Annotated in this window: 52 protein-coding genes and 2 pseudogenes; 26 read left to right on the top strand and 28 right to left on the bottom strand. The window is 42.4% G+C overall.

Going from position 1 to position 57,671, the window contains the following annotated elements:
- Positions 1–211 precede the first annotated feature (211 nt).
- Positions 212–1,006, top strand: a pseudogene (hpaI, locus tag C3420_RS03575) (4-hydroxy-2-oxoheptanedioate aldolase).
- A 181-nt stretch (positions 1,007–1,187) separates the two neighbouring features.
- Here hpaI and C3420_RS03570 read toward each other — a convergent pair.
- From C3420_RS03570 to C3420_RS03560, 3 genes are all read right to left on the bottom strand, one after another.
- Complete coding sequence (locus C3420_RS03570) at positions 1,188–1,649, bottom strand: super-infection exclusion protein B (RefSeq protein WP_228127319.1); 462 nt, start codon at positions 1,647–1,649, stop codon at positions 1,188–1,190.
- Positions 1,650–1,743: 94 nt separating this feature from the next.
- Positions 1,744–2,460: a UDP-2,3-diacylglucosamine diphosphatase gene (locus C3420_RS03565; RefSeq protein ID WP_004812700.1), complete on the bottom strand. Its 717-nt coding sequence runs from the start codon at positions 2,458–2,460 to the stop codon at positions 1,744–1,746.
- A 110-nt stretch (positions 2,461–2,570) separates the two neighbouring features.
- Positions 2,571–3,080 (bottom strand): peptidylprolyl isomerase, encoded by a 510-nt coding sequence (locus C3420_RS03560; protein ID WP_004812701.1) that lies wholly within the window; start codon positions 3,078–3,080, stop codon positions 2,571–2,573.
- Positions 3,081–3,557: 477 nt separating this feature from the next.
- Between C3420_RS03560 and C3420_RS03555 the strand changes: the two genes are divergently transcribed.
- Complete coding sequence (locus tag C3420_RS03555; protein ID WP_004812703.1) at positions 3,558–5,285, top strand: glutamine--tRNA ligase/YqeY domain fusion protein; 1,728 nt, start codon at positions 3,558–3,560, stop codon at positions 5,283–5,285.
- 148 nt (positions 5,286–5,433) lie between these two features.
- On the top strand, positions 5,434–6,345 hold the full coding sequence (locus C3420_RS03550; RefSeq protein WP_103800219.1) for a bestrophin family protein: 912 nt from the start codon (positions 5,434–5,436) through the stop codon (positions 6,343–6,345).
- A gap of 33 nt (positions 6,346–6,378) precedes the next feature.
- On the opposite strand, the gene C3420_RS03545 is transcribed toward C3420_RS03550, so the two are convergent.
- The 4 genes and pseudogenes from C3420_RS03545 to putA form a co-directional block, all read right to left on the bottom strand.
- A complete protein-coding gene (locus C3420_RS03545) occupies positions 6,379–6,948 on the bottom strand; it encodes a lecithin retinol acyltransferase family protein (RefSeq protein WP_004812708.1) in 570 nt (189 codons plus the stop codon).
- A 303-nt stretch (positions 6,949–7,251) separates the two neighbouring features.
- Positions 7,252–7,476 (bottom strand): hypothetical protein, encoded by a 225-nt coding sequence (locus C3420_RS03540; protein ID WP_008305254.1) that lies wholly within the window; start codon positions 7,474–7,476, stop codon positions 7,252–7,254.
- A gap of 242 nt (positions 7,477–7,718) precedes the next feature.
- The gene (gene trmA / locus C3420_RS03535; RefSeq protein WP_004812711.1) at positions 7,719–8,801 is read right to left on the bottom strand and encodes a tRNA (uridine(54)-C5)-methyltransferase TrmA; all 1,083 of its coding nucleotides are present in this window, start codon (positions 8,799–8,801) and stop codon (positions 7,719–7,721) included.
- Positions 8,802–8,974: 173 nt separating this feature from the next.
- A pseudogene (gene putA / locus C3420_RS03530) lies at positions 8,975–12,727 on the bottom strand (trifunctional transcriptional regulator/proline dehydrogenase/L-glutamate gamma-semialdehyde dehydrogenase).
- A 118-nt stretch (positions 12,728–12,845) separates the two neighbouring features.
- Here putA and C3420_RS03525 point away from each other — a divergent pair.
- Entirely contained in the window at positions 12,846–13,343 is a 498-nt protein-coding gene (locus C3420_RS03525; RefSeq protein WP_004812716.1) for an Lrp/AsnC ligand binding domain-containing protein, read from the top strand.
- A 56-nt stretch (positions 13,344–13,399) separates the two neighbouring features.
- On the opposite strand, the gene putP is transcribed toward C3420_RS03525, so the two are convergent.
- The gene (gene putP / locus C3420_RS03520; protein ID WP_103800218.1) at positions 13,400–14,914 is read right to left on the bottom strand and encodes a sodium/proline symporter PutP; all 1,515 of its coding nucleotides are present in this window, start codon (positions 14,912–14,914) and stop codon (positions 13,400–13,402) included.
- A gap of 409 nt (positions 14,915–15,323) precedes the next feature.
- Between putP and C3420_RS03515 the strand changes: the two genes are divergently transcribed.
- The 5 genes from C3420_RS03515 (at position 15,324) to C3420_RS03495 (ending at position 23,129) form a co-directional block, all read left to right on the top strand.
- A complete protein-coding gene (locus tag C3420_RS03515; protein WP_103800217.1) occupies positions 15,324–16,775 on the top strand; it encodes an aspartate ammonia-lyase in 1,452 nt (483 codons plus the stop codon).
- 130 nt (positions 16,776–16,905) lie between these two features.
- Positions 16,906–17,265, top strand: a complete 360-nt coding sequence (locus C3420_RS03510) for a hypothetical protein (protein WP_103800216.1) — start codon at positions 16,906–16,908, stop codon at positions 17,263–17,265.
- Positions 17,266–17,387: 122 nt separating this feature from the next.
- A complete protein-coding gene (mfd, locus tag C3420_RS03505) occupies positions 17,388–20,846 on the top strand; it encodes a transcription-repair coupling factor (RefSeq protein WP_103800215.1) in 3,459 nt (1,152 codons plus the stop codon).
- Between the two features lie 242 nt (positions 20,847–21,088).
- Positions 21,089–21,523, top strand: a complete 435-nt coding sequence (locus C3420_RS03500; RefSeq protein WP_004894486.1) for an HIT domain-containing protein — start codon at positions 21,089–21,091, stop codon at positions 21,521–21,523.
- 58 nt (positions 21,524–21,581) lie between these two features.
- On the top strand, positions 21,582–23,129 hold the full coding sequence (locus C3420_RS03495) for an adenylate/guanylate cyclase domain-containing protein (RefSeq protein WP_103800214.1): 1,548 nt from the start codon (positions 21,582–21,584) through the stop codon (positions 23,127–23,129).
- A 70-nt stretch (positions 23,130–23,199) separates the two neighbouring features.
- On the opposite strand, the gene fdx is transcribed toward C3420_RS03495, so the two are convergent.
- The 8 genes from fdx to C3420_RS03455 all read right to left on the bottom strand — a co-directional run bounded on the left by fdx (position 23,200) and on the right by C3420_RS03455 (position 29,409).
- Positions 23,200–23,538, bottom strand: coding sequence for an ISC system 2Fe-2S type ferredoxin (gene fdx / locus C3420_RS03490; protein WP_004812732.1), 339 nt, complete (start codon positions 23,536–23,538; stop codon positions 23,200–23,202).
- A 15-nt stretch (positions 23,539–23,553) separates the two neighbouring features.
- Positions 23,554–25,413, bottom strand: a complete 1,860-nt coding sequence (gene hscA / locus C3420_RS03485) for a Fe-S protein assembly chaperone HscA (protein WP_103800213.1) — start codon at positions 25,411–25,413, stop codon at positions 23,554–23,556.
- A gap of 40 nt (positions 25,414–25,453) precedes the next feature.
- Positions 25,454–25,969, bottom strand: a complete 516-nt coding sequence (gene hscB / locus C3420_RS03480) for a Fe-S protein assembly co-chaperone HscB (protein ID WP_004812736.1) — start codon at positions 25,967–25,969, stop codon at positions 25,454–25,456.
- A gap of 135 nt (positions 25,970–26,104) precedes the next feature.
- Positions 26,105–26,425 carry an iron-sulfur cluster assembly protein IscA gene (gene iscA / locus C3420_RS03475; RefSeq protein ID WP_004812739.1) on the bottom strand — a complete coding sequence of 107 codons (321 nt, stop codon included), beginning with the start codon at positions 26,423–26,425 and terminating at the stop codon, positions 26,105–26,107.
- A gap of 41 nt (positions 26,426–26,466) precedes the next feature.
- The gene (gene iscU, locus C3420_RS03470; protein ID WP_004812740.1) at positions 26,467–26,853 is read right to left on the bottom strand and encodes a Fe-S cluster assembly scaffold IscU; all 387 of its coding nucleotides are present in this window, start codon (positions 26,851–26,853) and stop codon (positions 26,467–26,469) included.
- Between the two features lie 103 nt (positions 26,854–26,956).
- Positions 26,957–28,174, bottom strand: coding sequence for an IscS subfamily cysteine desulfurase (locus C3420_RS03465; RefSeq protein WP_004812743.1), 1,218 nt, complete (start codon positions 28,172–28,174; stop codon positions 26,957–26,959).
- A 1-nt stretch (position 28,175) separates the two neighbouring features.
- Positions 28,176–28,649 carry an Rrf2 family transcriptional regulator gene (locus tag C3420_RS03460; RefSeq protein ID WP_004812744.1) on the bottom strand — a complete coding sequence of 158 codons (474 nt, stop codon included), beginning with the start codon at positions 28,647–28,649 and terminating at the stop codon, positions 28,176–28,178.
- Positions 28,650–28,764: 115 nt separating this feature from the next.
- The gene (locus C3420_RS03455) at positions 28,765–29,409 is read right to left on the bottom strand and encodes a hypothetical protein (RefSeq protein WP_071320528.1); all 645 of its coding nucleotides are present in this window, start codon (positions 29,407–29,409) and stop codon (positions 28,765–28,767) included.
- A 203-nt stretch (positions 29,410–29,612) separates the two neighbouring features.
- On the opposite strand from C3420_RS03455, the gene C3420_RS03450 reads away from it, so the two are divergent.
- The 3 genes from C3420_RS03450 (at position 29,613) to C3420_RS03440 (ending at position 32,519) form a co-directional block, all read left to right on the top strand.
- Positions 29,613–30,092: a phasin family protein gene (locus C3420_RS03450; RefSeq protein ID WP_103800212.1), complete on the top strand. Its 480-nt coding sequence runs from the start codon at positions 29,613–29,615 to the stop codon at positions 30,090–30,092.
- Positions 30,093–30,249: 157 nt separating this feature from the next.
- Positions 30,250–30,522, top strand: a complete 273-nt coding sequence (locus C3420_RS03445; protein WP_004279807.1) for an HU family DNA-binding protein — start codon at positions 30,250–30,252, stop codon at positions 30,520–30,522.
- A gap of 131 nt (positions 30,523–30,653) precedes the next feature.
- Positions 30,654–32,519, top strand: a complete 1,866-nt coding sequence (locus tag C3420_RS03440; protein WP_004812749.1) for a SurA N-terminal domain-containing protein — start codon at positions 30,654–30,656, stop codon at positions 32,517–32,519.
- A 197-nt stretch (positions 32,520–32,716) separates the two neighbouring features.
- Here C3420_RS03440 and C3420_RS03435 read toward each other — a convergent pair whose 3' ends face one another.
- Positions 32,717–33,589, bottom strand: a complete 873-nt coding sequence (locus C3420_RS03435) for a DUF2797 domain-containing protein (RefSeq protein WP_004894506.1) — start codon at positions 33,587–33,589, stop codon at positions 32,717–32,719.
- A gap of 34 nt (positions 33,590–33,623) precedes the next feature.
- On the opposite strand from C3420_RS03435, the gene C3420_RS03430 reads away from it, so the two are divergent.
- The gene (locus C3420_RS03430) at positions 33,624–34,094 is read left to right on the top strand and encodes a DUF6231 family protein (RefSeq protein ID WP_004894508.1); all 471 of its coding nucleotides are present in this window, start codon (positions 33,624–33,626) and stop codon (positions 34,092–34,094) included.
- 102 nt (positions 34,095–34,196) lie between these two features.
- Complete coding sequence (locus tag C3420_RS03425) at positions 34,197–34,889, top strand: YidB family protein (protein ID WP_103800211.1); 693 nt, start codon at positions 34,197–34,199, stop codon at positions 34,887–34,889.
- Positions 34,890–34,949: 60 nt separating this feature from the next.
- On the opposite strand, the gene C3420_RS03420 is transcribed toward C3420_RS03425, so the two are convergent.
- The 3 genes from C3420_RS03420 to C3420_RS03410 are packed head-to-tail and all read right to left on the bottom strand — an operon-like array spanning position 34,950 to position 36,918.
- Entirely contained in the window at positions 34,950–35,570 is a 621-nt protein-coding gene (locus tag C3420_RS03420; protein WP_103800210.1) for an OB-fold-containig protein, read from the bottom strand.
- 20 nt (positions 35,571–35,590) lie between these two features.
- A complete protein-coding gene (locus tag C3420_RS03415) occupies positions 35,591–35,899 on the bottom strand; it encodes a Rieske (2Fe-2S) protein (protein ID WP_008305220.1) in 309 nt (102 codons plus the stop codon).
- 14 nt (positions 35,900–35,913) lie between these two features.
- On the bottom strand, positions 35,914–36,918 hold the full coding sequence (locus C3420_RS03410; protein ID WP_103800209.1) for an adenosine kinase: 1,005 nt from the start codon (positions 36,916–36,918) through the stop codon (positions 35,914–35,916).
- A gap of 275 nt (positions 36,919–37,193) precedes the next feature.
- On the opposite strand from C3420_RS03410, the gene C3420_RS03405 reads away from it, so the two are divergent.
- From C3420_RS03405 to C3420_RS03395, 3 genes are all read left to right on the top strand, one after another.
- A complete protein-coding gene (locus C3420_RS03405) occupies positions 37,194–37,643 on the top strand; it encodes a GNAT family N-acetyltransferase (RefSeq protein WP_004812759.1) in 450 nt (149 codons plus the stop codon).
- A gap of 165 nt (positions 37,644–37,808) precedes the next feature.
- Complete coding sequence (locus C3420_RS03400) at positions 37,809–40,748, top strand: insulinase family protein (RefSeq protein WP_103800208.1); 2,940 nt, start codon at positions 37,809–37,811, stop codon at positions 40,746–40,748.
- Positions 40,749–40,767: 19 nt separating this feature from the next.
- Positions 40,768–41,916, top strand: coding sequence for a phospholipase A (locus C3420_RS03395; RefSeq protein ID WP_103800207.1), 1,149 nt, complete (start codon positions 40,768–40,770; stop codon positions 41,914–41,916).
- Positions 41,917–41,974: 58 nt separating this feature from the next.
- Here C3420_RS03395 and C3420_RS03390 read toward each other — a convergent pair whose 3' ends face one another.
- From C3420_RS03390 to ilvA, 3 genes are all read right to left on the bottom strand, one after another.
- The gene (locus C3420_RS03390; protein ID WP_004894527.1) at positions 41,975–43,312 is read right to left on the bottom strand and encodes a TrkH family potassium uptake protein; all 1,338 of its coding nucleotides are present in this window, start codon (positions 43,310–43,312) and stop codon (positions 41,975–41,977) included.
- A complete protein-coding gene (locus C3420_RS03385) occupies positions 43,309–43,965 on the bottom strand; it encodes a potassium channel family protein (protein ID WP_004812766.1) in 657 nt (218 codons plus the stop codon). The genes C3420_RS03390 and C3420_RS03385 overlap by 4 nt, the downstream gene beginning before the upstream one ends.
- Before the next feature lie 189 nt (positions 43,966–44,154).
- A complete protein-coding gene (gene ilvA, locus C3420_RS03380) occupies positions 44,155–45,693 on the bottom strand; it encodes a threonine ammonia-lyase, biosynthetic (RefSeq protein ID WP_103800206.1) in 1,539 nt (512 codons plus the stop codon).
- A gap of 104 nt (positions 45,694–45,797) precedes the next feature.
- Here ilvA and rpiA point away from each other — a divergent pair, with 104 nt between their 5' ends.
- A complete protein-coding gene (gene rpiA / locus C3420_RS03375) occupies positions 45,798–46,469 on the top strand; it encodes a ribose-5-phosphate isomerase RpiA (protein WP_005221821.1) in 672 nt (223 codons plus the stop codon).
- A gap of 140 nt (positions 46,470–46,609) precedes the next feature.
- Positions 46,610–47,296 carry a SprT family zinc-dependent metalloprotease gene (locus tag C3420_RS03370; RefSeq protein WP_071320524.1) on the top strand — a complete coding sequence of 229 codons (687 nt, stop codon included), beginning with the start codon at positions 46,610–46,612 and terminating at the stop codon, positions 47,294–47,296.
- Positions 47,297–47,325: 29 nt separating this feature from the next.
- Here the strand turns inward: C3420_RS03370 and C3420_RS03365 are convergent, their stop codons facing one another.
- Positions 47,326–47,796 carry a transposase family protein gene (locus C3420_RS03365; protein ID WP_103800205.1) on the bottom strand — a complete coding sequence of 157 codons (471 nt, stop codon included), beginning with the start codon at positions 47,794–47,796 and terminating at the stop codon, positions 47,326–47,328.
- The gene (locus tag C3420_RS03360; RefSeq protein WP_171294435.1) at positions 47,744–48,154 is read right to left on the bottom strand and encodes a transposase family protein; all 411 of its coding nucleotides are present in this window, start codon (positions 48,152–48,154) and stop codon (positions 47,744–47,746) included. Before C3420_RS03360 ends, C3420_RS03365 begins: the two co-directional genes overlap by 53 nt.
- 269 nt (positions 48,155–48,423) lie before the next feature.
- On the opposite strand from C3420_RS03360, the gene C3420_RS03355 reads away from it, so the two are divergent.
- The 6 genes from C3420_RS03355 (at position 48,424) to C3420_RS03330 (ending at position 53,810) form a co-directional block, all read left to right on the top strand.
- The gene (locus tag C3420_RS03355) at positions 48,424–48,621 is read left to right on the top strand and encodes a hypothetical protein (protein WP_228152929.1); all 198 of its coding nucleotides are present in this window, start codon (positions 48,424–48,426) and stop codon (positions 48,619–48,621) included.
- Positions 48,622–48,754: 133 nt separating this feature from the next.
- Positions 48,755–49,810 (top strand): N-acetyl-gamma-glutamyl-phosphate reductase, encoded by a 1,056-nt coding sequence (gene argC, locus C3420_RS03350; RefSeq protein ID WP_171260599.1) that lies wholly within the window; start codon positions 48,755–48,757, stop codon positions 49,808–49,810.
- A 75-nt stretch (positions 49,811–49,885) separates the two neighbouring features.
- The gene (locus tag C3420_RS03345; protein ID WP_103800203.1) at positions 49,886–50,635 is read left to right on the top strand and encodes a DUF6776 family protein; all 750 of its coding nucleotides are present in this window, start codon (positions 49,886–49,888) and stop codon (positions 50,633–50,635) included.
- A gap of 19 nt (positions 50,636–50,654) precedes the next feature.
- Positions 50,655–51,068 carry an ATP-dependent Clp protease adapter ClpS gene (gene clpS / locus C3420_RS03340; RefSeq protein ID WP_004894548.1) on the top strand — a complete coding sequence of 138 codons (414 nt, stop codon included), beginning with the start codon at positions 50,655–50,657 and terminating at the stop codon, positions 51,066–51,068.
- A gap of 9 nt (positions 51,069–51,077) precedes the next feature.
- Complete coding sequence (gene clpA, locus C3420_RS03335) at positions 51,078–53,354, top strand: ATP-dependent Clp protease ATP-binding subunit ClpA (protein WP_103800202.1); 2,277 nt, start codon at positions 51,078–51,080, stop codon at positions 53,352–53,354.
- Positions 53,355–53,456: 102 nt separating this feature from the next.
- Positions 53,457–53,810, top strand: coding sequence for a YnfA family protein (locus C3420_RS03330; RefSeq protein WP_004812782.1), 354 nt, complete (start codon positions 53,457–53,459; stop codon positions 53,808–53,810).
- Between the two features lie 18 nt (positions 53,811–53,828).
- Here C3420_RS03330 and C3420_RS03325 read toward each other — a convergent pair whose 3' ends face one another.
- Positions 53,829–54,305, bottom strand: a complete 477-nt coding sequence (locus tag C3420_RS03325) for a hypothetical protein (protein ID WP_004812784.1) — start codon at positions 54,303–54,305, stop codon at positions 53,829–53,831.
- Positions 54,306–54,645: 340 nt separating this feature from the next.
- On the opposite strand from C3420_RS03325, the gene C3420_RS03320 reads away from it, so the two are divergent.
- Positions 54,646–55,938, top strand: coding sequence for an MFS transporter (locus tag C3420_RS03320; RefSeq protein ID WP_103800201.1), 1,293 nt, complete (start codon positions 54,646–54,648; stop codon positions 55,936–55,938).
- A 53-nt stretch (positions 55,939–55,991) separates the two neighbouring features.
- On the opposite strand, the gene argF is transcribed toward C3420_RS03320, so the two are convergent.
- Positions 55,992–56,912 carry an ornithine carbamoyltransferase gene (gene argF, locus C3420_RS03315; protein WP_004812788.1) on the bottom strand — a complete coding sequence of 307 codons (921 nt, stop codon included), beginning with the start codon at positions 56,910–56,912 and terminating at the stop codon, positions 55,992–55,994.
- Positions 56,913–57,022: 110 nt separating this feature from the next.
- Positions 57,023–57,571, bottom strand: a complete 549-nt coding sequence (locus C3420_RS03310) for a TetR/AcrR family transcriptional regulator (RefSeq protein WP_103800200.1) — start codon at positions 57,569–57,571, stop codon at positions 57,023–57,025.
- Positions 57,572–57,671: the final 100 nt, after the last annotated feature.

Genomic DNA, 57,671 nt, shown 5'->3' with positions numbered 1-57,671 from the left:
ATGGGGGCACACAGTAAAGTCATACTGTAAGTGAAGTGGATTATTACAATAAATTTCCTTCAGGCAAAGCATAAGTTGTGCAGATATCTACTATTTATAGTGTCAGCACTTAGAGCTTTGGCTAATAATAAAAGAGCTTTTCACTATTGGCACTTTTTGCCAAGAGGCGTTTAATAAGCTTATAAGCAATAACATGCAAGCGAGCGGGCGTATGCAATACACCAATTACTTCAAAAGAAAACTCAAAACTAAACAGCAAATCGGGTTATGGGTCGGTCTGGCAGATGCTTACGGTACAGAAATTGCTGCCAATGCCGGCTATGACTGGCTGCTGATTGATGGTGAGCATGCACCTAGTGATTTAAGAACCACGTTATCGCAACTACAAAGTATTGCAGCCTATCCATCGCAGGCAGTGGTACGCCCACCCATTGGCAGTGTACAGCTCATCAAGCAGCTTCTGGATATTGGCGCGCAAAGCTTACTCATCCCCATGGTTGAAACGGTTGAACAGGCCGAGCTGATGGTAAAAGCGGTACGTTATCCACCAGAAGGGATCCGGGGTGTTGGTGCAGCACTGGCACGTGCTACTCGCTGGAATAGTATTCCGAATTAGTACCAAACCGACCACGAAGATATCTGTCTGTTGATTCAGATTGAATCGGTAAAAGGTCTGGAAAATCTGGATGAAATTTTAAAGGTTGATGGTATTGATGGTGTTTTTATTGGGGCAGTGGATCTGTCTGCGACCATGGGGTATCAAGGCAATCCAAATCATCCTGAAGTTCAAAAAGCCGTGATTGACGCGATTCAGCGGATTCGTGCTGCTGGTAAAGCGGCCGGTATTCTGTCGACACAACATGATATTACTCAAAAATATCTCGATTTGGGTGCTGAATTTGTTGCGGTCGGCGTGGATACCAGTGTACTGATGAATTCTTTGCGTGAACTATTATCTAAATATAAGCCGGGTACTGAAGTAGTGAAATCTGAAGGTGGATATTAGTCCACTTAGTATTTTCCAAAATAGCAAAAGCAACTGATTACAGTTGCTTTTTATTTGTCTTAGATTTAGTAACTCAGTTTTTTAAGTTAGCTTCAGCAGGACCTTGATGAAACAGTTTTTCACATTATGTACTTACATAATCACCTAAAATAAAAAGCCTTAATTAATTCAGGGCTTTTTATTAGTAAAGTGTATTAGGATTTTGCATTAAATATTTTGAAAGAGTAGGTTCAATGCGATAAATTTTTTTATTACCTTCTAGCCTTCCAGTGTTGTAAATAAACTTCACCGCTTCAAGCCAAGCTACTGCTTGATCATTAGAATTTAAACTCTTTTCTTGAACTTTTCCATCCATAAATAATGACAGAATATTCTTCTCTTCATAAGATAATTTTGTCAAAGAATTGATAAATTCTTTTTGTAGTTTTGAAATTAAATCTCGTTGTTCTTTTTGACGTTTTAGAAAAACAATGAGGTCATATATCAAAAATGAGAGACTTATGAGGAATATAATTAATAAAAATGTGAAGTAGCTATTAACAAATTGACTTAGATTTGGGTCAATTTCAAGAGTAGAAACTGCAAATATTAAGGACACAAATATAAGAAATATACTATTAGCTTTTTGAAAACTGGATTTCATTTTATGTGTATGAAAAATAATAAAATTAATTGAATGATAACTGATCATTTTAATAAAGAGCAAGTGAATTTTCTTAGTCGTAATTCCGCTATATTTAGTAATGCCAGGTCATCAGCTGTATTTCTTGCTCAGAATCACCAGAAAGCTCAAGAATCTGTGCAGATTCTTCTCGCCAGTCGCCTAAGACAATCCGCTTTTTGCCATTTACATCATGAATATTGGCACGATGAGTATGACCATGAATCAGCAGATCGACATCTTGTAGTGCGGTGTTAACAGCATCTTGATTTACGTCCATAACCTCATAGCTTTTGAATTGCTGCGCTTCATGGCTTTTCTTGCGGAAACCTTGTGCCAACTGGGCACGAAAAGACAACGGCATTTTTCTTAAAAAGCCGACTAACCAGGGATGACGGATAATTTTACGGAATCTTTGGTAGCTGATGTCATCAGTGCAGAGTTCGTCGCCATGTTCTATACGAATCTTTTTGTCAGTAATCGTTAAGAACTGAACATCGGGCAAGAGGTGTCCTGTGAACTGATTTAGAAAATCTTTGCCCAAAGCGAAGTCACGATTACCGACTAGAAAATAAACCTGATTACCCGCTTTGGTAAACTGTTTTAAATGCTCAATAATTTCATCCAGCCAAGGAGCGGTATAGTCGTCACCAATCCAGGCATTAAACCAGTCACCCAGAATATAGAGTTGGGTATTCTTATCTTTATAGGCATTTAATAAATCTAAAAACCCCCGAACGAGTCGAGGGTGATCAGGTGACAAATGTAAATCGGCGATAAACAGATGGGTCACAAATCTTTTCCTTTTATTCCTCTCTAGATCCCTCATTCATATGAGGGATTTTCTATTACACCGTTTTAAAGCATCGCTTTAAAACTCATAAAGAACGGAGAGGACGTTTTTTATTCAGAAATGATTTTTGCGGATTCGATTACAACGTTCTCTAGTGGAACGTCAGCGTGGTAGCCACGGTTACCAGTGCGAACACCTTTGATTGCGTCAACAACGTCCATGCCTTCAACAACTTTACCAAATACTGCATAACCCCAACCTTGTGCAGTTTTGCCAGTATGGTTAAGGAAAGCGTTGTTTTTCACGTTAATGAAGAACTGAGCAGAAGCAGAGTGAGGTGCTTGAGTACGTGCCATTGCAATGGTACCAACGTCGTTGCTCAGGCCGTTGTCAGCTTCGTTTTCAATCGCGTCACGCGTTGCTTTTTCTTTGAAGTTTTCGTCCATGCCGCCGCCTTGAATCATAAAACCATCAATAACGCGGTGGAAAATTACGCCATCATAAAAACCGTCACGTACATATTCTAAGAAGTTTGCCACTGTTTTAGGTGCTTTTTCAGCGTTTAATTCAAGAACAATACGACCTTTATTGGTGTTTAATTCGACTTGAGGAAAACTCATTGTGTAATCTCCTGATCATGACCTTTGAAGTCATGGGTTTTTTTGAATGAGAGAAGCATAAGCAAACTGTAATCGACAAGGCAAGCAAAAATATACTTTTCTCGGATAAAATTCTGAAAATCGTATCTTATTTATGCATTGTTCCAGCAGGCAAATCCAGATGGTTGCCTGCGCGTTACCAATTAACAATGACAAATTTTTTTGCAAGAGTATGTTTATTTTCTTAAACAGCGACATGCGATTAGATTTATGAAAAACTTCCGGATCATTCGTCCAAATTTGTATGCAATTGCAGCAGACCTAGCCTCATCATTTTAAAATGATTGAATAGAAAACAAATGCCACAGTTAGCAGTTGAGAGATTGATCACCTAAAGTTAAACTAGGGGACTTTAGTTTATGTTTTACGGCATGTCTAAAGCCTCCCGTAACAGGACATAAAACCCTTAATTTTAACTTTAGAAGTGAATGATTGATCATGAAGCCAAATGATGTTGTTACATCTCTGCCCGAGAACCCGACCCAAAACAAGAATGCAGTCGATTCAGCGCAGCAGCAGGAACAACAACCGGGCTTAGATTTTGTGCGCCAGGTCATCACTGATGATTTAGAAGCAGGCCGTACCCAACAAGTGGTGACACGTTTCCCACCTGAGCCAAATGGTTACCTGCATATCGGACATGTAAAAGCGATCTGTCTGAACTTTGGTATTGCTCAAGAATTTAATGGTTTATGTAATCTGCGTTTTGACGATACCAACCCGGATGCTGAAGAACAAGAATATGTTGATGGTATTGCCAATGATGTGAAATGGTTAGGTTTTGAATGGAATGGTGAGCCGCGCTATGCATCGAGCTATTTTGATCAGCTTTATACCTGGGCTATTCAACTGATCGAACAGGGTGATGCCTATGTGGACTTACAGTCTCCAGAAGAAATCAAGTTAAATCGCGGTAACTTTGTAGAACTAGGTAAAAACTCGCCACAACGTGATGCCACTGTTGCTGAAAACCTAGAGCGTTTTGAGAAAATGCGCAATGGCGAGTTTGCGGAAGGTCAGGCTGTGCTTCGTGCCAAGATCGACATGGCATCTCCAAACGTGCATATGCGTGATCCGATTCTGTATCGCATCCTGCATTCTGAACACCATCAGACTGGCGACAAATGGAAAATCTACCCAATGTACGACTATGCGCATCCATTATCAGATGCCATTGAAGGTGTAACACACTCTTTATGTACACTAGAATTTCAGGATCACCGTCCATTCTATGACTGGGTGATCGAGAAAGTTCAATCACCAGCTGTTCCACGTCAGTATGAATCAAGCCGTCTGAATGTCGACTACACCATTACTTCTAAGCGTAAGTTGCGTAAACTGGTTGAAGGCGGATATGTGAATGGTTGGGATGACCCACGTATGCCAACTGTCGTGGGTATGCGCCGTCGTGGTTTCACCCCGGAAGGTCTGCGTGACTTCTGTAAGCGTGTAGGTGTATCTAAGGTTGATGGCAGTATTGTTGATGTAGCGATGCTGGAGTATTGCATTCGCCAGTCTCTGGAAAATGCGGCTGCACGTGGTATGGCAGTACTTAATCCACTAAAAGTGACTTTAACCAATCTGCCAGCGGATATGGATCTGACGCATTCTCGTCACCCAAATGTGGATATGGGCGAGCGTGTGATTCCATTGACCTCTGAAATTTACATTGATCGTAAAGACTTTGAAGAAGAACCACCTAAAGGCTTTAAACGTCTGATTCCTGGCGGTGAAGTGCGTCTTCGTCATGCTTATGTCATCAAGTGTGATGAAGTGATTAAAGATGAAAATGGTGAAGTGGTTGAGCTGAAATGTTCAATTGATCCTGAAACTTTAGGTAAAAACCCTGAAGGCCGTAAAGTCAAAGGTGTAATTCACTGGGTATCTGCAACGAAAGGTATTCCTGCAGAAGTTCGTATTTATGACCGTCTCTTCACTGAATCTGATCCAGAAACTGGGGATGATTTCCTGGCGAACCTGAACCCTGAGTCATTGAAAGTGGTACAAGCCGTGATTGAGCCAGCACTTGCAGAGGCTAAACCGGAAGACCGCTTCCAGTTTGAGCGTGAAGGTTATTTTGTAGCAGACCAATACGATCACTCAAGTGAAAAGCCAGTGTTTAACCGTATTCTGGACCTGAAAGACAGCTTTAAGCCAGGTAAATAAGTTATTTCGGCCTAGTGACTTAAATTGTATTGATCATTTCCTGTCAAGGAAACCAATTGGCCTCGGCGGATTCAAAACAGTTTGGTTCTAATACCTTTAGATAGCCCAACTTCGGTTGGGCTATTTCTATGGAGAGTAAAACAAAAACATGATCGTCCGTGATAAAAGTAATAGTTTTAGTCTGCTGTTTGCGTGGCATGGCACCATTTTGCCTAAGGTATTACCCGCACTTATGTCAGTAATTTTGATTTCTGGGGTATTGGTGTATTTAAGCCGGGAGCACTTTTTTAGCCTGCCTGCAGTCCCTGCAATTGGCTTCACCATCTTCGGGGTAATTCTTTCGATCTTCCTGAGTTTTCGGAATACCGCCTGTTATGATCGCTGGTGGGAGGGGCGTAAGCTTTGGGGTGCATTGATTGCCACCACGCGTCACTTGAGTCGGGATACTCACATACTCGATACTGAAAACAGGGAATTGCTCTTATACCGGATGATGCTGTTTACCCATTTATTGCGCGATCGTTTGCGTCAGCAAGAGAGTAATATTGAGCATTACCAGCCTGATACTCAGTTTGATCCAATTGCTTTCAGTCAGATCAAGCAGCAGGTTAATCCTGCACAATGGGTGCTGGAACAGATGCAGAAACAGTTAGTAGAATGTTATCGATCAGGGCAGATCTCCGATATTATTTATAATAACCTTAATCAGCATACGGTAGAGCTCGGAAATATTCAGGCAGGTTGCGACCGGATTCTGTCGACGCCGTTGCCATTTTCTTATTCCGTACTGTTGCATCGAGCAGTATATTCTTTCTGTTTTATTCTGCCTTTCAGCCTAGAAGCCAACTTGGGATTATGGACGCCAGTCCTGGTGGCATTGATTGCCTATCTGTTTTTAGGCCTGGATGAGTTGAGTGCCGAGCTAGAAGAACCTTTTGGACTACAGGACAATGACCTGGCGCTTGATTCAATCGTGCGCTTGGTCGAACGGGAAACTTTAAGTTCTATAGGACGGGAAATACCTGAACCTTTAAGGCCTTGGAAAGAGCATCTGAGTTAATTTGGTTATTTTTGTCCATATTAAAAGCCCCATTTATTTGGGGCTTTTAATTAGCGTTTTTTCAGGTTGCTGAGTATGTTCCTGGAATTGTTCCTGTAGCTCACGGTATTGCTGTAAGCGTCGTTTTGCTTTGTCGCGTAATTTCTTTTTAATATATAGTGCCAATGCAAAGCAAGTGGTGGTTAATGTCAGGAACATACTGTTCATGAAGCTCATCATCGAACTGATATAACCAATGGTGGTCAGACGGTTCATCATGCGGATCACCTGCGGGCTGCTTTCCACGCCAGTAATCGCCCAGGTACATAGATGTTCACAGTTATTGATAATCAGATGATAATTATTTTCATGCATGCGTGAACGCATACGACGCACAACTTTACGGCCTTTGTATTTGGTATGTGCATATTCCTGAACTTGGATTGGTTTACCATGACTAAACTTGTCAATCGAGGTAATTTCAATCGGATGCTTTTTAAATAAGTGCGCAAAACCGGAATAATGGATCACACGACCTCGTCCGGCATAAATACCATGATGGGTATAGCCGAAGTGTTTGACCATAAGGTGAGCACCTAAGGGAAAACGTTGAGTTTGTTGCATATGCCACTGAATGCCAATTGATGTACAAATGTTTCAAGAAACCAAGTTTAACGGGTTTTTGTGATTTTATCGATGTTTATGTCTGAAAAATCAGCGAACTGATCAGTTGTGTTAATAATGGAATGATGAAAAAAAGTAGAAAGCTTAAGATTAAAATAGCCTAAGCACTATTGAGGATCACTACTCAACCAAGACAAGAGCTAGAGCAGAACATACAGATTGAATAATGCTTCTATTTAAAAGTTCCAGCCAATAAAAAAGCATTTGCTTTCACAAATGCTTTTTTAAAATAAAGCCTGACCACTACTGTAATGGCAAGTGCTGCAGTTCATTCAGTTCCTTACGGCTATAGCCGCGAGAAGCGAGAACTTTTTTGATACCGACAATCACGTCTTCATCAGTTGCTTTTGCCAATGCTTCAAGAAGCTGTTCATTTGACTTACAAGCGCAGTCATTTTCAACACAAGCAATTTGATTCTTGTGTTCATTTTGTTGTTCAGCAGTGAACAACTTTTGCCAAAAACTCATAGAGCCTTCATACATGATCTAACATAGCTTGAAATATAGCCAATTAAATAAATAAAGCAATAGGACCTATGTGATAAAAGCAGCAAACGGTCTTCAAAATTTCCGATTGCAGCCGGTGTTTCAAACGATATTATTCAGTTGAAATAATGGAATTCATGTATAAGTCCATTATTTTAAAAACAAAAAATGGAGCTATTAGAAACTCCATTTATGTAACAAAAAAATAAATTGAAACAATATTTTTAGCGTTTTTCCAGCAGCACACCTGACTCCACATGATGGGTATATGGGAACTGATCGAACAGGGCAAATTTAGTAATTTTATGCGTCTGAGACAGCTGTTTCAGATTGTCATGCAATGTATCTGGATTGCAAGAAATATAGATGATACGTTCGAAGCGCTGCAGTAACTTGAGTGTTTCATCATCAATACCGGCACGTGGTGGGTCGACAAAGACGGTATCAAAGTCATAAGTTGAAATATCAATTTTGGCTTCTTGCAAACGACGGAACACACGTTCACCGTTATAGGCTTGGGTGAATTCTTCAGCAGACAGACGAGCCACCTGAATATTGTCGATACCGTTCTGCTGAATATTCCATTCAGCTGCATAGACTGAAGATTTCGCCAGTTCGGTCGCTAATACACGACGGAAGCAGGTAGAGAGTGGTAAGGTAAAGTTGCCATTACCACAGTAAAGCTCCAATAGGTCTTTATCAGACTGCTGTGCAGCATTGCATGCCCATTCCAGCATTTTCTGGCAGACTTGCGCATTGGGTTGAGTAAAACTGCTTTCAATTTGCTTATATTGATACTTGCGATCGAACACAGTCAATTCTTCAACAACATAGTCATCAGTTAAAATGACTTTCTGCCCACGACTACGACCAAAAATCTTAATATTGAGTTGTTCTGATATGGCTTTAGCTGCAGCTTCCCATTCAGCAGTCAGTGGGCAACGATAAACCAGTGATACCAACATTTCACCTTTTAAAGTGGCAAGAAAATGCGCTTCAAAGAGACGATTTGATAAAATAGGCTCAGCCTTAAGTGCTGCCAATAAGAGTGGCATTAAGGCATTAATACTGCGGTCGGCAACCGGAAACTCATCAATACGGATGACTTTTTTATTATTGTTCTCATCACGTTCAAACATGGCATAAAACAGGTCATCTTCAGTATGCCATATCCGAAACTCAGCACGCATGCGATAGTACTGTTCAGGTGATTCGAATACTTCTAAAGCAGGTGGTTGATATTCGGCAAATTGCGCGCTAATGCGTTCAACTTTGGCATCCAGTTGTTGCTGATAAGATGAGGTCATATGCAGTAAAAATCGCAAATATTTTGAAAGCCAAGATGGTAGCAAAAAATTGCTGTTCTGCCTAAGACTATTCAGGGAAACAGGCTGGAAAAGCTGCTAAAAAAAAGCCAAATCTACAAAGGGGAGAGATTTGGCCTTAAGAGGAAAGAAATTAAAATAAGTGATAAAGCTGTTTATAAGCCTGACATGGTCATCAGACTGGCATTGCCACCTGCTGCTGCGGTATTAATGCTAATTGCACGTTCAATTACAAAACGTTCCACTGGAATCTCATAATTTCCGGAACTTAGATGAGTAATACCTACAATTGGACCTTGACGTGTTGCAATACGCTGCTGCAGATCAATCAGTGCAGAAACATCACCATGATGCAGTACAGCTTCGAAATCACCAGATTCGATATCTTTAATCACTTTAATGGCCTTTACAACTTTTGCTGGCATACTTTGTAAATGTTTAAGTATGAAAGTATTGTCTGCCAGTACAGCCGGGCGACTACCCACCGATAAAATCGCTAGTAATTGCTGAATCTGATCAGCATCATTCGTTGCCAGAGATAATACACTTTCACGTGGCAAGATCATGTACTGGTTTTCTTCACCTGTTGGACCTTGCAGGCTAAAACTGTGCCTAGTTGTGATTTTAGCCGGAGTGGTTAAGGAAATTGTTGGGAAAGTTTTATATACCCAGGCTTTAAATTCCTGTAGCAATGGATTTTCAAGCGTTGCCTGAGCAGAATTCATCGCATAAGGTTGAGCTAACTTTTTCTCAGATACCTGATGCATTAAACGGTAAATATAAAGTGGACCACCGGCTTTTGGACCAGTGCCGGATAGACCTTCACCACCAAATGGCTGTACCCCAACGACTGCACCGACAATATTGCGGTTAATATACAGGTTGCCGACATGTGCTTTCGAGATCACAGTCTGCATGGTTTCATCGATCCGGGTATGTAAACCCATAGTCAGGCCATAACCTTTACTGTTGATCTGATCTAGCAACTGTGGCAGTTGGCCAGCTTTATAGCTAATCAAATGTAACACCGGACCAAAAACTTCACGTTCCAGATCATTCAGGTTTGGCAGTTCAATTAAGGTAGGCGGAATGAAGGTGCCTTGAGCCAGTTCAGACGCATCCTGATTAAACATCAATTGATGGACTTTATGGCCTTTGCTGCGCATCTGGTCAATATGCTTCTGAATGTTCTGCTGGGCTTCGGCATCAATGACCGGACCAATATCGGTTTTAAGCAGAACTGGATTGCCAACACGCAACTGCTGCATGGCACCTTTTAACATATGGCGTACAGTGTCCAGATTATCTTCCTGTACACACAATACACGCAGGGCAGAACAACGCTGACCGGCACTATCATAAGCAGAGTTAACTACATCCAGCACTACCTGTTCGGTCAATGCAGATGAATCGACAATCATGGCATTCTGGCCACCAGTTTCGGCAATCAGGGTTACACTTTCACCAAACTGGTTTAACCGTTTGGCTACAGTTTTTTGCAGAATTTTTGCTACTTCGGTAGAACCGGTAAACATGATGCCTTGAATGCGGGAGTCCTGACTCAGCTGGGCACCAATGGTTTCACCACGACCGGGCAACAGTTGCAATACATCTTGTGGAATGCCAGCTTCCCAGAGAATTTGTACAGCTTGGGCAGCAATTAGCGGAGTCTGCTCAGCCGGTTTGGCAATTACCGTATTGCCCGCTACTAATGCTGCAGAAATCTGGCCGGTGAAAATCGCCAGCGGAAAGTTCCAGGGGCTAATACACAGTACGGTGCCCAAAGGCTGGATATGGACATTTTCAGACAGATCTGACATCTGACCAGCATAATAACGCAGGAAGTCAATCACTTCACGTACTTCGGCAATGGCATTGGCATAGGTTTTACCAGCTTCACGCGATAGCAGAACCATCAGGGGCAGCAGGCGTTGCTGCATCAGCTCGGCGGCTTTATTCAGACAGGCGGCACGTTTATTCTTTGGCAGATTGGCCCAGAAATGTTGTGCATTGGCAGCTTGGATCAGGGCAATTTCTGCCTGTTCAGTCGTTGCTTCATAAACGGTACCGACCACATCCTGATGCTGTGCCGGGTTGATCACCTGTAGAGTATTACTTGTATCTGGCTCTGAAAAAGCTGTGCCCATTGCTGCTGCCTGGAACTGGGTATCAGCCAGACTTGCTGCAACTTCATTTAAAGCATTGAGTTCCGCGTCATTGGCCAGATCCAGTCCAGATGAATTGATACGTGTGCCATAAAGATCTTGAGGATAGGGAATATGAGGATGTTTGGTACCCAATACATTTTCCTGTTGAGCGGTCTTTATAATTGTCTGACGAGGATTCTCGATCAGATCTTCAACTTTTAAGCTTTTGTCCGCGATGCGATTCACGAAAGAAGTATTGGCACCATTTTCCAGCAGACGGCGTACCAGATAAGCCAATAGGGTTTCATGATTGCCGACTGGGGCATAGATACGACATGGAATACCTAGCTTGCCAGCCGCTTTGTCACCGACCACATTTTCATATAGCGGTTCACCCATGCCGTGCAGGCACTGAAACTCGTATTGACCGGCATAGTAGCGTTCCGGATTGGCAAGTTGGTAAATGGTTGCAACAGTTTGTGCATTGTGAGTGGCAAATTGCGGGTAGATATAATCGGGTTCTGCCAGCAGTTTACGTGCGCAGGCAATATAGGACAGGTCAGTATGTACCTTGCGGGTAAATACCGGATAATCCGCCATACCTTCGATCTGGGCTTTTTTGATCTCGCTGTCCCAATACGCACCTTTGACCAGACGGATCATCAGGCGTTTCTGGCTGCGTTTAGCCAGATCGATAATATAATCCACTACATAGAAGCAGCGTTTCTGGTAGGCTTGAATCACGAAACCAATGCCTTTCCAGTCATTGAGTGTCGGTTCAAAACACAGGCGTTCTAAAAGCTCTAAGGAAATTTCCAGACGCTCGGTTTCTTCCGCATCGATATTCAGACCGATATTGTACTTTTTCGCCAGAACCGCCAGATTCAGTACTTTGCTATACAGTTCATCATTAACACGATCCATCTGTGAGCGTTGATAACGTGGATGCAGCGCAGACAGTTTAATGGAAATACCCGGGCCGTTATAAACATCTTTATCTGTTGATGCCTGACCGATGGCATGAATTGCATTTTGATAATCCTGATAATAACGTTCTGCATCCGGATCGGTTAGTGCTGCTTCACCCAGCATGTCATAAGAATATTGGAAACCTTTTTCTTCCAGACGTTCGGCATTTTTCAGTGCTTCATCAATGGTTTCGCCAGTCACAAACTGTTCACCCATCATACGCATCGCCACATCGACCGTCTTGCGGATAATGCCACGGCCACTGCGTGCCAAAAGGCCAGTTAACAGGCTTGACAGGCTTTTCTGTTGTGGGGTTTCCATCAGCTTTCCGGTCAGCATCAGTCCCCAGGCCGCAGCATTGACAAACATCAGCTGGCTTTGCCCGAGATGTTCTTTCCAGTTGCCCTGATTGATCTTGTCACGAATTAGTAGGTCGCGGGTCGCCGTATCCGGAATACGCAGCAAGGCTTCTGCCAGACACATCAATGCGATACCTTCCTGAGAAGACAGCGAAAATTCCTATAATAGCCCTTGCACAATGCCGGCCTTGCCACCTGAACCTTTACGTTCACGTAAGGAATGCGCCAGATCAAAAGCCAGGTTCTGGATTTTGTCCGTCAGTTCCGAGGAAATTTCACTATGTTCCAGCAGGGTTTCCACGCACTCGGATTCTGCACGTCGCCATGCAGAATTAATGCGCTGTTCATATTCATTTTTATCCCTAAATTCAGCAATATAATTCGATTGCTGCATGGCATTCGAGTGCGAATTTAGGCGTAGGATGGTGGACATAGTGACTTCCTGTACTGCGTCAAACGGTTCTTTGAGTTGAATGAGTTTTAATCTATAATCCCAAAATAATTGACGAATATCTCACTATAGTTTGTATCATTGTTAGAGAATAATTCTAATGAATAGCCCATATGTAAGCCTTGACCGAATAGATATTCGTATTCTTGATTTGCTGCAATCTGAATCGAAAATTTCCAATATCAAACTGGCAGAAATGGTGAACCTGTCACCAACAGCAGTACTGGCACGGGTGCAGAAATTGACCAAGGAAGGATTTATTCTCGGTTATGAAGCCCGTCTGAATCCGGTCAAGCTGAATAACGGTTTTGTAGTTTTTGTCGAGATACTGCTGGATAAAACTACACCGAATGTACTGGAAGAATTTTCTGAAGCAGTGCAGCATATTCCGGATATTGTGGAATGTCATATGATCAGTGGTGGCTTTGATTTTGTAGTAAAAATCCGCTGTGCGAATATGGATGAATTCCGTAAAATTTCCGGAGATATTCTGTGGCAGTTGCCGGGCGTAAAAGAAACCCGCAGTTATCCGGTGATGGAAGTAATTAAGGAAACCCAGCAGATCAAGCTGAAAGTACCTGCCAAAGCTAAAGTATAAAATGCTGATAAAACAAAAGGGACATAAAGTCCCTTTTAGTTTTTGAAATAGAAAGATTATTTCTTTATTTCTGCCATTTCTTTTTGATATTCGGCTTTCGCCAGTTCAAAACGATTGACTACATCGTGACTTGGAGCTTTATCTAGCAAACTAACAATCACAATGCTAAGCGCTGCCAGAATAAATCCGGGAATAATCTCGTACAGACCTGTATCGCCCATATAATTTTTCCAGGCAATTACGGTTACTGCACCTACTATCATGCCAACAATTGCGCCATTGAGAGTCATGCGTTTCCAGAACAGCGAAAAGATGATCAATGGACCAAACGCTGCACCAAAGCCTGCCCACGCGTAAGCTACTAGACCAAGAACTTTGCTATTCGGATTGATTGCCAAGGAAATTGCAATCAGGGAAATCACAATCACCATGCCACGGCCAACCCAGATCAGTTCTTTTTGCGAAGCATTTTTACGCAGGAAACCTTTGTATAAATCTTCGGTAAGAGTTGTAGAACAGACCAGCAGCTGACAGCTTAAAGTACTCATAATCGCAGCCAGAATTGCAGCCAAAACGATGCCAGCCACCCAAGGATTAAACAGGATTTTGGTCAGTTCCATAAAGACTGTTTCAGGATTCTGGTTCACGATCGCTGCAGCAGGTAAATCAGGATTGACTGCAAAATAAGCAATTCCGATATAACCTGCAGACATTGCACCCACCAGACACAGGATCATCCAGGTCATGCCGATACGACGTGCAGCGGGAATGGTTTTTACCGAATCTGCCGCCATAAAACGCACTAAAATATGCGGTTGGCCAAAATAGCCTAAGCCCCATGCCAAACTTGAAATAATCGCCACCATACTCAGACCTTCCAGCATATTGGATGCATGTGGACGGGCTGTTTCAAGCAATGTACCGACCTGTTGAGCATTATTACCCAATGCCAGATAGGTAATGATCGGGGTAATTAACAAGGCGAAAATCATCAAACCGGCCTGAAGGGTATCGGTCCAGCTGATCGCCAGAAATCCACCGATACACACATACAGAATCGTGGCAACAGCACCGAGCCAGAGTGCAGTGGTATAGTCCCAGCCAAACAGGCTTTCAAATAAGCGTGCACCTGCAACCATGCCGGAAGCACAGTAAATCGCAAAGAACACCAGAATTACGATTGCAGAGAGCAAGCGTAAAATCCGCTTCTTATCCGAAAAACGGCTGGTAAAATAATCGGGCAATGTCAGGGCATTGTTCTGGTATTCGGTGTGGGCACGCAAGCGGCCAGCCACCAGGAGCCAGTTCAGCCAGGCACCAATAATCAGACCAATCGCAATCCAGACTTCAGACAAGCCAGACAGGTAAATTGCACCAGGCAGACCCATCAGCAGCCAGCCGCTCATGTCGGAGGCGCCTGCCGAAAGTGCAGTTACTACACTGCCCAGACTTCGCCCACCCAGAATATATTCATCAAAATTGGACGTCGCACGATAGGCGTATAAACCAATTCCAATCATGGCGACGATATAAAACAGAAAAGTAATCAGTGTCGGGTTTAGCGAGCTCATAGGCAGAGTATCCTTAAATATTGCACATCATCATCCGGGATAATTTTTTGTACTGCGTTCACAGGGCAGTGATTCAAACACGGTTTAAAAATTACACTCTGTAACAGTTAAGCAGTTTTTATGTATGCTTTATGTAGATTTGATTTTTTAAATATAATCTTATGAAATTTAAAATGGCTAAATAAAGCCAAGAATAGTCTAATTTAGAGCTAAGAGGCTAATTTTTAATAAATAGTTAAAATCATTAAACTTTTGTTATTTTATTACACAAAGTTACAAAACTAACAGCAAATGCGAACTAGACATATTTTGTTGCAAATATCACTTAAAAGATTTCTATTTGTTTCTGACCACTCCGCGCATAGTGAAAGAGCACCATTAAAGTGCATCATCGCCAAGAGTAAAAAATATGGACAATATGCTTCAAATTGACTTGAATAGAATCGAACAGGATTTATTGGGTAAAAAACAGATTCCACAGCATAATTATTATGGAATTCATACTATACGTGCGCTGGAAAACTTTCAGATATCAGGTTTAACTGTAGGACAGCAATTACACTTTATCCGCGCTTTAGCACAAGTTAAAAAAGCGTCTGCACAAACCAATCTACATTTTCAGAAAATTTCAGAACAACAATGTGCAGCCATTCAGCAAGCCTGTGATGAGCTGATTCAACATCCGGAAAACTGGCAGGATGCTTTTCCATTGGATCCTTATCAGGGCGGAGCCGGGACTTCCATCAATATGAATGCCAATGAAGTGATTGCCAACCGTGCGCTGGAACTGATGGGGCATCGTAAAGGGGAATATCATATTCTGCATCCGAATGATCATGTGAATACATCGCAATCTACCAATGATGTCTATCCCACGGCACTGCGTCTAGCGACTTATACACGTTTAGATGAACTGCTCAATGTGCAAAAATCTTTGATTGATACTTTATATAGTAAGGCTACAGAATTTCAGTATGTGATCAAGATGGGCCGTACTCAATTGCAAGATGCCGTTCCTATGACTATGGAGCAGGAATTCCGCGCTTTTGCGACTTTATTAAAAGAAGATTTTAAGCTGATTGAGCAGATGCGTCAGTTATTGCTGGAAGTTAATCTGGGTGCAACAGCAATTGGAACTGGTGTAAATACACCAACGGGTTATGCCAAGCGTGCTGTAGAAACTTTGGCACACATTACTGATCTGCCTTTAAAAGGCGCGGAAGATTATGTAGAAGCGACCAGTGATTGTGGCGTATTCATTATTCTGTCTAGCAGCCTGAAACGTCTGGCAGTCAAGTTGTCCAAAATCTGTAATGACTTACGTCTTTTAAGTTCTGGACCACGTACCGGTTTGGCAGAAATCCGCTTGCCAGAATTACAAGCAGGTTCTTCGATCATGCCAGCCAAAGTGAATCCAGTGATTCCGGAAGTGGTGAATCAGATTGCATTTCGGGTAATTGGCAATGACCTGACCGTGACCATGGCAGCGGAAGCTGGACAATTACAGCTCAATGTCATGGAACCTGTCATCGCGGTATCTTTAAATGAATCGATTCAATTGCTGACCCACGGTATGCAGACGCTACAGCAAAAATGTATTGCCGGTATTCAGGCCAATGAGCAGAACTGTTTAAATGCTGTAATGCGCAGCATCGGCATTATCACTTTATTGGAACCACTACTAGGGCATGCCATGTGTGATGAAATCGGAAAACAGTGTATTCGTGAAAATAAAACTGTGCCTCAAGTCGTACTGGAGCTGGGTCTGCTCAGTCAGGCTCAGTTAGATCAAATCTTTGCCTTTGAAAATCTGGTCTCGGAAGTACCTAGCGAGATCAATCAGCTAGAACAAGTGTCCTGAAGCTCTTAAGGCTTTGAATCAAGATTTATAGGATCGTGCTGATTTTAACCATTTGCCCCAAATCCAGTCTGTGGATTTGGGGCATTTTCATCTAGACTAGATAAATCTCACGATGAATTTGGAACATAGCATGTTTGATAAAATCAGCGCTTTATTCAAATCAAATAAACCTTCTCCTGCACAGCTTTATCTAGAAGAAAATAATATTCAATATACCGAAGAAACTGGCTATATCGTGGATGGGATTAACTTGAATCAGGAGCTAGGTGAAAGACTGGAATATCTGTCTAACCGACGCATGAAAACATTTAATGATTTGAAAGAATTATATTCTACAGCTATGATCATTAATGAAAAAATTGATCTGGAAATTGCCAATCAACGTTTTAATTCAAGATTAGGCAATACTGAAGAAAATTTGCTGCAATTTAAAGTAATCGTAGAAAAGTTGAATGATTACTACCGAAATTTTCTGCGTGAGAAAAAATAGCATTTGAAGTGGAAAGAAACCATTATTCTCCTGATAGCAAAGACTGCATAAAAATAACGAAATGCGCAGATACCATCGTGATAGTATAAGGGATATGTTGTTTAGACTTTAAAGCTATATACATGTTCCAACAAGAAATTTCCCAACTCAATTTAAAACAACTCAAGGCTGGTGAACGACGCTGGTTAGGCAACCTGCAGGGATCATCCACAGCATTATTGCTGAAGGAAATTGCCAAGCAGCATAAACAGTTATTTGTGGTTGTGGCCCGCAATAATCAGCACCTTGGTCAGCTGGAAAGTGAACTGGAATTTTATGGCATCAAGCCGACTATATTTCCAGACTGGGAAATTTTGCCTTATGACCGTCTGTCTCCGCATCAGGACATTGTCTCTGAACGTCTGGCAATTCTTTCCAATATGCCGCAAACCGGGGTGTTGCTGTTATCTGCTTCTACGCTGGCACAGCGTGTAGCACCAAGCTCATGGGTATTGGGTGAACACTTTGATATTCGTGTCGGGCAAAAGCTTGATCTGGAACAGCAAAAGAAAAAACTGATTCAGGCGGGTTACCATCTGGTTGATACGGTATATGACCATGGTGAATTTGCAGTCCGCGGCAGCATCATGGACATTTATGCCTCTGGTCAGGATGCACCGATCCGGATTGACCTGTTCGATGATGAAATTGAAACGCTGAAATTTTTTGATCCGGAAACCCAGCGCACTACGCAAACTTTAGAACAATTTACCGTATTACCAGCACAAGAATTTCCACTGAAAGAAGGGCGCGCCACTTTCCGGGACCGTTATGGTGAGCTATTCCCGACAGCAAACCCCAAGAAAAACCCGATGTATCAAGATGTCATGGATGGTATTGCTTCGCCGGGTATTGAGTTTTACATGCCGCTTTTCTTTAGTGCAGAAGCGATGCAAGCTCACAGCACTTTGGCTTCATACTTACCAAAGAATGGCATTGTCATTACAGATCGCGGTCTGGAAGAGTCATTAAACCAGTTTTGGGCTGAGGTGGTACGTCGTTATGAGGATCGCCGTCATAATGTGGATCAGCCAATTCTACCTCCGGAAATGCTGTTTACCCAGACTAATCTTGTGCTGGAACAATTGAACCAGTTTGGTCGCATTATTGCCTCTCAAGATGTTTTTGATGAAAAAGCTGGCGTGATAAATCTGGATACTCAGACACCGCCACGACTGCCGGTCGATCCGAAACGGGAAAAGCCATTCATCGAAGTTAAAAAATATATCGATGCAGCTAATCATCCTGTTCTACTCGTGGCTGAAAGTGCAGGTCGCCGAGAAACTCTAAAAGATGCACTGCGTCCAAGTCTGGGTGATATCCCGACTGTCGAGAATTTTGATGCCTTTGTCGCATCATTACATGCGATTGCCATTACCAGTGCACCCTTAGAACGTGGTCTGGTTTTGACTGATCGTATCACTGTGATTTCGGAAAACCAGCTCTATGAACATCGGGTGGTACAGCGCCGTCGCAAGCGTCAACAGGAAGTATCCGAAGAATTCCTGATTCGCAGTCTGACCGAGCTGACCATTGGTGCCCCAGTTGTACATATTGATTATGGTGTAGGGCGTTATGCCGGCCTGATTACTTTGAGCATTGACGATCAGGACCATGAATTCCTGCAACTGGATTATGCCGATGATGCCAAGGTTTATGTACCAGTCACCAATCTGCATCTGATCAGCCGTTATAGTGGTGGTGATCCTGATCTGGCACCACTACATAAGCTCGGAACAGATGCCTGGAGCAAAGCAAAACGTAAGGCACTGGAACAGATTCACGATGTCGCAGCCGAATTACTGGATATACAGGCACGACGTTCATCCAAGCCCGGGATTAGTTTTGAACTGGATCAAAGCCTGTATATGCAGTTTGCCAGCGGTTTTGCCTATGAAGAAACGTTAGATCAAGCCAATGCCATTGAAGCAACTTTATATGACATGCAGCAGGCCAAACCAATGGATCGTCTGGTTTGTGGTGATGTGGGCTTTGGGAAAACTGAGGTCGCAATGCGTGCTGCTTTTGTGGCGGTGCAGAATAACCGTCAAGTCGCAGTTCTGGTCCCAACCACTTTGTTAGCACAACAGCACTATGAATCCTTTAAAGACCGCTTTGCGGACTGGCCAGTACGCATTGAAGTGTTGTCACGTTTCGGTTCTTCTAAGGCACATACTAAAACGATTGATGACCTGGCAGAAGGCAAAGTGGATATTGTGATTGGTACGCATAAAATTTTGCAGGAAAATGTCCAATTCAACAATCTTGGCCTGATGATTGTCGATGAAGAACACCGTTTCGGGGTGCGGGACAAAGAACGTATTAAGGCTCTACGTGCCGATGTGGATATGTTGACCCTGACTGCAACACCAATTCCACGTACCCTAAACATGGCTTTTAGTGGTATGCGTGATCTTTCAATAATCGCGACACCACCAGCACGTCGTTTGGCAGTAAAAACCTTCGTTCAGGAACAGACCAATGACACCATTAAAGAGGCGATTTTGCGTGAATTGCTGCGTGGCGGTCAAGTTTATTTCCTGCATAACGAAGTGGATACCATTGACCGTGCTGCAGAAAGCCTACGTGAACTGGTACCAGAAGCGCGTGTCATTGTTGCCCATGGGCAGATGCGTGAACGTGAGCTGGAGCAGGTCATGCAGCAGTTCTATCACAAGGAATACAATGTTCTGGTGTGCTCGACTATTATTGAAACCGGAATCGATGTGCCGAGTGCCAATACCATCATTATTGAACGTGCGGATAAGCTCGGTCTGGCCCAGTTGCACCAGTTGCGGGGGCGTGTTGGTCGTTCCCATCACCAGGCGTATGCTTATCTCTTGGTTCCATCGATAAAAGGTTTAAAAGGCGATGCTGAAAAACGCCTGGATGCGATTCAACGGGCTTCAAATCTGGGCGCGGGTTTTATGCTGGCAACCGAAGATCTGGAAATCCGGGGTGCAGGTGAACTCTTGGGTGAACAGCAAAGTGGTTCGATGCAGGCGATAGGTTATAGCCTATATATGGAAATGCTGGAAAAAGCCACCAAAGCCATTCAAAAGGGCAAGACACCGAACTTTGATGCACCATTATCTTTAACGGCAGAAATTAATCTGCATATGCCAGCCTTGATTCCGGATGACTATCTGAGGGATGTACATCAGCGTCTGCTGTTCTATAAACGTATCAGTAATACCAATAACCAAGACAAACTCGACAATATCCGTATGGAGCTGATTGACCGTTTTGGCATTCCACCACAGCCAGTGAAGCAGCTATTTGCAGTGCATCAGCTTCGTCTGAAAGCAGAACAGCTGGGCATTACCAAAATCGACATTGGCGGTCAGGGCGGGCATATCGAATTTGCTCCGGATACGCCAGTGCAGGCTATGAGTATTATCCAGATGATGCAGAAACATCCGACCTATTTCCGGATGAATGGCGGGCAACGTCTGAAAGTCATGGTCATGCTCGAAGACTATCAGAAACGTATTCAGTTTTTAAACGATTTACTGAATAGCCTGCTGAAAGAGCTGCATTAAAAAGTTTTTAAAAAAATGGTTCAGAAAAGGAATTCTGACCATTCGTTTAAATCGATGGCGAAGTCACCCCTCAATGGAAAGAAAGTCTTGATTAATTTGTGTGATTCGGTAAAGTCTGAGTTGTGACCGAGTTCATAACAAATCATCCAAATTTGTATTTAAACACATTGCTCACAATATTCAGCTAGCACTGGATATGTTAGTATTAGCCATCATTCTAATTTTGCATCATTTATAAAGATATGTTTAGTTTGCATCCTCAACTTGCTCAAGATACGTTTTTTGTAGGCGACTTTCCTTTATCAACATGTCGTTTGATGAATGATATGCAATTTCCGTGGTTAATCCTGATTCCACGTGTGCCGGGCATTACAGAATTATATGAACTTAGCCAGGCCGACCAGGAACAGTTCTTGCGTGAATCAAGCTGGTTGTCTAGTCAGCTTGCGCGTGTATTTCGTGCAGACAAAATGAACGTGGCTGCATTAGGTAATATGGTTCCACAGCTACATTTTCATCATGTGGTTCGTTACCAGAATGATGTGGCTTGGCCAAAACCAGTGTGGGGAACACCTGCGGTTCCTTATAGCAGCGAAGTTCTTGCTCATATGCGTCAGACGTTAATGCTGGCTCTACGTGGTCAGGGAGATATGCCATTCGACTGGCGTATGGATTAATCTGATCCCATGCTGCAATCAGGCCTGTAAATTATACAGTGCTGCAAGGAGCAACTGAGTGCAAATAGACGATTGGGTACATAAAGAGCCGAAACAGTTTGAATATTTCCATCGACTGATGGGATATATCATGCTGTCGCTGGTCATCGTCGTTTTTCACTATACAGAGCCTGATACGCAGTACCAGATTTTTATCCCGTTTTTCTTTCTTGCGATTATACTGGCTCTGCCGAAGCTGTCGCGCTGGCTCATCTATCGCTACAATACTAGTATCAAGCGTAATGTCTTCTTTGTGCTCGACATTGCTGTAATTGCAGTCATTCTTTCTGCAATGCATATGAGTCTGGTACTGTCTTTATTGGGATTGGTCGCATTGCTGTATACCGCAATCAGTAACAAAATTTCATTTTTGACGTTTTCATTGGCAAGCCTGATCGGTATTGCCATTTTTTATTTCTGCAATATTTTTATCTTTGGTTTTGGTGAATATTTTCAGCCAACCAGCAATGAGTTGACGGTTCTGGGCTTCCTTTGTCTGGTGACCTATTTTGGTGTAGGGAATTACTATCAAACCACGCGTGCACGTTATATGGCGCAGAAAAAGAATCATTATTATGATCAGATGAACCGTTATATGGAATTTGCCAACCAGCTGAGCCGTTATGCACCCTTGCAGCTGTGGCAATCAATTATGAAAGGTGAGTCTGAAGCCAAGATTGAATATAAACGTAAGAAACTTACTGTATTTTTTTCCGATATCCAGGGTTTCACGGAACTCTCTGAAACGCTCATTCCAGATGACTTGGCCTTCCTGCTGAATGACTATCTCAGTCACATGACAGAAATCGCCAAGCACTATGAAGGCACGGTAGATAAATTCATGGGTGATGCGATCCTGATCTTTTTCGGTGATCCGCATTCTGATGGTGTTGAGCAGGATGCCAAAAACTGTCTGGATATGGCGATTGCCATGCGTCAGCAGATGAAAATCCTGCGTGAACGCTGGGTGAAAATGGGCTATCCACCGCTACATATCCGTATGGGTATTTCGACGGGGTATTGCCACGTTGGCAATTATGGCGCTAATCACCGTATGGCTTATACGATTGTGGGACGGGATGCCAACCTGGCAGCACGATTACAATGTGCTGCTGAAGTAGATGAAATCCTGATTTCTGAAGATACCCATACACTTATCAAGAATGACTATCTTTGTGCAGGAAAAAAACCAGTATTCCTGAAGGGGATTAAAGAGCCAGTACGTACCTGGCAGGTAATGGAGCGATTTACTTCAGAGAAAATTGATTATCAACGCTGGTTTGATTACGAATATAAAGGTTTCCATCTGTTACTTAATCTGGATGAAGTACAGAACTACGAATATCCTAAACTGGTCAATGTGCTTGAAAATATGATCAAGCGGATTCAGACCCAGCAGAAGATGACCAATTCACAAGGTATTGTAAAGTTAAAACTTGAAGATGAAGTCATTGAACATCTACCAGCGAGTACAGCAGAACCTGTGGTATTAGAAAAAGAGACTGAGAAGCAGGAATATGAAACCAGGTCAGATCAATCAGATAAAAAGACCAGTCGCGCGAGTTAAGAAAAAACAATCACCATAAAGATCAGATGTAAAAAAACCACGCTCAAGCGTGGTTTTTTATGAAAATCGCTTAGTGATTTTCTGAAGCATGGTTGATGGTGTATTTCGGAATTTCAACTTCCAGATCTTCGTCCACCACTTTGACCTGACAAGACAAACGTGAATCAGGCTCAAGGCCCCATGCACGGTCTAACAAATCTGCTTCAACATCATTCATTTCTTCCAGGCTGTCAAAGCCACGACGCACAATCACGTGACATGTGGTACATGCACATGACATATCGCAAGCATGTTCAATCTTGATCCCGTTATTTAGCAGGCTTTCACATAAATTGGCATCTTGTTCAACTTCAAACTCAGCACCTTCAGGGCAAATTTGCGCATGTGGAAGAACTTTAATACGTGGCATAGTCTTTACCTTAAATTAGTTTGAGTTTGACCAGTCGTCGAGTTTAGTACCTTTCAGTGCTGCATCGATATGCTGGTTCATACGAGCAGCTGCAAATGCATCACTATGTATTTTAAGCTGTTCTACGGCAGATTCAATCGCTTTGATATCTGTACCTTGCAGCTCCTGTTCAAGCTTGGCTTGAGCAGCTTGCAGATCAGTAAGCTGCTGTTCACTTAACAACGCCGCATCCATTTTCAGGGCCTGAGTAAGTGCTTCAAGTTCACGTTGTGCTTCAACTTTGGTTTCCTGAAGATGACGCAGGTTCTTGTCTTCTTCAGCAAATTTATAACCTTCAAGCAGTAAACGCTCTGTATCTTCGCTCGATAAACCATAAGATGGCTTGATATCAATTTGTGCTTTCACGCCAGATGTAGTTTCTTGCGCGGCTACGGTTAATAGACCATCAGCATCCACCTGGAAAGTCACTTCAATACGTGCCTGACCTGCAGTCATTGGTGGAATATCATGCAGCACAAAGCGACCCAAGCTACGGCAATGCTCCACCAGATCACGTTCACCCTGAACTACATGGATCAACATCGAGGTCTGACCATCTTGATAGGTGGTGAATTCTTGACGGCGTGCCACAGGAATCGCGGTATTACGTGAAATCAGACGTTCTACCAGACCACCCATGGTTTCAAGACCCAGAGACAATGGTGTTACGTCTAATAACAATGAACCGTCGGTTGAATTACCAATCAATTGATTCGCAGTAATCGAGGCACCAATTGCAACTACTTCATCTGGATTGATGGTACATAGAGGTTCTTGATTGAACACTTCACGCACTGCTTTCTGAACGGCATAGGAGCGGGTAGAACCACCTACCAGAACTACGTTTTGAATATCATCCAGTTCCAGTTTGGCATCACGCATTACACGTTTACAAACGCTAATCGTTTTATCCAGTACAACTTTAATGATTTCTTCAAACGTTGGACGATCTAATGTTAAGACATGATCCAGCAGTTTTACTTCTACAGATTCAGCATCAGAGAGTGCTTCTTTGGCCTTGCGTGCAGCTGTAATGAAATGTGCATATTCAGCATCATTGAGGGTTTCAATATTCAGCTGTTTCTTGGCCCATTTTAGAATTAGACGATCCAGGTCATCACCACCCAGAGCAGTATGGCCACCAGTCGCTAATACTTCGAATACGCCTTGCGAAAAACGCAGGATAGATACGTCAAAAGTACCACCACCTAGGTCATAGATCACATAGTTGCGATCTGTACTGAGGTTGGTTTCCTGATCCAGACCATAAGCTACAGCAGCAGCAGTAGGTTCATTCAGTAAACGAAGTACATTTAAACCGGCCAGTTGTGCCGCATCACGAGTTGCCTGACGTTGTGCTTCATCAAAATATGCAGGAACTGTGATGACAGCGCCATTAATCTCATTTTTCAAGCTTGCTTCTGCACGGTCTTTCAGCTGTTTTAAGATTTGTGCTGAAATTTCGACGGGTGTTTTACGACCTTGAGCTGTTTCAAATGCTGGCATTTCATTCGCTTCACCCACTAAAGTATACGGGTGCTGGAATTTAATATCCGCTTGAGAACGACCCATAAAACGTTTTACAGAAACGATGGTATTCTTTGGGTCGGTCATTATGAATGGTGCAGCTTCATAGCCGTACTGAGTGCTTTGCTCTGCATAATGAACGATAGAAGGAAGTAACACACGTCCTTGTTCATCATTAAGTACTTTGGCTTTACCTGAAAGAACCGTGGCGACCAAAGAATGGGTGGTGCCTAAATCGATACCAATCGCAATGCGGTGTTCATGCGGTGCACTTGATTGACCTGGTTCTGCAATCTGCAAGAGAGCCATAGTGTTACATCCTTTGCACGTTAAATATTAAAGAGAGAAATTAAAAATCGTCATCGAGGTCAAAGCTGTCGTCATCGAGGAAACGGTCTTCCGCTTTATCGATATCGGCCATGACTTTGACAAAGAAGCGCAGTTTACGCACAGTATCGCGAGCCTCAGCCCAGTCTTCCTCTTCATAATCTATTTTGAATTCACGCACCAGGCCATCAATCCACTGTTGAACTTCAACTTTTAGGGAAGATAAGTCTTCTGCCGAAGCTGCATCATCAAGCTGCTCACGAATTTCAAGCGCATCTTGCAGAAACTCAAAATCACTGATGGACTGATCCAGATGATAATCCTGTTTTTTCAATGAAAGTAAGTAAGCAGCGCGACTATCCACGGCCGACAAAACCTTATATGCCTGATTGATTTCACTTGATTTGATCAGGGCCTGGTCTTTGTCTGCAGCTTTATCTGGGTGATATTGTTGCTGTAACTTTAAAAATTCAGCTTTTAAAGCAGCTGAATCAATATCAAGTGCGACAGGGAGGTTGAACAACTCAAAATGATTCATGGGAGATTGGATCCACGATTAATATGCAAATTAACTGCAATGTACAGCTAAAAACTACTGCCTAAATGCAATTAAAACAGTGTAGATGACACTGTTTTAATGCTGCAAGGATAAATGTACGCTAATGATTAAGCCTTATACAGTGAAGGATTCACCGCAGCCACATTCACCTTTTTTGTTCGGGTTGTTAAATTCGAAGCCTTCGTTCAGACCATTTTTTACGTAGTCCATCTCCATACCTTCGAGATAAACCAGGCTTTTCGGGTCAACGAAAACTTTAACACCAAACTGTTCAAATACTTCATCATGTGTATCAGCGTCATCGACGAATTCAAGCACATAAGCCAGACCAGAACAGCCTGAAGTTTTCACACCAACGCGAATGCCTTCACCCTTACCACGATTTTTCAGGTAATTGCTGATATGAGTTGCAGCATTTTCAGTTAAATGGATCATGAAAACTCCGTTAATCTTTCTTCAAAAATACACGTCAGCAATTAAGCTTTCACTTTTTTGCTACGATAATCTTCTACAGCAGCTTTAATGGCATCTTCAGCAAGTACAGAGCAGTGTACTTTTACTGGAGGAAGAGCAAGTTCAGTTGCGATATCAATATTCTTGATCGCTTGAGCTTCGTCCAGAGTTTTGCCTTTTAGCCACTCGGTTACCAGTGAGCTAGATGCAATTGCTGAACCACAGCCGTAAGTTTTAAAACGTGCTTCTTCGATTACACCTTCATCATTCACCTGAATCTGAAGACGCATCACGTCGCCACATGCTGGTGCACCCACCATGCCTGTACCTACGTTTTCTGCATTTTTGTCTAAAACACCAACGTTACGTGGGTTTTCGTAATGGTCGATTACTTTTTCGCTATAAGCCATGTTGCTTCTCCAAACCTCGGGGTCAGCCTAATATTAAATATGGGGATTAAAAAAATTTTATCAATGAGATAACAACATAAATGCTGTTATCTTTGATGCAAGATTAGTGTTCAGCCCATTCAACTGTAGAAAGGTCGATACCTTCTTTGTACATATCCCAAAGCGGAGAAAGTTCACGTAACTTCTCAACAGCAGCTTTAGTGACTTCAAGTACATGATCAATATCTTCTTCAGTGGTGTATTTACCAAAGCTAAAGCGGATTGAGCTGTGTGCAAGTTCGTCTGATAGGCCCAATGCACGTAGAACATAAGACGGTTCTAGTGTTGCAGAGGTACATGCTGAACCTGAAGATACTGCTGCATCTTTCAGAGCCATCATTAGTGATTCACCTTCAACAAAGTTGAAGCTCACGTTCAGGTAGTTCGCAACGTTATAAGTTTCGTGGCCATTCAGGAATACCTGTTCAAGGTCACGTAAACCATTCCAAAGTTTGTCACGAAGTACACGTAAACGCGCTTGTTCAGAATGCAAGTTTTTACCTGCAAGTTCAAATGCTTCACCCATACCTACGATCTGGTGAGTCGCAAGCGTACCAGAACGCATGCCACGTTCGTGACCGCCACCATGCATTTGTGCTTTCAGGCGTACACGTGGGCTACGACGTACGAACAGGGCACCGATGCCTTTAGGACCATAGATTTTGTGTGCAGAGAAGCTCATCAGGTCGACTTTCAGTTGAGAAAGGTCAATTTCAACTTTACCTGCAGCCTGGGCAGCATCTACGTGGAAGAAAATTTTCTTGGCACGAGTGATTTCACCAATTGCAGCAACATCCGTTACGGTACCAATTTCGTTGTTTACCATCATCAGGGAAACAAGAATGGTATCTGGACGAATTGCAGCTTCAACCATGTCTGGGGTGATTAAACCAGTTTTTGGTTGTGGTTCCAGGTAAGTAATTTCAAAGCCTTCAGACTCCAGCTCACGGCATGTATCCAAAATTGCTTTATGTTCAATTTTAGACGTAATGATGTGCTTACCTTTAGATGCATAGAACTGAGCTACACCTTTTAAGGCAAGGTTGTCAGATTCAGTCGCACCAGAAGTCCATACGATTTCACGTGGGTCAGCTTTGATAAGGTTAGCGACCTGTTCACGTGCGTATTCAACTTTTTCTTCCGCTTGCCAGCCGTATGCATGTGAACGAGATGCAGCATTACCGAAGGTACCTTCGAAAGTTAAGCATTCCATCATGCGTTCTGCAACTTGAGGGTCTACAGGAGTGGTTGCTGCATAGTCAAGATAAATCGGACGTTTCATGTCAAATACCTGTAACCGATAAAAGAGCTGAATCAAAAGATGCTGAATTTTGGCGTAGTGAAACGGTTTGAACGTTGTCACGAGCTACGAGGTCAGCAAGCGAGATTTTTGCGAGATAATCGGCAATGTGGTGGGAGAGTTCCTGCCATAAATCGTGAGTCAAGCACATCGCACCATTCTGGCAGTTGCCTTTATGGTCGCAGCGAGTAGCATCAACGGTTTCGTTTACAGCTTCAATGATTTCTAACACAGTGATGTCTTGAGCATTACGCGCCAGATGATAACCACCATTGGCACCACGGACACTTGAAACTAAGCCATGACGTTTTAGTTTCGCAAATAACTGCTCAAGATAGGCAACGGAAATAGTTTGACGAGCTGCAATTTCAGCAAGCGTGATCGTTTGTTCAGTTGGCTGCAAAGCTAGATCAAGAAGAGCAGTCACTGCGTAGCGACCGCGAGTGGTTAAGCGCATGATTCGATACACATGGTTAGACTAGATGTGTCGATTTTAAGAATCCTGACTAAAATAGTCAAGTTTTTTTATTATGCAAAGTGAAACGTTAAATCGTACCAAAAAGAAGGCTTTATTAAGCAAGCCAATTATATACTAATAACGTAATTAAACCTACAGTGATAAGACCAAAGATTATATTAATTTGCTTCTGACGACGTTGCATGCGTCGAATCCGGTTTTCATACTGCTTAACTTCTATTTGTAGGGTGTTAATTTTAGAACGTTGCTGGTCAATTTTATCTAGAAGTGGGGCCAGACGATTACGTGAAGTAACGACTTCAGACTCGTCTCTTGGTTCATACAGCCACTGTTTCCAGTCAGCAAGCAGTTTCGGCAGGGCAAACAGGGTCAGCAGATCACGGAATTCGTCTTTCAGGATCTGATTGCCATCAATACGCATAGCCTTAATACTGCGACGATTACCAAAAATAAAGATTTTGATCAGATCGGATAGATTAGTACGCACATCAAGGTCAATGATCTTATTTGGCGCTTTATGGTCAAATAGCAGACCCTTATCGGTAAACTGCACATAAAAGTCGAAATAAGGAATATAACTATTAATCTTAATAGCGATATTTTCATCAATAAACTTTTTAGCTTGTAATGCAACAACGCGATCATGTTTTAGAATAAAAGTGAAAATTGTTTCTAAAACAATTAAAGTCATTGTCAGCAATAAGTGCGGCTGCTTTTGACTTTGCTGCGATTCGCTCATAGATACAACCAATCCTTTCCTGAAAAATTTGAAATATAAAACATCCTGCCTAATTGATATTTCAGGGATTAAACTTAAAACATGAAATAAATTGCTTTGTAGAACAGTTTAGCAAAACTGGCAAGTATTAAATTTGGTAATATGCTGTAATTTTGTAGATTTCTATATAAAATTTGCATAGAAAATAATCAGGAGGCGTGCACATGGACAAATCTGAAGCGGCACTGGATGCAATTCCGGAAACAGAACAAAAAACATCAAAAGCTAAGTCGAGATTAGGATCAGAGCGTAAGTCGGTCCTCGACTTTCGAAAATATACCAAACAAATCTGGCTGGCTGGACTGGGTGCATTCTCTCGTGCCGAAGAAGAAGGCAATAAATTATTCGACTCTTTGGTCAAGGTGGGAGAAGAGCTAGAATCCAAAACGACTGACATTGCCGACCAAACTGTCGAAAAAGTCTCAGAAAAGGCCAAAGAGTCTGTAACAGATACCAAAGATAAAGTTGAAAAATTAATTGATCACTCTGTTCATCATTCCTTGAATCGTATAGGATTAGTGACGCTGAAGGACGTACAGCATCTAGAAAAACTGATCCTGCAGCTGCATGCTAAAGTTGATCAGTTGATGGAAGAACAGGGGAAAATACAGGATGAATTGTCTAAAAAATCACAACGAAAGTGACTTTATTCATTATTCAATGTTTTTTTCGCTTATTTTTTAAAAAAAAAGAGATCGAAGAGTATTGCGTTTAGCCCTAAACCATTGTTATAAAGTCGCTATGGCAATTTAAACAAATTCTTGGACCTTAAATAAACGATATTAAGAGGACGTAATTTTCATGAATAAATCAGAATTAATTGATGCAATTGCAGAGAAAGGGGGATTATCTAAGGCTGACGCTGGTAAGGCTTTAGATGCTACAATTGCTTCTGTTACTGAAGCGCTTAAATCAGGTGATACAGTTACTCTCGTTGGTTTTGGTACTTTCGGCGTTAAAGAACGCGCTGCACGTACTGGCCGTAACCCACAAACTGGTGCTACGCTAGAAATCAAAGCAAGCAAAGTACCTAGCTTCAAAGCTGGTAAAGGCTTGAAAGACGCTGTAGCTTAATCGCCAACAGCAACCAAACGCGCCTCACTAGGCGCGTTTTTTTATTGATTAATTAAATAGTCAGGATTAACACATTCATTCAGTGGGTTTTTTCGGGTAAAATCCCATGCAAATAAAATATTGGAATACTTATGGAATCTTTTCGTAAAGTTATTAAGGGTTGGCTGGGCAAGGTCTTGCTCGTTCTGTTTTTGACCCCTTTAGCGCTTGTAGGTATTGAAGGATATTTTAGTGGTGGGAACAAAGATACAGCCAAGACGGTAAATGGCACAGATATCTCTAAAAAAGAACTGGAATCTCTGACAAAATCATTCAAAGAACAATATCTCAGTTATGCCAATGGCGATGAAACATTATTAAATCAGGCATTCATTGATCAAAAAGCTATGGATACGCTGGTTGCACGTACAGTTTTGCTACAACAAGCTGAAAACCTGGGCATCAGCCTCAGTGATCAGCAAATTGAGCAAATGATTGCTCAGCAACCGAGTTTCCAGCAAAATGGTCAATTTTCAAATGCGCTCTATGAAAACTATTTGCGCTCTGTAGGCATGAACAGCCAGCAGCTGATTGCAAGCCTGCGCACTGACCATGCTCTTAAAATGTTGTCCTCTACATTTATTGACTATCCATTGGTTAGTAAACTGGAAATTCAGCAGATTGCTGACTTGCAGACTGAACAGCGTCATGTGCATATTGCCAGTGTTAATCTTGAGAACTACAAGAAAAACGTTAAAGTTACTGATGCAGAAATTGCAGCTTACTATGAAAAGCATAAGACTGTATTCAAGCAGCCAACAAGTGTGGATGTAGATTACGTAGTTTTAAAAGCGGGTGATATTAATACCGCTGCTGTTACGGTAACCGATGCCGAACTACAAGATGCCTATAACAGTTTTGTCGCGGCACAAAAATCGACTGCCAAGCCAGAAGTGAAACATATCCTGATCACTGCGGATAACCGTTCTGAAGCTGAAGCGCAAAAACTCGCAACAGATGTAGCAGCTAAGATCAAAGCGGGTACAACATTTGCTCAGGCTGCAGCTCAGTATTCAGAAGATCCTGAATCTAAGGCCAAAGGCGGTGCAATCGCAGTTTATGAAGCGGGTGTGTTCGGTGATGCTTTTGATAAAGCTGTTGCTTCATTACAATCTGGTCAGGTTTCTGCACCCGTGAAAACAGATTATGGTTATCACATCATTGCTGTACAGGCACCTGATGTAGCTGTGCCATCATTTGAATCACAAAAAGCACGTCTGACTGAAGAGGTGCTGGCTTCTAAAAAATCAAATGCATTCTCTGATACTGTGAATAGCCTGAATGATATGGTGGTCAGCAGTGACTCACTGGATGTGGTAACACAAGAAGTTAAAGGTGTTCGCGTACAATCAGCCAAAGGCGTGACATTGTCTACACGGGATCCATTACTCAGTGATGCCAATGTGAAAGTGAAGCTGTTCAATGACGATGTGAAGAATGGTGACCGTAATGTATCTTCTAGCATACAGTTGGCAAACGGTGATGTAGCCTGGGTAAAAGTGCGTGATTACCATGCAGCAGGTGAGCAATCACTGGCGGAAGCGAAACCACGTGTTAAAGCAGAACTGATTGAAGAAAAAGCGCGAGCTCTTGCAAAAGCCCAGATTCAGAAATCATTGGATGAGTTTAAGACCAAACCTGCTGCTTCTGTAGCAAAAGGTAATCTGGTGTTTGAAGATGCGGGTATCTATACCCGTGCTGAAGGCTTGCTAAAGCGTGATGTACAGCGTGCAGCATTTAGCCTGAAAGCACCTAAAGCTGGATTCTGGTCTGTGACGACTGCAAGCTTGCCTAATGAGCTGGTAGTAGTTGCTGTATCTGAAGTGAAGAAGAATCCGATTGATGTCTTAAGTGAAGAACAGCGTACTGAACTGGCAAAACTTTATGCCCAGTTACGTGGTCAGCAAGAATTTGATGATTATACGCGTTATCTGAAATCGCAAGCGAAAATCAAATAACAGATTTTCCTTTAAAAAAACCGGCTTTCGAGCCGGTTTTTTTATTTTCTGGGAAAGTTTTTGCTCTATAAGAGCGCCATCTTTAGAGTCAAGGAGGCATTGAAATACTGAAATGTGTTTTAAATTTTGGTAGTAAATTCCCTGATGAGTAAATAAAAAAGCGGGACATTTTATCCCGCTTTTTTAAATAGTTCGATTTACTCGGCACGAACCTTAATTTCATAGCCGGTATATTTACGGATATTAATAACACCGGTATCCAGGATCAGGTACTGGCCTTTGATACCTTGTAATTTGCCACGGATCACTGGGGTTTTATCCAGGTTATGTGATTTGATCTTTTCAGGATAGCTTTCTACCGGATAAATAAACTCGCGTGGGCGTTCTTGTTCCAGAATCTCGACATTTTCATTAAAGTCCAGACTCATGCTGAATTCGTCACGAATGCTGGTAATTTGTGGTTCGAATTCATCCAGCAGCTGGTCACGGATATCAATCAGGTTAAGGGGCTCAGCCTCACCTTTGAGCAGTTTGCGCCAATCGGTTTTATCGGCAACCTGGGTGCCGAACATGACTTCCATTTGACCTGAAAGACGACGAGAACCTACTTTCATGATGGGTAAGGCTTGCGTTGCACCCTGATCCAGCCAGCGTCCTGGCATATGGTTGACACGGGTAATTCCGACTTTAAGTCCACTAGAGTTAGCTAAATATACAATATGAGGCTGGAAGCATACTTCATGCGCAAAGGTGTCTTCACGGCAGGTACCCAAATGATAGTGGCAGCTCTCGGGCTTCATAATACACATGTCACAAGATGCTTTGGTTTTAAAGCATTTGAAGCAGTGACCTTGAGAAAATGATTTTGATGTTTTGGTACCACAAGACACGCAGTAGATATTACCGGTCCAGTCGATCTCGATTTCTTGACCCAGACTAAATGGAAGATCAATTTCTGAACGATCTAATATGAATTTATATTCAACATTTGCCCTGTGTATATCTTGATCAGTTACACTAAGGTTCTTGAGACCGGCATGCATTTTATGGCAAATGCCTTGAAGTTCCATATAAATTACTCACTTAAATCATAAGGATGCTGTTATGGCTGAACAGAATGTCATCACTTCGATGCTAGACGATTTTGCGCAGGAACAGCCCATAAAAACTGCGATTTGTATTGGTCAGGATTTGACCCAGATCAAGTTTAATCAGTCCATTCAATGGCATTATTTTAGCGTATCTGACTTTTTAAGTCTGCCTTTTCAGCAACGTTATGATCTGGGAGTAGTGATGCTAGATACACCTGAAACGAGTGAGTTATCAGATCAATTGATCAGTCAGATATTAGTCAAGCTGCGTGACTTATTTGCAAAACGTCTGGTCGTAGTAAGCCGTTTGCAGGATGAGAAACTACTCCGTTCTTTAGGACTAACCCAACTTATTGATAAAACAACACATAAGGCCGACTTTGCCCTATGGCAATTTAATATTCTGACTTATAAGCATGTACCAGACTGGTTTAATTCCAAATTCTGGGCCAATCCGGAGAATTGGAATAAGTTCCGCTGGTAAGGAAAAAATCTACTAAATTTCATTGCAAATATTAACATATTCATCCATTTCAACCTTCTGTTCAGCACGTATGCTGTAAGAAAGATTGACAGGATAAGCAGTATGACAAACCTCAGTAATATTGTAGAGATGCTGGCCAAGCAGGCCTTGGGCGGTAGTCAGCAACAGCAGAATACCAATCAGCATCAATCCCAAAACCAGTCGCAACAGTCACAAGGTGGGTTGGGTGGAATTCTTGGTGCCGTACTTGGACAGTTAAATCCGGGTAATACGCATCAAACTGGTCAATCCCAGCAAGGCGGCTTGGGCGGGATTTTAGGTTCTGTATTGAGTCAACTGGGTGGTGCTGGTCAGCCACAGCAGCAGCCAAATCAGCAGACGCATCAGCAACCTCGATCATCAGGATTGGGTGCAGGTGGAACCAAGACCTTGCTTATTGCCGTATTGCCATTGGTACTTGCTTGGATTCAAAAGCAGGGTGGTTTACAGGGAGCATTGGATAAGCTGAAAGGTCAAGGCTTAAACAGTCAGGTTGATGACTGGGTGTCTACAGGTCCTGGTGAGAATGCGCCCGTGGATAACCAGCAGTTACAGCTGTTATTTGATGATCAGGAGGTGGAACAGGTGGCGGAGCAGGTGCATGCCCCAAAGCAGGATGTATATAGCGCCATTTCCAAAGTCTTACCGCAGATAATTGATTCATTAACTCCGCAGGGTGAGCAAACCAGCAAGCAGGAAGCCAATAATGATATTCAGAATGTCCTGAACATGGTTTCAGGTTTCTTAAAGCGTTAACTGAAATTTCTTTAAAAAAAGCCCGGCTATAAATGCCGGGTTTTTTTGTATTTTTATAAATTATGAGTGTTCCAAATCCAAGCTAAACAGACGATTAGATTTGCTGATTTTTTTGGCAACATAATGTGATTTGCGCAGACGTATTAAAATAATCTGAGATTGGAATTCTAGCTCACCAAATTCCGGCTCCACCTGCACATAATGTAGCTGACCAAATTCATCCCTTACACGGGCTTGAGCTGAAAATCCGGGACGAGCATTGCCACTGGAAATGGTTGCCAGACGACCAATCAGATTGACATGGTGCTTTTTGTATTTAGGTGGAATCACCTGATCCAGACAGTGAATCATAAATACTGTAAAAAAAATTGCAATAATCAACGCAGGAATAATCAGGTAATACGCCGGTAGAAATTCCTGTTCCTGAGAATAGATCAGCAGTTGCAGCACATAACCGGCAACACTGAAATTCATCAGCAGGAAAAATACAATTAAGATTTTCGAAAATTTAACATTAAGCAGGTCGAGATTGCGGAAGTAGAAAGGGGAAATCTGTTTCAAAAATTTCGTCGGGCGAATTTTGAATAAATAACCTAAGGTTTCTACCACGCCCAGCAAAATCACAGCGAATAAACTTAAATGAAAAGGCATCAAGTTATAGTCTAGGAAAAATACCGGCATGGTAGCGTCCAATTTCAGAGTTATTCTGTGAGGTAAATCCCACCATCAGAATGCACGTTAATCTCTACTTTTTCAAGTGCTTGACCTTGACATGGACCAGAAATACATTCTCCGGTTTCAACCAGGAATAAAGCACCATGGGTTGAACACTCAATAAATTCCTGATCACGATCTAGAAACTGGTTTTCCAGAAACTCCAGTTCAACCTGCAAGTGTGGACACAGGTTCTGGTAAGCATAGAACATACCATCGCGTTGAGTAATGAAAATGGTGTCGCCATTTGGCGTTTCAAAAGAACGTGCTTCACGTTCCGGGATGTCTTCGGTCATGCAAATTTTAAACATTAAGCGCATTCCTTTTGGAAGTTTTCCAATAACGCAGCATAGTCAGCAATGGCCAGACGTGGGCCAAATTGTGAAACCACCTGACTTGAAATCAGAATTGCCAATTCAGCTGCAACTTTCCAGCCTAGGCCTGCATTCAGTGCATACAGGAAAGCACCGGCAAAGGCATCACCAGCACCATTGGTATCAACTGCAGTTACAGCACGACCCGGTACAGTAAAGCTTTGACCTTCATTGCAGATCAACGCGCCTTTGGTTGACAATGTAATGACAATGTGTTGGCTGATTTCTTGCAATTTAACTAAAGCGGCTTCAAGCGTTTCAGTCTCAGTGTACATCAACGCTTCTTGTTCATTACAGAACAATAGATCTACGCCATCTGCAATCATCTCATCCAGGCCGGCACGTGCATATTGCACCATGGCTGGATCAGACAAGGTTAAAGCAATTTTCGCATCACTGGCACGGGCAATAGTACGTGCCTGTTCTACAGCATGACGAGCAGTCTCTGAAGTCGACAGATAACCTTCGATATATAGCCATTTTGCAGTTTTGAGAGGTGTGAAATCAATTTGAACGTCAGTCAGTTCCGCAGTGATCCCCAAATAAGTATGCATGGTACGTTCTGAATCTGGACTTACCAGTACCATACAGGTACCAGTAACACCTTCACTGATTGAACGGGTTGTGGTTTGTATGCCGGCTTCATTTAAACCATCCAGGTAGATTTGACCCAGATCATCATTCCCGACACGGCAGGCATAGAAAGCTGAACCACCGAGCGCAGCAAAAGCCACAGTCGTGTTTGCAGCTGAACCACCAGAGGCCTGGCCTTTATAGTTTTGCGTGGCTTTCAGGTTCTTATACAGCGCAGCTTGTGTTTCACCATCAGTCAGTTGCATGGTGCCTTTTTGCAGGTTGTGTGCAGTTAAAAAGTCGTCAGATACTTTAAATTCCTGGTCAATTAGCGCATTACCAATTGCAAAAAGATCAACATTTGCCATGTCAGAGAGTCACATTCAAAAAACGAAAGTCATAAGTTTACACGAATGCTCAGGTTTGCTATAGGGTGTTAAATCATTTTCAAAAAGTTTTAGGGTATGCTGTAAGGCATTCATTTCGCACTTTGGTCGAATTAAAGCAGATAAATTTCGTAATCCTGCGGTCGTGCCATTGATTTAAATAGCGGATTTTATTTATAAGTGTTATATCACCTGTAACTGCATATTCATGCAAATGCAGGTTGAGCCGAGACTACAATTTCTGACAGTGTGTATATATGGATATTAAAATCGTAAAAGCCGAGCAATTACCAGATCAAATCGAAACTTTTGCTGCTCTGGCAAAAAAGGAAGGCTATGATTTAATTGAGAAATTAGTTGAAGAATATCGCACAGGAAAAAACTCCTTCAGTAAAGATAATGAATATCTTGCTGTGGCTTATGATGGAAACAAGCTGATTGCTTGTGGCGGTTTGAACCAGCAATGGGGACCAGATGGTGTGGAAGAGCGTATTGGCCGTGTACGTCGTTTCTATGTACATCCGAAATATCGCCAGCATGGAGTAGGCAAGCAATTACTGGCTTATCTGGAACAGTTAGCACGTCCGCATTATTCTGCACTTTGCCTGCATACTGAAACCAAACTGGCGGCGAGCTTTTACCAGAAGCAAAATTATGTGTTTGTCGAAAACCATCCGAATTACAATTACTTTAAATATCTGATCTAGCCGATTTTCAATTTAAATACTACGGTTCATAAACTTGGTGATTCATTTTCTGAATGACCAAGTTTACTTAATTCGATCAAAATGATCGGTTTTCAGCGTGAATAATAACAAAAACTACAGCTATAATGCGATCAGTTGTTTTTTATCTAAAAATTAGGAGATCGCATGACTGTAGATGTCACTGAAACCATTTCACAAACTGTACATCCTGCGTTTCAGTTGGTACGTCAACACCATGTTGATGCTTTAGACATTTTAGTGTCTGAATATAAACATAATGTGACCGGCGCCATTCATTATCACCTGGCGACCAATCACGATGAAAATGTCTTTTTAGTGGCTTTCCGTACGCAGCCAATGGATTCTAAAGGCGAAGCACATATTCTTGAACATACGGCGCTTTGTGGTTCAGAAAAATTTCCGGTACGTGATCCATTCTTCCTGATGATTCGCCGTTCCCTGAACACGTTCATGAATGCCTTTACTGCGGCGGACTGGACAGCTTATCCGTTTGCAACCCAGAATGATAAAGACTTCCAGAACCTGTTAGAAGTATATATGGATGCTGCTTTTGCAGCGAACCTGAATCCGCTGGATTTTGCCCAGGAAGGGATCCGTATTGAGCTGGAAAATGGTGAACCGGTTTACAAAGGTGTTGTGTTTAATGAAATGAAAGGTGCAATGAGTTCACCTTCAGATCAGCTCTATCATACGCTGGCGCATTACCTGTTCCCGGATACCACCTATCATTACAACTCTGGTGGTGATCCTAAAGATATTCCAGATCTGACTTACCAGGAATTAGTTGATTTCTATAAGTCACATTACCACCCAAGTAATGCGGTATTCATGACCTTTGGCAACAAGTCAGCGTATGAACTGCAAGAACAGTTTGAAAACTTGGCACTGTCTAAATTTGAACAGGGTGAGACTTTATACTCCACACCTGAAACCCGTTTGTCTGCACCGGTATCAGTGACTGATACTTATGCAGTTGATGCAGAGGATTTACGTGATAAAACCTATCACGTTATTTCCTGGTTACTACCGGAAGCAAGCGAAATCAAACTTCGTCTGGGTATGCGTCTAGTAGAAGGTATCCTGTTAGAAGATTCGGCATCTCCACTGCGTCATTATTTGGAAACCTGTGGTTATGCAGATGCAACAGGCCCATTTATGGGGGTTGATGATTCTAACTTTGAAATGACTTTCTATTGCGCAGTTCAAGGCTCAAATCCGGAACATGCTGAAGAATTTAAAAATGGCGTATTCAAGATTCTGGAAGATGTTGCTGCGAAACCGGTAGATCAGCAGGCAGTAGATGCGATTCTGCATCAGATTGAATTGCATCAGCGTGAAATCAATGGTGATGGTACGCCATATGGTTTAAGCCTGATCCTGAACGGTTTAGGTAGCGCAATTCATCACCGTGATCCGGTTGAAGTCTGGGATGTGGATTCTGCAATTGCCGCAGTTAAAGAAGAACTGAAAGACCCGATGTGGCTGTCTAATCTGATCAAAGAACATCTGATTGATAACCCGCACCGTGTGCAACTGACACTGGTTCCAGATGCCACTAAATCTGCCAAAGAGGCCGAAGCGGAAAAAGCACGACTGGCAGAAATTGGCAAGACACTGACTGAAGAACAAAAAGCTGAAATCGTTGCGCAGACTGAAGCTTTAAAAGTTCGCCAGGATACACCGGATGACCTGAACCTGTTACCTAAGGTTGGCCTGGAAGATGTGCCTGCTGAAATGCAGATCGTACAAGGTCAGTTGCGTGAAGTGATTTCCAATGGCATCGATACGCCATTAAACCTTTATTATGCTGGTACCAATGGTATTTATTACCAACAAGTCTTGGTACAGATTCCTGATGAAGTGGTGCAATCGCCATATTTTAACCTGCTGTCGATTCTGGTTGGTGAAGTGGGTGCGGGCGAATATGATTATCTTGAATTCCAGCAAATCCAGACTGCTGTTAGCGGCGGATTGGGTATGGGAGCTTCATTACGTTCAAAAGTAGATGACAAGAATAAGATTTCTGCCTGGTTAACGCTCACAACTAAATCTCTGGTAAATAACCTGCAAGCGATTCAGTTGCTGAAAACCGGTTTTGAGCAGCTTCGTTTTGATGAAAAAGGCCGTATTATCGAATTGCTGCAACAGCGTAAAACACGCTGGCATTCGCGTATTTCGGGCTCAGGCCATAGCTATGCGATGCAGGTAGCTTCACGTCAGCACAGTGCTTTAGCGACCCGTGATTATCATAACACTGGTCTTGGTGCATTGAACTGGCTGATGAATCTGGTTGCTCAGATTGAGAAAGATGAAGCTGCTTACGATGCCATGATTGAAGAGCTGAAACGCATTCATCGTATTTTACTGCAAGCTCCAAAACAGTTCTTACTGGTTTGTGAAGAACCGCAAGCGGACCATCTGGTAGAAGAAGTTCAGAATGTTTGGGATAAAGTTGCTGTGGACCGTAATCCGGTACAACTTGCTCAAACTGAAAAAGTATTGAATGAAGCAGATGAGGCATGGCTGATTCAGGCCAATGTTCAGTTCTGTGCAGCAGCTTATCCGGCAGTAGAAGTATCTCATCCAGATGCAGCACCATTGATGGTCTTGGCAGGTTATTTGCGTAATGGATACCTGCATAGTGCGATCCGTGAAAAAGGCGGTGCTTATGGTGGCGGTGCCAGCTATGATGGTAATGCCTGTTCATTCCGTTTCTACAGCTACCGTGATCCACGTTTAGCAGAGACTTTCAAGGACTTTAATGCAAGTGTTCAGTGGCTATTAAATGCGGAACAACAGCCACATCAACTGGAAGAAGCAATTCTGGGTCTGATTGCCAGCATGGATAAGCCGGGTTCACCAGCAGGTGAGGCAATTACAGCTTGTTATGCTTACCTGCATCAGCGTACTCCAGCATTCCGTAAGCAGTTACGTGAACGTCTGCTCAATGTGACGCTGGACGACCTGAAACGTGTGGCTCAGCAATATCTGGTAGAACAACAGCCGTCGCGTGCTGTGGTTGCACCAGTAGCAAAACGTGAAGCACTGGAACAGCTCGGATTTGTGATCCAACAAGTTCAATAAAAGAAAAAAGGAAAATTGAATGGCGCTTAATTCGTTTAAGCGCCCAACTTTGCATCTGAGCATTTTGCTGGGCTGTATGGGTGGGGCGCAGGGGTATGCAAAAGAAAATCAAACAACTATTCCCAGCAGTCCGATGCCAGCAACGGCTGAGGCCTGTGCCGCGGTAGAAACCAGTGCAGAACGTCTAGCGTGTTATGATGCTTTGTTCAAAGTACCAGAAGCTGAAAGAGTGGTACTGGTATCTGAACGTCGCGCAGCTGCTGAACTTGCGCCTGAACCCGATAACCTGAAAGCTAGAATTGATAAAACTGTTTCTACGGTAACGGTCAGTGAAGGCTCGCCACTGAAACCAAACCTGTCTTTATTGGACAGCCGTTGGGAACTTTCACCGGAAAGTAAACTGGGTACCTGGAATATCCGTTCTTATCAGCCGGTGTATGTATTACCAGGATTTTGGACCTCTGAGAAAAATGAGTTTCCTGAAAGTCCGAATGAACGTAATACGGTAACAGAAGATCAGAACCTGAAATCCATGGAAGCCAAGTTTCAGCTTTCACTAAAAACCAAAGCAGTAGAAAATATTTTTGGTAATAATGGTGATATCTGGCTGGCGTATACCCAGTCTTCACGCTGGCAAGTATATAACTCTGAAGAATCACGTCCATTCCGTGAAACCAATTATGAACCAGAAGCCAGTATTGTATTCCGAACCAATTACGATTTATTTGGTCTGGACTGGCGTATGCTAGGTCTGACCATTAATCATCAGTCCAATGGCCGTTCCGATCCACTATCACGTAGCTGGAACCGGGTGATGCTGAATCTGGGCTTTGAGCGTAATAACTTTGCCCTGATGCTACGTCCTTGGTATCGTTTTGAAGAAGACCTGCCAGATGATAACAATCCGGATATCGTCGACTATGTCGGTCGTGGCGATTTGACTGCATTTTATCGCTGGAAAGATCATGACTTTTCACTTATGTTGCGTCATACCTTAAAAGGCGGTGATGACAGTCGTGGTGCAGCGCAATTTGACTGGTCATTCCCGATCAGTGGTCGTCTGCGTGGACATTTTCAGCTGTTTGATGGCTACGGTGAAAGCCTGATCGACTATAACCATAAGGCGACGTATGTCGGCTTGGGTGTTTCGTTGATGAACTGGTTCTAAAAAGCATTATCATCAAAAAATCCACGTGCTGACATGGATTTTTTGTTTTATATCGAAATTACCCAACCTGAATTTCTGAAGGTGGATGTTTAAGGCGGCTCTTTTTCGGTGTGGCAATAAAATAGGCCAAGGTCAAAGGGCCTAAACGACCTGCAAACATTAACAGCATCAGAATCAACAGACTGGCTGGCTGTAATTCAGAAGTGATGCCACGAGACAACCCAACTGTACATGCGGCAGAAACCGTTTCAAACAACAGATCCAGAAAGTCCTGATCTGGCTCCAGAATAAGCAGACTCATAAATCCGGTTGCAATCAGGAGAGCAGTAATACAGACCACTGCCAATGCTTTAAAGGTGGTTTTCTCTGGAATCGAATGCTTGAATAAACGAATTTCATCTTCACGCCGTAGGAAGCTAATTACACTAATCACTACAATGATAAAAGTTCCGACCTTAATGCCACCTGCGGTACTTAAAGAACCACCACCAATAAACATCAGGAACATGGTAACTAAGGTGGATGCATTGGTCAGCTGATCCATCGGCAGGCTGTTAAAACCTGAAGAACGCGGTACTGTGGCATGGAACCAGGCATTGACCGCCTGATCGCCCATACTCATCAATGCCAGTGTTTGAGGATTAGAAGCTTCCAGAATCCAGATCAGGATAAAGGCAGAAAGATTCAGTGCAGCAATGGTACTCAAAATCAGCTTACTATTGGTACTCAGTTTGCGCCAGCGTTTATGCTGTCGTACATCCATCAACACCAAAAAGCCAATGCCGCCAATGATATACAGCATGCTAATGGTGAAGGTAATAAGATACTGATCAGCAAAGCTCATTAGACTATTCGGGAACAGGGAAAAGCCACCATTGTTAAAGGCAGAAATACTATAAAAGGAAGCGTAGAAAAAAGCCTGGGCAAAGTTATAGTCCTGTAGCCAGGCAATAGTCAGAATTACTGTGCCAATTGCTTCAAAGAACAGCGAATATAGAAACACACCTTTAATGGTAGTACTGATCTTTTTCAGGCTGGTCTGACCGATGGACTCCTGAGCCATGACCTGTTGCCTTAGTCCCATTTTAGGCGCCAGACTCATGGCAGCCAGAATGGCAAAGGTCATAAAGCCGAGTCCGCCACATTGCAGGAGAATCATGATTACGATCTTGCCGAAGACCGTATAAGCTTCTCCGACATTGACCACAGACAAACCGGTAATGGTCACCGCAGAAGTTGCAGTAAAAACAGCCTGAAACCAAGTGACATCACCATGATGAGAAACTGGCAGTATTAACAAGATTGAACCAACCAGAATCAATGCCAGAAATCCCAATGCGATAATGCTGGGTGGACTGAGGTTAATAGTCCGGTTTTTATGAGCAGTTATTTTCATAGATTTTTAAAATGTTTGGACAGGCGACGTAAAGGTTCCAGCAAGCCCTCAACAAGCAGAATATCACCTTCTTTAAGAATAAGATGCGGGTCGAGGATATATTGAACCACGGGGCCACGCTTGTGCAGAATGGTTTTAATTTCTGATGCATGATCCATCAGCTGATTGAGTTTGATACCACTTTGTTCGGTATGAATCTCAATTTTGACCAGATAACGATTATCCTCAAGCGCCATATAGCGGCTGACCATCGGATAACTTAAGGATTGCGCGATCCGAACGCCCATATCTTCCTCGGGATGAATAATCTTATCCACCCCAAGATGAGTCAGGATCATATGATGGGCTTTGGACTTGGATTTGGCCCAGATTTTTTTAACTCCCATATTCTTGAGGTGTAGGACGCAGAGAATACTGGCTTCAATATCTTCACCAATCGCCACCACCACCGCTTCACAGTTCTGAACATTTAGTTCGTCCAGCACATGTTCATCCGTGGCATCTGCAATCACGGCATGGGTGAGTTCATCTGAAATGCTTTCAACATATTTTTTATTCAGGTCGATGCCAATTACTTCATGTTTGAGTGACATCAGTTGTGTGGCAACAGTGGCACCGAAACTTCCTAAACCGATCACAGCAAACAGTGCCATGTATTTTTCCTAAAGTTGCCGCGCTTATACATGCGCTTTCTATTAATTTACGTGCTTATCTTAGTGCTTAATTAATTTTTTAGCTATTTGCTTTACATAAATATTATCAAAGACCTGCGTTCTTATTTGCTTATATCAAAAAACCGCCTCGAAAGACGGTTTTGATTGTTTGGATATCAGAATCAGAAATTATTTCAGGAAGCGTTGATAACCCAGGTTATTGGTAATCTCGTCATATGGATAGGTGATACTCTCCAGAGTTTCGATCAAACCGTCTGGATTCTGCTTTGCATCTTCAGCTTCCAAACCGACCAGTACACGACCTTCAGCCGCGCCGTGGTTACGGTAGTGGAACAGAGTGATGTTATGAGTTGGGCCTAGACGTTCAAGAAAAGTCAATAATGCACCTGGACGCTCCGGAAATTCGACACGGAACAAACGTTCATTTTCAATGTCTGCGTGACCACCAATCAGATAACGGATGTGCAGTTTTGCTACTTCGTCGTCAGACAGATCATCAACGTCATACTGGAATTTCAGGTTTTCATAAATTTCCTGACGTTCTTTTTCGCCATTTTTCAGGCTAATACCCACGAAGACCTGAGCTGCAGTTGCATCGCTGGCACGGTAGTTAAACTCGGTGATGTTGCGGCCTTGCAGGGCACGACAGAAACTCAGGAAAGCGCCTTTCTGTTCAGGAATGGTCACGGCAAAGATTGCTTCTTTACGCTCACCGAGTTCAGTACGTTCGGCAATATAGCGTAAACGGTCAAAGTTCATGTTGGCACCACAAACAATGGACACGATATTTTTACCTTGAATGCCGTGTTCAGCCACGTATTTTTTAATCCCTGCCAGTGCCATTGCACCAGATGGTTCTACAATACTACGGCATTCGTCATAGGTATCTTTAATTGCTGCACAGACTTCATCGGTATTGACCAGTACCACATCAGGTTCAACAATTGGACCAGAATTATCTGATTTTTGCAGACGGATGACCTCAAAAGGTTTTTCACCAATTTGTGCCACTGCAGTACCATCGGCAAATAAACCGACAGATGGAAGAATCACACGTCCATTGGCTTCTAAGGCCGCTTTTAAGCACGCGGATTCATCATATTCCACAGGAATAACTTTGACATGCGGAGCAACATCTCCCAAGTACGCTGCAACACCGGCAATCAGACCACCACCACCAACAGCAACGAAGACATATTCTACATCACGCCATTGACGCAAAATTTCATTGGCAATGGTGCCTTGACCGGCCATCACCAGTTCATCGTCATAGGGTGGAATAAAGGTCATGCCATCTTCTTCGGCACGTTGAATCGCATATTTATTGGCAACGTCGAATGAATCACCGTGCAATACGACTTCGCCACCTAAGCGTTTTACCGCCTGAACCTTGATATCAGGCGTAGTTTTTGGCATCACGATAATCGCGCGAATCCCCAGCTTTTTCCCTGACAGCGCCACACCTTGGGCATGGTTGCCTGCTGAAGCTGTGATAACGCCACGTTCGAGTTGTGATTTCGGTAATTGACTAATACGGTTATAGGCACCGCGTAGCTTGAATGAAAAAACCGGTTGTAAATCTTCACGTTTAAAGCGAATGTTATTATTTAAGCGTTCGCTAATTCGTGGCGCTGCTTCGAGTGGGGTTTCGATTGCAACATCGTATACAGTTGCTTGTAAAATTTGTCGAACCAAACGAGACAGCATGTTAATTTTCCATCTAACAGTTTAAAATAAGCACTTATTGTAACAAACCACGCGGCTTTGCGGTTTAAAATTACTGCAAAAGTCCAAATTAGTTGAGTGATGTCATGAGTCTATATGCAACCCAAGATGAGAAAAAGCAAGCTGCAGCAAAAGCTGCGTTAAAGCACTTACCAAAAGGGGGCATTTTAGGCGTCGGTACTGGGAGTACTGTTAACTTCTTAATCGAACTTTTGCCTGAACTTCAATTGGAAGCAGCAGTTGCAAGTTCTGAAGCCACTGCACAACGCCTTAAAAAATTAGGCATTGAGGTTGTCGATATGAATAGCGTAGGCGGTCTGGATGCCTATGTAGATGGTGCGGATGAAATCGACCGCCATATGCACATGATCAAAGGTGGCGGTGCTGCGCTGACACGTGAAAAAATTGTTGCGTCTATTGCGAAAAAATTCGTTTGTATCGTCGATGATTCTAAGTGGGTAGAACAGTTAGGTCGTGAATTCCCGCTTCCTGTAGAAGTGATTCCAATGGCACGTTCTGCAGTCGCACGTAAAATTGTTGCTTTAGGGGGGGACCCTGCATACCGTGAAGGCGTAATCACTGATAACGGTAATGTAATTTTGGATGTTTATAACTTAAACATTTTGAATGCATTAGAGTTAGAAAAAACTTTGAATGACATTCCAGGTGTTGTTTGTAACGGTATCTTTGCCTTAAATAAAGCTGATATTGCTGTGGTTGCTACTGATAACGGTATTGAAGAGCGTACTGCGGTTTAATTAAACTTTCTAGAAAAAATCCCTCTAAATCTTTCTGAGCGAAGTTTTAAAGCACTGCTTTAAAACAAGTGCAAGAAGGGAGATTTTTGAAAGCCCCTCTTTGAGAAAGAGGGGTTTGCGGAGATTAAAAAAGAATAAAAATGACCTTATCCGACTTACCTGAAATTCAAATTGTCCGAAATATTCGCTCAACACGTTTAAAGCTTCGTGTGGATGGTACTCAAATTCGCCTGACTGCACCCGTATTTTGCACAAAAAAACAAATCCAGAATTTTATTAATGATGCCGAAAGCTGGTTACTCAAAACCTGGCAATCCCAGCAGGAAAAAATACAAAGTGTTGATCGTAGTTTACCTGCTAGCTTGCAGCTATTTAATCTGAATCAGCCAATATCAGTTCAATACCAGGCCCAGAAGCATAATTTTATTCTGGATCATGGAAACTATATGCTCTATATCAGTGATCGAAATCCTGAAAGCTACTTAAAAGCTTTTGTAATTGCCTATGCCAAACAACAGTTACCGATTTATCTTGAACAGGTTAGTCTGGAAACAGGATTATCTTTCAATGTCTGTAATATCCGCCAGCCGAAAACCCGTTGGGGCAGCTGTTCTGCCAGACATGACATTATGCTGAATAGCGGTATTATTCTGTTTCCTGAAAATATCGTCCGTTATCTCTGCGTGCATGAACTGGCACATACCCGGCATTTTGATCATAGCCCGCATTTTTGGACTGAAGTGGCCCGGCATGATTCAGACTATCTAATCCATCGAAAAATATTGAAAAACACTGCAATGCCATGGTGGTGGGTCAGTCAGAATTAATGCAAGAATCATTAGACTTCTTTCATAAGTCATTTTTTACTCAGCTCCAAATTATAGATTCCCGCGATTAAACTAAATCTTAATCCTAGTCTTTTGCCTCTCTTACGATATCGCTCGGCAAGGATTTTGAAGGTTTTCAAACGGCCAAATACATGCTCAATCCCAATTCTTCTTTTATTGATTTCCTGATTGTAAGGTTTTAGCTCGGGATCTAGTTTGCAGCGTTTTTTTGCTTTTAATGGCAATAAGCTATTTGGATACACTGTATAGATCCCTTGATAACCCTTATCTGCAAGGATAAAGGCGCCTGCAGGAATCTGATTCAAGTTGCGTTTGAAAAGCTCGAAATCATGTACAGCACCACGACTCGTGCATAAACTCAGAATTTTCTGAGTTCTATAATGAATGATGGCTTGAACTTTGAAGGTATGTGTTTTCTTTTTGCCACTATAGCTTTTTTTCTGTTTTTTTAGGCCTTTGTATTGGAATTTCTGTGGCATCTACGATCACTACATTCCAGTCGATGCCTTCACCTTCGGGCAAGTTTTTCGGTAAATTAAATGGTTTAGACTGAATCAGGCAGTCTTCAACATGACGGACGATTCTTGAGGCAGTCGGTTCTGAAACCCCATAACTCGTAGCAACGTGAAATAATGTCCGGTATTCACGCCAATAGCTCAGACAGAGTAAAACCTGATCTTCTACACTTAACTTAGATGGTCTACCTTTAGCAGGGACATGCATTTTCAGTTGTTCAACCATTAAATCAAAGGTTGACCATGAGATGCAGGTGTATCGCTTAAACTGTGTCTCAGAAAGCTTGTTTGAATCGATGTATTTCATCCGCAGATTATGCATGAATATTGCAAATTCTTCGGTACAAATAAGCAGCAAAAAGTAGATCATTTTTTGATTTATGAAAGAGATCTAATGATAACGATAAATTAGAACTCCTCATGATGCGGTTAATCCTCACAATTTTAATTTTTATAGTCTCGCTTCCTGCGCTGTTTTTTTACGGACTATTTTTATACAGTATTTTTTTCCCAAGTTTACCCATGGATTATCCTTTAACCGTCAAATTTTTTATGCTGACAGGAGTGCTCGCGTGGGGAATGCTATTTTATATGGCTATTTTATGGATTAAAAATCGTCAAATACCTAAAAAATTTTCAGCCAGTACAACACTATTGGCCATTTTAGGGTTAATTCCTTTTATGATTCGACTAGACGCCATTATCTTTTTGGCATTACCTGCTTTCTTATTTGTAATTTATCTTTGTCATTATAGTTGGTCTACTCCAGTAACGACCGAACACACATAAAGGTGTTTCAATCTTATCTTTAAACATGCATTTCAAAATATATAAAAAATCAGCATTCCTCAGTGAAAGAGTTTAGAAAACGTGAACTTCCTGTCATACTACCTGGCATAAAGGAAACATCTAGTTAGAGGTAATTATCGTGATTTCAGTGGGTATTGTGGGTGGCACAGGTTATACAGGCGTTGAACTTTTACGTCTATTACTGCGACATCCAAACGTTAGCGTCAAAGCACTGACATCACGTACCGAAGCAGGTCGCCGTGTAGACGATATGTTCCCAAGCCTGCGTGGTCATACTGATCTTGAATTTTCTGATCTCAGCCTTGATTTATTAAAATCTTGTGATGTCGTATTTTTTGCGACACCACATGGCGTTGCTATGAAACATGCAGAAGAACTGCTAGCTGCAAATACCAAGGTAATTGACCTTGCCGCAGATTTCCGTTTACAGAATTTGGCACAGTTTGAAAAATGGTATGGCATGCAACATGCTTGTCCATCTATATTACAAGATTCTGTATATGGTCTGTCTGAACTGAATCGTGACAAGATCAAACAGGCGAATGTGATTGGTAACCCGGGTTGTTATCCAACAACCGTGCAGCTCGGCCTTGCACCAGTATTAAAATCTGCGGAAGCTTTAGTGAAACCTGAAAGTATTATTATTGATGCTAAATCAGGAGTTTCAGGTGCAGGTCGTAAAGCCAGCCTAGGCATGATCTATTCTGAAAATGCAGATAACTTTAAAGCTTATGGGGTAGCAGGTCACCGTCATCATCCTGAGATTGTAGAAGCGTTAGAAAATATCTCAGGTCAAAAAGGTGTATTTGACCATATTTTATTTGTACCGCATCTGGTGCCAATGATTCGCGGTATGCTGTCAACCATTTACATTGACCTGACTGAAGCAGGCCAGATAGCAGATTTGCAGGCACTGTATGAACAGTTCTATGCCAATGAACAGTTCGTTGATGTCATGCCATCAGGCAGTTCGCCAGAAACCCGTTCAGTACGTGGTGCCAATGAACTCCGTATTGCACTGTACAAGCCTCAACCAACGAAACTGGTTATTCTGGTAGCACAAGATAACCTGGTGAAAGGTGCAGCAGGTCAGGCGGTACAGAATATGAACCTGATGTTTGGCTTTGCTGAAAACGCTGGCTTGCAAAACATTGCTTTATTACCATAAAAAACGTATTACAACTTCACACACATTTGAATTTCGATTTAAATGTGTGTCTTGAAAAAGATAGAAGAGATGACAATGCCGAATAATGAGCCTCACGATCTGACCACAGATGACAAGAAGAAAATGCCATTTCTGAAAGGGAACACGCCACTTGCGATAGGTGCTGCAATTCTGGTACTGAGTAGTGGTTTACTTGGCTATTCGATAGGTCATCGTCAAGGTCTGACCGTTGTAGGTTTTGAGGCGGATGCTGAACAGCTGGTTGAGGTTGTACAAAAGCAGAAAGCCAGTCTGGAAACACTGAATAAAACCCTGAATACAGCAACGCAGGAACGTGATCTGGCCGTAAGTAATGCCAATGACCTGTATCTTGCGATGAATAAAATCCGTGATGAATATACGCAGGCAGAAAGCCTAGCGACCTTATATCGTGAAGTACTGCGTCAGCGTGGTGGTATGCCTTTATCTGTTCAGCACTTGGCAGTAAAGCCTCTGCCTGAAAATGCCTTTGAATATCAGCTTGATCTGATTCAGGTAAGTCCAAGCAAGGGGCGTGTTTCCGGTTCGGTTGAATTGCGCCTGATTCGGGGAACTGAAATTTTAATTGTGCCTTTGGCAGATAAAAACTTCAATTTCGAAAATTATGAACGTCTGACTGGTCGTTGGACAATGCCGAAAGGTTTTGTACCAGAATTTATAGAAGTTCGACTGACTGGTACAAGCAAGCCTGTTACCCGCCGTTTTAGCTGGAGTAAGGGCGAGGCAATTGAAAATCAATCTGCATTCCTGTCAGAGATTCCTCAGACAGAAGCCAATGCAAACTAAAGTGTGAAATGTAAATCTTATGCCTAGCAACAAGCGTCATATTTGTTTAAGTGAAATCAAGAACTCTTTTAATCAGTCCGGTGTGGTTGACTGGCACATAAGCCCACGCTTGGCAAACGACCCTTTTCATGACGAAGATGCTGATATTACAGTACAAACAGCACCGCCAGAGTTGAAGCGTCCACCGATGTATGCGGTGGTATTGATGAATGACGATTACACCCCAATGGAGTTTGTAATTGAAATTTTACAACAATACTTTGCAATGAATCTTGACCAAGCTACGCAAGTAATGCTAACTGTACATTATGAAGGAAAAGGTGTTGCTGGCGTCTATCCAAGAGACATTGCGGAAACGAAAGCGAACCAGGTCAATAATTACGCTCGATCACAAGGTCATCCTTTACTTTGCCAGATAGAGCCTAAAGATTAAGGGGGTTGCATGCTCAGTCGTCAATTAGAAGTATCACTACGTTTGGCTGTTAGCATGGCTCGTCAAAAGAGACATGAGTTTCTGACAGTAGAACATTTATTATTGGCTTTACTCGACAACGATTCTGCCGTGAATGCCCTTAAAGCATGCGGTGCAGACATTATTGTGCTGCGTAAAGAACTTGAAGAATACGTAGAACAACACACTCCAAAACTCGGCGAAAATAACGATCAGGCACCTCATCCGACTGAAAGTTTTGACCGGATCCTGCAGCGTGCCATTTTCCATGTACAGTCAAGTGGTGGAGACCGTACGGTAGAAGGTGCGGACATTCTAGTTGCGATGTACTCAGAGCGTGATTCGTTTGCAGTGTATCTGCTGAAACGTCATCAGATTAACCGTTTAACCTTGACTCAATATTTGTCGCATGGTACCCGCAAGGAAGAAGTGCAGAACGAAGAAGAAATTGAGGAACTGGACGGCGAAACCGGATCATCGAATGCTTCAGGTCCACTGGATCTTTATACCACTAACCTGAATCACGAAGCGCAAAAAGGTAAAACTGATCCATTAATTGGTCGTGAAAAAGAAATTGAGCGTGCTGCACAAATTCTTTGTCGCCGTCGTAAAAATAATCCGTTGCTGGTCGGTGATCCAGGTGTGGGTAAAACATCGATTGCTGAAGGTCTGGCTTGGCTGATTGTCAATGGTAAAGCGCCTAAACCATTAGAAAACGCCGAAATCTATAGTCTGGATATCGGTGCACTGGTGGCAGGAACCAAATACCGTGGTGACTTCGAAAAACGTCTAAAACAACTTCTCAATGCCTTGAAGAAAAAAACGGATGCGGTGCTGTTCATTGATGAGATTCATATGATCATCGGTGCAGGTTCCAGCATGGGTAGTACCATGGATGCTTCGAACCTGATTAAGCCAGCACTGGCAAATGGTTCATTGCGTTGCATAGGTTCGACCACATTCCAGGAATACCGTCAGGTCTTTGAAAAAGATCATGCTTTATCGCGCCGTTTCCAGAAAATTGATGTGAATGAGCCTTCTATCTCTGAAACTATTGATATTTTACGTGGTCTGAAATCTAAGTTTGAAGATTTCCACCATGTTCAATATGAAGATCAGGCTTTGGTATCAGCGGTAGAACTGTCAGCGAAGTTTATTAATGACCGTTTCTTGCCAGATAAAGCCATTGATGTGATCGATGAAGCGGGTGCGCAACGCCGTTTAAAAGCCGAGCAAGACGATAGCCTGATTACAGTAGAAAATATTGAAGACATCGTGTCGAAAATTGCCCGTATTCCACCAAAAACAGTTTCTAAAGATGACAAGACTGTATTAGAAAATCTTGAGCGTGATTTGAAACGTGTGGTCTTCGGTCAGGATGAGGCCATTGAAGCACTCGGTTCCGCAATCAAGCTGTCTCGGGCAGGCCTGAAATCTCCAGATAAGCCAGTCGGTAGTTTTGTCTTTGCCGGTCCAACGGGTGTCGGTAAAACTGAAGTCACCAAGCAATTGGCGAAACTGATGGGCGTGGAGCTGGTTCGTTTCGATATGTCTGAATATATGGAACGTCATGCGGTATCCCGTCTGATTGGTGCACCTCCAGGCTATGTTGGTTTTGACCAAGGTGGTTTGTTGACCGATGCGATTCACAAGAATCCGCATTGTGTATTACTACTCGATGAAATCGAAAAGGCACATCCGGATGTATTTAACCTGTTGCTGCAAATTATGGATCATGGCTCGTTGACCGATAACAACGGTCGCAAGTCAGACTTCCGTAATGTGGTGCTTGTACTGACCACCAATATTGGCGCCGAAAGCATTTCACGTGTCAGTATCGGTTTCATGGAACAAGACAACAGCAATGATAACCAGGAAGCGATGAAAAAAGCATTCTCACCTGAATTCCGTAACCGTCTCGATGGTGTGATCCAGTTCAAGGCCTTGCCAAGTACGATCATTGAAAATGTAGTCGACAAGTTCTTAACCGAATTGCAGGCACAGCTAGATGAGAAGAAAGTTATTCTGGAAGTGGATCAGAGTGCACGTGAATGGATGGCTGAAAATGGTTATGACCGTTTAATGGGTGCTCGTCCAATGCAGCGTCTGATTCAGGAACATCTGAAAAAACCATTGGCAGAAATGATTCTGTTTGGTGAGCTGGCAGATAATGGCGGTAATGTTGCTGTATCTGTGAAGAAAGAAAATGGCAACGCTGTAGGCTTGAAACTTGAAGTGTTTGAAGATCAGACTGCTGAACCAGCCTAAATTCTACTCATCGTAAAATAACCCGTGCTTGCACGGGTTATTTTATTTCTTTATTGCTATGATCTGATCAAGATTTATTGCCTGGCTAAGATTTAACAAGATATGGAATTTCAGTTCACTAAACTTATTACGACTTTTTTTCTGTTCCTGGTCACGGCGGTGATGGAAATTCTAGGCTGTTATTTTCCTTATCTGATTTTGAATCAGGGAAGAAGTCACTGGTTATGGATTCCGACAGCTCTGGCTTTGGCAGCTTTTGTCTGGCTATTAACTTTGCATCCAGCTGCTTCAGGCCGGATCTATGCAGCTTATGGTGGTATCTATATCTTTACTGCTTTGATGTGGTTGCATTTTGTAGATCAGATCAGCCTGTCTCGATGGGATTTGCTTGGTGGTGCAGTGGTGATATTTGGGGCGCTGATTATTATCATGCAACCCCAAGGTTTAATCCGTTAATTTACTTCCTGTAGAAACTTAGTTCCCTTTACAGTCCTTCTGCGATATTTCAACGTCATAAGATCGAGTAGTGGAACTCAGTTCTAGCATCACTTTATAGGGATTTTCTAACTGATAATGGTGCTCAAAGAAAATACCGCAGTTCTGTAATAAGTTTTTGCGGATAAGCTGAGTCACTTCCTTAGGACCTAGATCTTTTTCAAACTGGGCAAAGTCTGGAGTAATAATTAAACCTTTTAATTGGGTTTTATTAGCAGTGAGTTTCAGTTGTTCAATAATCGTGTTGTGATCAATTTGCAGGGGAAAAGTTTTAGAATCTTCTGCACTTAATACAGCCAGCATTTCATTGAGTTCTGTTTTTTTCTTGATTTTAAATTTTGAATCAATGATCTGTTGCTGTTGCAGGTATTGATCAAATTCGGAAGCATAAACCTGACTACTAAGAAAACTAATGCCAAGGGTTAAAGCAGTGAATAGATTTATTTTATATTTCATTTAAGGCCACAAATTATTACTGTGTTTTGCGGATTATAAGAGCATGAATAAGATCTGTACGCAACTCTACCTTGGTTAATTCTCCTGCCTCCTCGGATTTCTTCTTTTTGCTTATTTTTAAATATTGAAGTTTAAAAGACTTTTTATGTGAAAAATCTATCAATAATTACACTTTATTTTTTGTATGGGATTTCATCTAGGTTTATAGTCTTACACCTCCCCACGCAGCATACCGGTAAGTACGTAGGGTGCATGCAAAAATAATATCTAAGTTTAAAGGCATAAAATATTGACCTATAAACAAGAAACTTCAATGATTTAAAAATAAGGATGTCATATTTTGAGTCAAGCTTATTCCAAGCAGGAAAAAAACAGTCGTATTAAAGGAATCGTCGGGGCAGCCTCCGGTAACCTGGTCGAATGGTTCGATTTTTATATCTATGCTGTATTTGCGGTTTATTTTACCAAGGCACTCACTGCACCAAATATGGACAGTTCAACTCAGGCAATTTATGTTTGGGGTGTATTTGCTGCCAGCTTCTTTATGCGTCCGATAGGTAGCTGGCTATTTGGCCGTATTGCCGATAAACATGGCCGTAAAAAATCCATGGTCATTTCGATCTGTTTAATGGCCATCAGTTCATTCCTATTCGCAGCTTTACCAACTTATGAGCAGGTGGGTATGGCAGCACCATTCTTGCTGCTGCTGGTGCGTCTGTTACAGGGCTTATCAGTCGGTGGTGAATATGGCGCTGTTGCGACCTATATGAGTGAGCTGGGTTTAAAAGGTCAGCGTGGATTTTTCTCATCTTTCCAATATGTGACCTTGACCTGTGGTCAGTTGCTGGCAAGTTTACTCGGGGTTATTTTCTTGGGCTTTATGAGCGAACAACAGTTACTTGATGGTGGCTGGCGTATCCCGTTTGTGATTGGTGGTATTGCGGCAATTGTTTCTTTATTGGCACGTAGCCGTCTTGAAGAAACGCTATCTACGGAAGATAGTGATAAGGAAGATTCAGGTACACTTAAAGAATTGTTCAAGAACCATTGGAAAACATTCTTGCTGGTGGTTGGCTATACTTCAGCGGGTTCACTAAGCTTCTATGTAATTACGGTTTATTCAAAAACCTATTTAACCAATATCGGTATTGATCCAAAGACTGTCGGATTTATTATGACGGCCTGTATCTTTATATTGATGATTGCACAGCCAGTTTTTGGTGCTTTATCGGATCGAATTGGTCGTCGTACCTGTATGCTGCTGTTTAGTGGGTTGATGGCGATTGCGATTTATCCGGTCATGGCGGTCGGTATGCGGGCCTTCAGTGATACCCCAGTGATCGTTGCATTATTACTAATTTTCCTGATGATGTTACTGAGCCTCTATACCTCGATTGGCGGTATCGTAAAAGCAGAAATGTTCCCGCCACATGTACGAGCTTTAGGAGTAGGTTTCTCTTATGCAGTGGGTAATGCCGTCTTTGGTGGTTCAGCACCTTCGGTCGCATTACAGTTTAAATCAGCAGGTATTGAAAATACCTTCTTCGTGTATGTCATTGTGATGCTGATTGTATGTTTCTTCTGTAGCTGGCAATTACCGAAAGAACCAAAATATTTAAAAGATGATCATTAATCTTTGAGCAATAAAAAAGCACCAAATTCGGTGCTTTTTTATTAAAAGAACACTTAGTCTTTTTTCAGATTTTCATTAATCAGAAATTCAACCAATGCTTTCTGAGCATGTAGACGGTTTTCAGCTTCATCCCAAACCACAGCATTTTTGTGATCCAGCATATTCTCTGAAATTTCTTCGCCACGGTGTGCTGGCAAACAGTGCATAAACAGGCAGTCGGGGTGAGCCAGATCCATCAAGCGCTCATTGACCTGATAATCAGCAAATGCTTTTTCACGGATTTTCTGTTCTTCTTCCTGTCCCATACTTGCCCAAACGTCAGTCACGATCAGGTCAGCATTGACTGCTGCATCTTCAGCTGAGTCAACCAGCTCTACACAGTGTGCAAATTCAGACAGGAATTTTTCTTGTGGCTCATAACCTTTAGGAGCAGCAATTTTCAGCTTAAAGCCCCACATATGCGCAGCTTCAATATATGAATTACACATATTGTTGCCATCACCGATCCACGCCACAGTTTTACCTTCGATTGGACCACGATGTTCCAGGTAAGTCTGCATGTCAGCAAGCAGCTGGCAAGGATGGTGGTCATCAGTCAGAGCGTTAATCACGGGTACTTTTGAATAAGAAGCAAAGCGTTCAACGATGTCATGACCAAAAGTACGGATCATCACTACATCAAGCATGCTTGAAATAACACGTGCAGAATCTTCGATAGGTTCGCCACGGCCCAATTGAGTATCACGTGAAGACAGGAAAATTGCGCTGCCGCCGAATTGGGTCATGCCAGCTTCAAACGAAACACGCGTGCGGGTACTGGATTTCTCAAAAATCATCCCCATAACTTTACCAACAAACGGTTGGAAAACTTCATTGTTATGCTGTTTGCGCTTGAGCTCGATGGCGCGTTGCAGTATCTGGTTAAGTTCTAAAGTCGATAGATCGCGTAAAGTCAGAAAGTGACGGAGAGCCATTCGTTACTCCACAATAATTGCTGAAAAACTGGTTCAACAATTAGTTGTTGGTTAGTTAAAAAAATACGGAATCGGCTAATATACTATATGAATAGGAAATTGCAAAAAAACTAGACTTTTTGATGACCGTCCAGGAAACGATCGACACAATAATTCACATATTCGACAGTTTCCTGATCAGTTTCATCGCTTGGCAAACCCATTAAAATGCGCCATTCCATATTTCTTAAAATACCGAAATACAATTGTGCAGAAAATAATGGATTTGGACAGCTGAGCAGACCGTTGGCATGTGCCTGTGACAAAACTTCAGCAATAGAGTGCTGGATATGTTTTGGCCCCTGTTCATGAATATGTCGAGCAATATCCAGATTGCGTCCACTTTGTTCCAGCACCAGCCGCATAAATGCGGCATTTTCCGGCTGTTTGATATGTTGGTAGAAGTTCAGCAAGGTCTGAATCAAATAGCTTCTAAAGTCTTTAGAACTGTTTAAAGAAAAGGGGAGACAAATATCTTTAAAGAACTGGGTACGGCGATAATCACAAATCGACTTAAACAGGCCTTCTTTATTGCCAAAGTATTTATAAATAGATGCCTTGGAGCCACCGGCATGATTGACAATATCATCCAGGGCAGAGTAAAACTTGAAGTGCGACATAAACCACCTAATTAATTTAAAGGGTTTATGGAGTATATAAAATTGTCATACCATCATCTTAACTTTGAAGATCGTACTGCATTAATGCTTGAGTCAAGAA

Source organism: Acinetobacter sp. ACNIH3, from assembly GCF_002918965.1.
GTDB lineage: Bacteria > Pseudomonadota > Gammaproteobacteria > Pseudomonadales > Moraxellaceae > Acinetobacter > Acinetobacter schindleri.
This window is presented reverse-complemented; position numbering and strand designations above follow the sequence as displayed.

Bases quoted from the DNA above. Each gene is read 5' to 3' on its own strand.
- iscA (WP_004812739.1), bottom strand. From the start codon at position 26,425: ATGATCCATTTAACTGAAAATGCTGCAACTCATATCAGCAATTACCTG.
- C3420_RS03455 (WP_071320528.1), bottom strand. From the start codon at position 29,409: ATGAGCGAATCGCAGCAAAGTCAAAAGCAGCCGCACTTATTGCTGACA.
- mfd (WP_103800215.1), top strand. From the start codon at position 17,388: ATGTTCCAACAAGAAATTTCCCAACTCAATTTAAAACAACTCAAGGCT.
- putP (WP_103800218.1), bottom strand. From the start codon at position 14,914: ATGAGCTCGCTAAACCCGACACTGATTACTTTTCTGTTTTATATCGTC.
- C3420_RS03365 (WP_103800205.1), bottom strand. From the start codon at position 47,796: ATGCCACAGAAATTCCAATACAAAGGCCTAAAAAAACAGAAAAAAAGC.
- C3420_RS03500 (WP_004894486.1), top strand. From the start codon at position 21,089: ATGTTTAGTTTGCATCCTCAACTTGCTCAAGATACGTTTTTTGTAGGC.
- C3420_RS03390 (WP_004894527.1), bottom strand. From the start codon at position 43,312: ATGAAAATAACTGCTCATAAAAACCGGACTATTAACCTCAGTCCACCC.
- C3420_RS03360 (WP_171294435.1), bottom strand. From the start codon at position 48,154: ATGCATAATCTGCGGATGAAATACATCGATTCAAACAAGCTTTCTGAG.
- C3420_RS03540 (WP_008305254.1), bottom strand. From the start codon at position 7,476: ATGAGTTTTTGGCAAAAGTTGTTCACTGCTGAACAACAAAATGAACAC.
- clpA (WP_103800202.1), top strand. From the start codon at position 51,078: ATGCTCAGTCGTCAATTAGAAGTATCACTACGTTTGGCTGTTAGCATG.
- C3420_RS03385 (WP_004812766.1), bottom strand. From the start codon at position 43,965: ATGGCACTGTTTGCTGTGATCGGTTTAGGAAGTTTCGGTGCCACTGTT.
- C3420_RS03425 (WP_103800211.1), top strand. From the start codon at position 34,197: ATGACAAACCTCAGTAATATTGTAGAGATGCTGGCCAAGCAGGCCTTG.
- C3420_RS03525 (WP_004812716.1), top strand. From the start codon at position 12,846: ATGAATAGCCCATATGTAAGCCTTGACCGAATAGATATTCGTATTCTT.
- C3420_RS03545 (WP_004812708.1), bottom strand. From the start codon at position 6,948: ATGCAACAAACTCAACGTTTTCCCTTAGGTGCTCACCTTATGGTCAAA.
- C3420_RS03435 (WP_004894506.1), bottom strand. From the start codon at position 33,589: ATGGAACTTCAAGGCATTTGCCATAAAATGCATGCCGGTCTCAAGAAC.
- C3420_RS03325 (WP_004812784.1), bottom strand. From the start codon at position 54,305: ATGAAATATAAAATAAATCTATTCACTGCTTTAACCCTTGGCATTAGT.
- hscB (WP_004812736.1), bottom strand. From the start codon at position 25,969: ATGAATCATTTTGAGTTGTTCAACCTCCCTGTCGCACTTGATATTGAT.
- C3420_RS03570 (WP_228127319.1), bottom strand. From the start codon at position 1,649: ATGAAATCCAGTTTTCAAAAAGCTAATAGTATATTTCTTATATTTGTG.
- C3420_RS03445 (WP_004279807.1), top strand. From the start codon at position 30,250: ATGAATAAATCAGAATTAATTGATGCAATTGCAGAGAAAGGGGGATTA.
- C3420_RS03420 (WP_103800210.1), bottom strand. From the start codon at position 35,570: ATGCCGGTATTTTTCCTAGACTATAACTTGATGCCTTTTCATTTAAGT.
- C3420_RS03515 (WP_103800217.1), top strand. From the start codon at position 15,324: ATGGACAATATGCTTCAAATTGACTTGAATAGAATCGAACAGGATTTA.
- C3420_RS03430 (WP_004894508.1), top strand. From the start codon at position 33,624: ATGGCTGAACAGAATGTCATCACTTCGATGCTAGACGATTTTGCGCAG.
- ilvA (WP_103800206.1), bottom strand. From the start codon at position 45,693: ATGCTGTCTCGTTTGGTTCGACAAATTTTACAAGCAACTGTATACGAT.
- trmA (WP_004812711.1), bottom strand. From the start codon at position 8,801: ATGACCTCATCTTATCAGCAACAACTGGATGCCAAAGTTGAACGCATT.
- C3420_RS03550 (WP_103800219.1), top strand. From the start codon at position 5,434: ATGATCGTCCGTGATAAAAGTAATAGTTTTAGTCTGCTGTTTGCGTGG.
- C3420_RS03415 (WP_008305220.1), bottom strand. From the start codon at position 35,899: ATGACCGAAGACATCCCGGAACGTGAAGCACGTTCTTTTGAAACGCCA.
- C3420_RS03450 (WP_103800212.1), top strand. From the start codon at position 29,613: ATGGACAAATCTGAAGCGGCACTGGATGCAATTCCGGAAACAGAACAA.
- C3420_RS03460 (WP_004812744.1), bottom strand. From the start codon at position 28,649: ATGCGCTTAACCACTCGCGGTCGCTACGCAGTGACTGCTCTTCTTGAT.
- C3420_RS03355 (WP_228152929.1), top strand. From the start codon at position 48,424: ATGGCTATTTTATGGATTAAAAATCGTCAAATACCTAAAAAATTTTCA.
- C3420_RS03440 (WP_004812749.1), top strand. From the start codon at position 30,654: ATGGAATCTTTTCGTAAAGTTATTAAGGGTTGGCTGGGCAAGGTCTTG.
- C3420_RS03465 (WP_004812743.1), bottom strand. From the start codon at position 28,174: ATGAAACGTCCGATTTATCTTGACTATGCAGCAACCACTCCTGTAGAC.
- C3420_RS03405 (WP_004812759.1), top strand. From the start codon at position 37,194: ATGGATATTAAAATCGTAAAAGCCGAGCAATTACCAGATCAAATCGAA.
- C3420_RS03310 (WP_103800200.1), bottom strand. From the start codon at position 57,571: ATGTCGCACTTCAAGTTTTACTCTGCCCTGGATGATATTGTCAATCAT.
- clpS (WP_004894548.1), top strand. From the start codon at position 50,655: ATGCCTAGCAACAAGCGTCATATTTGTTTAAGTGAAATCAAGAACTCT.
- C3420_RS03560 (WP_004812701.1), bottom strand. From the start codon at position 3,080: ATGAGTTTTCCTCAAGTCGAATTAAACACCAATAAAGGTCGTATTGTT.
- C3420_RS03410 (WP_103800209.1), bottom strand. From the start codon at position 36,918: ATGGCAAATGTTGATCTTTTTGCAATTGGTAATGCGCTAATTGACCAG.
- hscA (WP_103800213.1), bottom strand. From the start codon at position 25,413: ATGGCTCTCTTGCAGATTGCAGAACCAGGTCAATCAAGTGCACCGCAT.
- C3420_RS03370 (WP_071320524.1), top strand. From the start codon at position 46,610: ATGACCTTATCCGACTTACCTGAAATTCAAATTGTCCGAAATATTCGC.
- iscU (WP_004812740.1), bottom strand. From the start codon at position 26,853: ATGGCTTATAGCGAAAAAGTAATCGACCATTACGAAAACCCACGTAAC.
- C3420_RS03510 (WP_103800216.1), top strand. From the start codon at position 16,906: ATGTTTGATAAAATCAGCGCTTTATTCAAATCAAATAAACCTTCTCCT.
- C3420_RS03555 (WP_004812703.1), top strand. From the start codon at position 3,558: ATGAAGCCAAATGATGTTGTTACATCTCTGCCCGAGAACCCGACCCAA.
- fdx (WP_004812732.1), bottom strand. From the start codon at position 23,538: ATGCCACGTATTAAAGTTCTTCCACATGCGCAAATTTGCCCTGAAGGT.
- rpiA (WP_005221821.1), top strand. From the start codon at position 45,798: ATGAGTCTATATGCAACCCAAGATGAGAAAAAGCAAGCTGCAGCAAAA.
- C3420_RS03395 (WP_103800207.1), top strand. From the start codon at position 40,768: ATGGCGCTTAATTCGTTTAAGCGCCCAACTTTGCATCTGAGCATTTTG.
- C3420_RS03330 (WP_004812782.1), top strand. From the start codon at position 53,457: ATGGAATTTCAGTTCACTAAACTTATTACGACTTTTTTTCTGTTCCTG.
- C3420_RS03400 (WP_103800208.1), top strand. From the start codon at position 37,809: ATGACTGTAGATGTCACTGAAACCATTTCACAAACTGTACATCCTGCG.
- C3420_RS03345 (WP_103800203.1), top strand. From the start codon at position 49,886: ATGCCGAATAATGAGCCTCACGATCTGACCACAGATGACAAGAAGAAA.
- argF (WP_004812788.1), bottom strand. From the start codon at position 56,912: ATGGCTCTCCGTCACTTTCTGACTTTACGCGATCTATCGACTTTAGAA.